Source organism: Pseudomonas sp. GM78 (assembly GCF_000282475.1).
GTDB lineage: Bacteria > Pseudomonadota > Gammaproteobacteria > Pseudomonadales > Pseudomonadaceae > Aquipseudomonas.
In genome coordinates, this window is the sequence record NZ_AKJF01000129.1 from 1 (window position 1) to 42,352 (window position 42,352).

The 42,352-nt window shown below is 60.7% G+C and carries 34 protein-coding genes and 1 pseudogene; 10 read left to right on the forward strand and 25 right to left on the reverse strand.

The window, feature by feature from the left end; translation table 11 throughout:
- From pqqB to PMI35_RS10755, 4 genes are all read right to left on the reverse strand, one after another.
- Positions 1–608, reverse strand: a 608-nt coding sequence (gene pqqB / locus PMI35_RS10765; RefSeq protein ID WP_008062155.1) for a pyrroloquinoline quinone biosynthesis protein PqqB, incomplete at its 3' end; no start/stop codon positions are given.
- A gap of 125 nt (positions 609–733) precedes the next feature.
- On the reverse strand, positions 734–805 hold the full coding sequence (gene pqqA / locus PMI35_RS33455) for a pyrroloquinoline quinone precursor peptide PqqA (protein WP_003243383.1): 72 nt from the start codon (positions 803–805) through the stop codon (positions 734–736).
- A 108-nt stretch (positions 806–913) separates the two neighbouring features.
- Positions 914–3,010 (reverse strand): PQQ-dependent dehydrogenase, methanol/ethanol family, encoded by a 2,097-nt coding sequence (locus PMI35_RS10760; RefSeq protein WP_008062157.1) that lies wholly within the window; start codon positions 3,008–3,010, stop codon positions 914–916.
- 55 nt (positions 3,011–3,065) lie between these two features.
- Positions 3,066–3,998, reverse strand: coding sequence for a transporter (locus PMI35_RS10755; RefSeq protein ID WP_008062158.1), 933 nt, complete (start codon positions 3,996–3,998; stop codon positions 3,066–3,068).
- A 258-nt stretch (positions 3,999–4,256) separates the two neighbouring features.
- Between PMI35_RS10755 and PMI35_RS10750 the strand changes: the two genes are divergently transcribed.
- On the forward strand, positions 4,257–6,161 hold the full coding sequence (locus PMI35_RS10750) for a sigma-54-dependent Fis family transcriptional regulator (RefSeq protein WP_008062159.1): 1,905 nt from the start codon (positions 4,257–4,259) through the stop codon (positions 6,159–6,161).
- A gap of 53 nt (positions 6,162–6,214) precedes the next feature.
- Here the strand turns inward: PMI35_RS10750 and PMI35_RS10745 are convergent, their stop codons facing one another.
- Entirely contained in the window at positions 6,215–6,487 is a 273-nt protein-coding gene (locus PMI35_RS10745; protein ID WP_008062160.1) for a DUF4242 domain-containing protein, read from the reverse strand.
- 94 nt (positions 6,488–6,581) lie between these two features.
- Positions 6,582–8,072 (reverse strand): aldehyde dehydrogenase family protein, encoded by a 1,491-nt coding sequence (locus tag PMI35_RS10740; RefSeq protein ID WP_008062161.1) that lies wholly within the window; start codon positions 8,070–8,072, stop codon positions 6,582–6,584.
- Between the two features lie 273 nt (positions 8,073–8,345).
- Between PMI35_RS10740 and PMI35_RS10735 the strand changes: the two genes are divergently transcribed.
- Positions 8,346–9,374, forward strand: coding sequence for an AraC family transcriptional regulator (locus PMI35_RS10735; RefSeq protein ID WP_008062163.1), 1,029 nt, complete (start codon positions 8,346–8,348; stop codon positions 9,372–9,374).
- Positions 9,375–9,455: 81 nt separating this feature from the next.
- On the opposite strand, the gene PMI35_RS10730 is transcribed toward PMI35_RS10735, so the two are convergent.
- Together PMI35_RS10730 and PMI35_RS10725 are read right to left on the reverse strand one after the other, a co-directional pair.
- The gene (locus tag PMI35_RS10730; RefSeq protein WP_008062165.1) at positions 9,456–10,379 is read right to left on the reverse strand and encodes a transporter; all 924 of its coding nucleotides are present in this window, start codon (positions 10,377–10,379) and stop codon (positions 9,456–9,458) included.
- 53 nt (positions 10,380–10,432) lie between these two features.
- Positions 10,433–11,617 (reverse strand): serine hydrolase domain-containing protein, encoded by a 1,185-nt coding sequence (locus PMI35_RS10725; RefSeq protein ID WP_008062166.1) that lies wholly within the window; start codon positions 11,615–11,617, stop codon positions 10,433–10,435.
- A gap of 322 nt (positions 11,618–11,939) precedes the next feature.
- Between PMI35_RS10725 and PMI35_RS10720 the strand changes: the two genes are divergently transcribed.
- The 5 genes from PMI35_RS10720 (at position 11,940) to PMI35_RS10700 (ending at position 17,840) form a co-directional block, all read left to right on the forward strand.
- Positions 11,940–13,181, forward strand: coding sequence for an OprD family outer membrane porin (locus tag PMI35_RS10720; protein ID WP_008062169.1), 1,242 nt, complete (start codon positions 11,940–11,942; stop codon positions 13,179–13,181).
- Between the two features lie 41 nt (positions 13,182–13,222).
- On the forward strand, positions 13,223–14,578 hold the full coding sequence (locus PMI35_RS10715; RefSeq protein ID WP_008062171.1) for a spinster family MFS transporter: 1,356 nt from the start codon (positions 13,223–13,225) through the stop codon (positions 14,576–14,578).
- An 86-nt stretch (positions 14,579–14,664) separates the two neighbouring features.
- Positions 14,665–15,639, forward strand: a complete 975-nt coding sequence (locus PMI35_RS10710) for an AraC family transcriptional regulator (protein WP_008062172.1) — start codon at positions 14,665–14,667, stop codon at positions 15,637–15,639.
- A gap of 96 nt (positions 15,640–15,735) precedes the next feature.
- Entirely contained in the window at positions 15,736–16,842 is a 1,107-nt protein-coding gene (locus PMI35_RS10705) for an NAD/NADP-dependent octopine/nopaline dehydrogenase family protein (RefSeq protein WP_008062173.1), read from the forward strand.
- Entirely contained in the window at positions 16,842–17,840 is a 999-nt protein-coding gene (locus tag PMI35_RS10700; protein WP_008062174.1) for a 3-hydroxybutyryl-CoA dehydrogenase, read from the forward strand. Before PMI35_RS10705 ends, PMI35_RS10700 begins: the two co-directional genes overlap by 1 nt.
- A 32-nt stretch (positions 17,841–17,872) precedes the next feature.
- On the opposite strand, the gene PMI35_RS10695 is transcribed toward PMI35_RS10700, so the two are convergent.
- Together PMI35_RS10695 and PMI35_RS10690 are read right to left on the reverse strand one after the other, a co-directional pair.
- The gene (locus PMI35_RS10695) at positions 17,873–19,246 is read right to left on the reverse strand and encodes an MFS transporter (protein ID WP_008062175.1); all 1,374 of its coding nucleotides are present in this window, start codon (positions 19,244–19,246) and stop codon (positions 17,873–17,875) included.
- A gap of 59 nt (positions 19,247–19,305) precedes the next feature.
- The gene (locus PMI35_RS10690; protein WP_008062176.1) at positions 19,306–20,244 is read right to left on the reverse strand and encodes a 2-hydroxyacid dehydrogenase; all 939 of its coding nucleotides are present in this window, start codon (positions 20,242–20,244) and stop codon (positions 19,306–19,308) included.
- 128 nt (positions 20,245–20,372) lie between these two features.
- Here PMI35_RS10690 and PMI35_RS10685 point away from each other — a divergent pair, with 128 nt between their 5' ends.
- Entirely contained in the window at positions 20,373–21,263 is an 891-nt protein-coding gene (locus tag PMI35_RS10685; protein ID WP_202949504.1) for a LysR family transcriptional regulator, read from the forward strand.
- A gap of 14 nt (positions 21,264–21,277) precedes the next feature.
- On the opposite strand, the gene PMI35_RS10680 is transcribed toward PMI35_RS10685, so the two are convergent.
- The 5 genes from PMI35_RS10680 to kdgD all read right to left on the reverse strand — a co-directional run bounded on the left by PMI35_RS10680 (position 21,278) and on the right by kdgD (position 27,562).
- On the reverse strand, positions 21,278–22,012 hold the full coding sequence (locus PMI35_RS10680; protein WP_008062180.1) for a FadR/GntR family transcriptional regulator: 735 nt from the start codon (positions 22,010–22,012) through the stop codon (positions 21,278–21,280).
- Between the two features lie 113 nt (positions 22,013–22,125).
- Positions 22,126–23,709, reverse strand: coding sequence for an aldehyde dehydrogenase (NADP(+)) (locus tag PMI35_RS10675; protein ID WP_008062185.1), 1,584 nt, complete (start codon positions 23,707–23,709; stop codon positions 22,126–22,128).
- Between the two features lie 100 nt (positions 23,710–23,809).
- The gene (gudD, locus tag PMI35_RS10670; RefSeq protein WP_008062187.1) at positions 23,810–25,162 is read right to left on the reverse strand and encodes a glucarate dehydratase; all 1,353 of its coding nucleotides are present in this window, start codon (positions 25,160–25,162) and stop codon (positions 23,810–23,812) included.
- A gap of 42 nt (positions 25,163–25,204) precedes the next feature.
- Positions 25,205–26,569, reverse strand: a complete 1,365-nt coding sequence (locus PMI35_RS10665; protein WP_008062189.1) for an MFS transporter — start codon at positions 26,567–26,569, stop codon at positions 25,205–25,207.
- A gap of 81 nt (positions 26,570–26,650) precedes the next feature.
- A complete protein-coding gene (gene kdgD, locus PMI35_RS10660) occupies positions 26,651–27,562 on the reverse strand; it encodes a 5-dehydro-4-deoxyglucarate dehydratase (RefSeq protein ID WP_008062190.1) in 912 nt (303 codons plus the stop codon).
- 371 nt (positions 27,563–27,933) lie between these two features.
- Between kdgD and PMI35_RS10655 the strand changes: the two genes are divergently transcribed.
- Entirely contained in the window at positions 27,934–28,644 is a 711-nt protein-coding gene (locus PMI35_RS10655; RefSeq protein WP_008062191.1) for a FadR/GntR family transcriptional regulator, read from the forward strand.
- Here PMI35_RS10655 and PMI35_RS34125 read toward each other — a convergent pair.
- The 7 genes and pseudogenes from PMI35_RS34125 to PMI35_RS10635 all read right to left on the reverse strand — a co-directional run bounded on the left by PMI35_RS34125 (position 28,562) and on the right by PMI35_RS10635 (position 33,366).
- Positions 28,562–29,221, reverse strand: a complete 660-nt coding sequence (locus PMI35_RS34125) for a dihydrofolate reductase family protein (protein ID WP_008062193.1) — start codon at positions 29,219–29,221, stop codon at positions 28,562–28,564. The genes PMI35_RS10655 and PMI35_RS34125 overlap by 83 nt on opposite strands.
- A gap of 893 nt (positions 29,222–30,114) precedes the next feature.
- Positions 30,115–30,441: a hypothetical protein gene (locus tag PMI35_RS0132890; RefSeq protein ID WP_157295731.1), complete on the reverse strand. Its 327-nt coding sequence runs from the start codon at positions 30,439–30,441 to the stop codon at positions 30,115–30,117.
- A gap of 165 nt (positions 30,442–30,606) precedes the next feature.
- Positions 30,607–30,786, reverse strand: a pseudogene (locus tag PMI35_RS35425) (hypothetical protein); the annotation flags it as partial.
- A gap of 107 nt (positions 30,787–30,893) precedes the next feature.
- Positions 30,894–31,208, reverse strand: coding sequence for a cupin domain-containing protein (locus PMI35_RS10650; protein WP_008062195.1), 315 nt, complete (start codon positions 31,206–31,208; stop codon positions 30,894–30,896).
- A 380-nt stretch (positions 31,209–31,588) separates the two neighbouring features.
- A complete protein-coding gene (locus tag PMI35_RS10645) occupies positions 31,589–32,269 on the reverse strand; it encodes a GNAT family N-acetyltransferase (RefSeq protein ID WP_008062205.1) in 681 nt (226 codons plus the stop codon).
- Between the two features lie 17 nt (positions 32,270–32,286).
- Positions 32,287–32,733, reverse strand: a complete 447-nt coding sequence (locus PMI35_RS10640) for a GNAT family N-acetyltransferase (RefSeq protein WP_008062206.1) — start codon at positions 32,731–32,733, stop codon at positions 32,287–32,289.
- A gap of 9 nt (positions 32,734–32,742) precedes the next feature.
- Positions 32,743–33,366, reverse strand: coding sequence for an FMN-binding negative transcriptional regulator (locus PMI35_RS10635; RefSeq protein ID WP_008062207.1), 624 nt, complete (start codon positions 33,364–33,366; stop codon positions 32,743–32,745).
- Between the two features lie 90 nt (positions 33,367–33,456).
- On the opposite strand from PMI35_RS10635, the gene pdxR reads away from it, so the two are divergent.
- Positions 33,457–34,989 (forward strand): MocR-like pyridoxine biosynthesis transcription factor PdxR, encoded by a 1,533-nt coding sequence (gene pdxR, locus PMI35_RS10630; RefSeq protein WP_008062208.1) that lies wholly within the window; start codon positions 33,457–33,459, stop codon positions 34,987–34,989.
- A gap of 32 nt (positions 34,990–35,021) precedes the next feature.
- On the opposite strand, the gene PMI35_RS10625 is transcribed toward pdxR, so the two are convergent.
- The 3 genes from PMI35_RS10625 to PMI35_RS10615 all read right to left on the reverse strand — a co-directional run bounded on the left by PMI35_RS10625 (position 35,022) and on the right by PMI35_RS10615 (position 41,990).
- Positions 35,022–39,599 carry a hypothetical protein gene (locus PMI35_RS10625; RefSeq protein ID WP_008062209.1) on the reverse strand — a complete coding sequence of 1,526 codons (4,578 nt, stop codon included), beginning with the start codon at positions 39,597–39,599 and terminating at the stop codon, positions 35,022–35,024.
- A gap of 244 nt (positions 39,600–39,843) precedes the next feature.
- On the reverse strand, positions 39,844–40,944 hold the full coding sequence (locus PMI35_RS10620) for a polyamine ABC transporter substrate-binding protein (protein ID WP_008062220.1): 1,101 nt from the start codon (positions 40,942–40,944) through the stop codon (positions 39,844–39,846).
- A gap of 17 nt (positions 40,945–40,961) precedes the next feature.
- A complete protein-coding gene (locus PMI35_RS10615) occupies positions 40,962–41,990 on the reverse strand; it encodes a histone deacetylase family protein (RefSeq protein ID WP_008062222.1) in 1,029 nt (342 codons plus the stop codon).
- Between the last annotated feature and the right edge of the window lie 362 nt (positions 41,991–42,352).

A 42,352-nucleotide genomic window follows, 5' to 3' on the forward strand; every position in this document is an offset into this window, starting at 1 on the left:
ACCTTGCCCAGCCCCGGCGCATAGAACAGCTTGCCGCCGGTATTGAGGTCTTCGACGATCAGGCCGATGTTGTCGCCCGGGTGCGGGTCGAAGCGGTGCGGCGAGTAGGGGGGCGCAGCGCTGCGCAGTGGCAGCGGGGTGAACCGCAGGTTCGGGCAGGCCGGGATGCTGAAGCTCTGGTCGAGTTCTATGCGGTTCCAGTTCAGGCCACCGTTCCAGTGGGTCAGCATGTTGAACAGGGGGAACCCGGTGCTCAGATCCTCATGGACCATGTCGGTGCACCACACCTGATGCGGGCAACCCTCGCGCAGCATGAGCAGGCCGGTGGTGTGGTCGATCTGGCTGTCCATCAGGATGATCGCGCTGATCCCGGTGTCGCGCAGTGCGCGCCCCGGCTGTAGCGGCGCGAAGGATTCCAGCTGCGCGCGTATGTCCGGCGAAGCGTTGCACAATATCCAGTGCACGCCATCGTCGGACAAAGCGATGGAGGACTGGGTACGCGGCAGCGCGCGCAAGCTGCCGTCGCGCACGCCTCGGCAATTGGGGCAGTTGCAGTTCCACTGGGGAAAACCGCCGCCTGCGGCGCAGCCAAGAATCTGGATAAGCATGACCGGTTCCCACAGGCAGTCACGCGAGAGCGCGACCGCGGAAAAAGGTCCCCAGCAAGCTGGGGCAAGGTTGGCGTGGCGCCTCGTTCGTGGAGCGGACGTAGACGCGGCACCACGCTAAAGGGTTAGCGGTTGGCGAAGTACATGGTGACTTCGAAACCAATGCGCAGGTCGGTGTAGGCAGGTTTGGTCCACATGATCGAGTTCCTCGTTTTTTGGATGGTTAGCTGCAAAAAGTGATTGGGCATTTTTGCCTGGTTCGGTGGCAAGTCAGGTCATCCCGGCTCGCCACCTTTGCACTGCCTCTATGGCGTGGCCTTGGTCGCAACCGGTTGCTGTGCCTTGAGGTAGGCGGCGTACTCCTGGCTCATGACGTAGTGCTTGATCTTCTCGACATCGGCCGGCTCCAGGCTGTCCTTGAAGGCGGGCATGCCCAGAGGCCGCAGTACGCCATCCAGGACAATCTGCTGGAACAGGTGGCGGCGGGCATCGTCGGATTTGCGCAGATCGGGGATCAAGCCACCACTCTGCGCGCCCACACCGTGGCAGACGGAGCAGTAGGCGCCGTACAGCTGCTGGCCGGCGGCGATATCCGCGGCGGGCGCATCGACCGGTTTTGGCGTGCGGTTCACGGCCACCACGGCTTTTTCCGGCAGCGGCGGCAGGGAAGCCTTGCCATCGAGTTTGAACACCAGCAGGCGGCTGATGTTGCCGGCCCCCGGCGCCAAGGCGGCATCGCCTCCGATCAGCGGGGCGACCCCGCCCCAGCCGGCCATCACGGCGATGTACTGCTCACCTTCCAGGCTGTAGGTGATGGGGGCGGCGACGATGCCGGTCTGTGCGCCGAACGACCAGAGCTTTTCTCCCTTGTCTGCGGAGTAAGCGATGAAGTTGCCGTTGGCCGTGCCCTGGAACACCAGGTTGCCGGCGGTGCTCAGGGTGCCGCCGTTCCAGTAGTGGTCGTAGGGTACGCGCCAGGATTCCTTTTGCTTGACCGGGTCCCAGGCCAGCAGTGCGCCGGAAACAGCCTCGCGGGGAATCTCGGTGGCGTCGGAGAAGCCCGCGCCAGTGTTGAAGCCCTTGCGCTTGACGAAGTCCTTGCCTTCGTTGCGATAGACACCGGGGATCTCCTGATAGGGAATATAAACCAGGCCGGTTTGCGGGTTGAACGACATCGAATGCCAGCCGTGCGCGCCGAAGGGGCTCGGCCACATGACGATGGGCGCTTTCTCGTAGCGCACACCGGGCGCCTCCACCGGCTTGCCGGTCGCCAGGTCGATCTTCTCGGCCCAGGTCACCTTGCCGAATTTTTCGGCAGAGAGCAGCTCGCCGGTCTGGCGGTCGATGACGTAGAAGAAGCCGTTTTTCGGCGCTTGCATCAGCACCTTGCGTGGCTTGCCGCCGATCTCCAGGGTCGCCAGGGTAATCTGCTGGGTGGCGGTGAAGTCCCAGGAGTCGCCCGGCGTCACCTGATAGTGCCAGGCCAGCCGACCGGTGTCCGGGTTGAGCGCGAGGATCGAGGACAGGTAGAGGTTGTCGCCGCCACCGGGGCTGCGCAGCTCGCGGTTCCACGGCGAACCGTTGCCGGTGCCGACGTACAGCAGGTCCAGTTCAGGGTCATAGGCCATGCCGTCCCACACGGTGCCGCCACCGCCAAGCTTCCAGTATTCGTCACCTTTCCAGGTCTTGGCCGCTTCGGCCAGCTCAGGGTGTTCGTAGGGCTGATTCGGGTCACCGGGCACCGTGTAGAAGCGCCAGGCCATCTTGCCGGTCTCGGCGTCATAGGCGGAGAAGTAGCCACGCACGCCGTATTCGGCGCCACCGTTGCCGATGATGACCTTGCCCTTCACCACACGCGGTGCGCCGGTGATGGTGTAAGGCTTGCTGTTGTCGGTGGTCTGCTGGCTCCACACCTCTTTGCCGGTTTTTGCGTCGAGGGCAATCAGTCGGCCGTCCAGGGTGCCAATGAAGACCTTGCCGTTCCACAGCGCGACACCGCGGTTGACCGCGTCACAGCAGGCGTCGCGGGCTTTTTCGCGGGCGATTTGCGGATCGAAGGTCCAGAGCGTCTTGCCGGTGCGCGCATCCACCGCCATCGCGCGGCTCCAGGACAGCGATGTGTAGAGCACGCCGTCGGCGAATAGCGGCGTGGCTTCCAGGCCGCGGTGGTTATCCAGGTCGAGGGACCAGGCCAGGCCCAGCTTGCCGGCGTTCTTCGCGGTGATCTGGTCCAGTGGGCTGAAGCGCTGTTCGTCATAGGTGCGGCCATGGCTGAGCCATTGGCTACCGTCTTGCTTGCTGGCAATGATGGCGGCCTGGTCGACCTGTGTGGCGACGGCCAGCGGCGCGAGCAAGGCGAAGGCCAGGCCAGCGAGAATTCGGGATGCAGACTGCGTGTTCATAGACGCAGGACTCCTGTTGTTTGAATTGGAATGAGACCCTGGCGAGCGGCGGTGGCTAGAAGATCTGCAGGATGCGCAAGTTGATGCGCCTGTCCTCCTCGAAGCCGTTGTCCACCGCGATATCTTGACCGTAATTGACCATCAACTGGGTGCCCGGGGTGACGAAGTACGAGGTGCCGACCGTGAATTTGCTGGTGCCCGGCCTGTCATCCATATCCACGTCACTGATGTTGCTTTCGCCGCCCCAGAGCTTCGAAATGCCCGCGCGCACATCGAAACGCTCGGTGAAGTTGTAGCGTAGAAAAGCCTGGCCCTGATAGAGCGGGTCCTGCTTCTGGGTGACGCCGGCGCTGCCGAAGTCATTGTTGTGGCCGAAGAACGTCACGTCGCCGACCAGATCGAGGGTCACCTTTTCCGTCAGGCCGGTGATATAGCCGGCTTGCAGGGCCAACTTCCAGCGGTTCTCGCCGAGGTTGATCTGGCGGTCCTTGTCGTAGCTGCCGGTGGGCACGTAGAGGAACGGGGTGATACCGAAGTAACGGCGATTTTGCGGTTCATTCAGCAGCCAGACGGTGGCGGCGAGGATCAGGTCGCCAGTGCCGCTGTCGCTGCCCAGGTCTTGCAGATCATCCTTGGCTCGCAAGTTACCGAATGGCAGGAGAAACTGCGGGTCGACGATGTAATCGCCGATCTTGGTGAAGTGCACGCCGCGCAGGATACCGATGTCGGAATCCAGGCCGGCGTCGATCGGTACCTTGTGGCCGTCGGCGTATAGGGCATTGCGCTCGGCATGCTGGTAATAGACCAGGCCCAGATTGGTGCCTTCGGGAAGGGCGGTGTAATCGCCGGCATCGACGTCCACAGCCGTGGCGCTGCAGGAGAAACCGGCCAGCAGGCCGAATAGCGAAGCGTGCAACAGATGGACCAGACGACGCTCGTGTGGCGGCCAGCCCGGGCTACGACGAGCCGGCTCTGTGCTCATTTTCATGTCATTACCTTTATTGTTTTTGTTTATGATCAACTTAGTGCCGGAGCGGTTATCCGGACTAACGTGAAGTCATTGAGCAGAGCTTGTGCCAGCTTTTCCTTTGTTGTAAAAAATACTTTTAAATCAATGACTTGAGTAATAATAAGAAGTGTCGAGGCAAGCGCGGGAATTGTCCCGCTGTATCGCTGGCTCAAATTGAGACAGTGGCTTGGGGGCGAGCTGGCCCACTTCGAGACATTCGGCCGCGAGACGCATGCCATGCCCAAATTCAACAGCCCCGCGACAACCCCTTCGCGCAAGCGTTTTGTCGATTCACAAGTGATCGAGAGATCCTGGCAGCGCTCGCAGAATTACGGCCTGTGCCAGCGTGACAACCTGCTGTTTGACGCGCCGGTGGTCGCCAGTGGCGCGCAGATCGCCGAAAGCAATCGCCTGTTGCTGAGCTGCGCCACCCCGGAGATGGAGCAACTGCACGCCGCTTTATCGCCGAAGGACTGGGTGCTGGCCTGCCTCGATCTGGAAGGCGTGGTGCTCAGCAGCCTGGGCCGGGTCAGCCCGGACAACCGCGAGTTGAATCAGGTGTTCCGCGTCGGCGCGCAGATTTCCGAACAGAACGTGGGCACCACCGCCCCGAGTTGCGTCCTGACCGAGGGCGACTCGGTGTTTTTCGTCGGCGAGGAGCACTACCTGGAGGAGGCTCGCCAGTTCTCCTGCCTGGCCACGCCGATCTTCGGCCTGGACGGCGGCATCGTCGGGGTACTGGACGCCAGCAGCAAACACGGCGTGCCCTCGGTCTACACCCTCGATTCCCTGGTGTTTGCCGCCCGTGCCATCGAAAACCGCATGTTCGCCCAGCTCGGTGACGTGCTGCTGGTGCACCTGCACCATCGCCTGGACATCCTCGGCACGCCACTGGAAGGCTTGCTGGCCTTCGACCCGGCCGGCAAATTGCGCTGCGCCAACCGCATCGCCGCCCAGTTGTTGAAGCTCGACGGGATCCAGGCCGGCCTGGATTTCGCCGAACTGTTCGACATGCCCTTCGTCCATGCCACCTGTTACTGCCGCCACGACCTCAGCGCGCCGTTGCGCCTGCGCAGTCACCACCGCGGCGAGCTGCATGCCTGCATCACCCTCGGCCCAGGGCAGAAGCCGGTGCGGGGGCCGCGTCCGGTACCCTTGCGTGGGAAAACCGCCGAGCCGCTGCCACCGCCGCAATCGGGCCCCTGCCTGCAGGATCCCGCCCTGCAGGAGGCTCTGGCCCGCGCGCACAAGGCCTTTGCCCGCGACATCCCGGTGTTGATCAACGGTGAAACCGGCACGGGCAAGGAGGTCTTCGCCCGTCTGTTGCACGACGCCAGCAGCCGCGCCGGCGAAGCCTTCGTTGCGATCAACTGCTCGTCCATCCCGGCCAGCCTGATCGAGTCGGAATTGTTCGGCCACGCCGAAGGTGCCTTTACCGGCAGTCGCAAGGGCGGCGCCAGCGGCAAGATCGAACAGGCGCACAAGGGCACCCTGTTCCTCGACGAGATCGGCGACATGCCCCAAGAACTGCAAGGTCGCCTGCTGCGCGTGCTGCAGGAGCGTAGCCTGACGCGCCTTGGCAGCAGCGAGGTGATCAAGGTGGACTGCGCGCTGATCTGCGCCACCCACCGCGACCTCAAACAGCTCAGCGCCAACAAGGGCTTTCGCGAGGATCTCTACTACCGCATCAACGGCCTGCGCGTGGTCCTGCCGGCATTGCGCGAACGCCACGACCTCGCCGCGCTGATCCAGCACCTGTTGCGCGCCGAAGCCACCGCGCAGCATGCGCCCAGGCTGAGCAAGGTGGCGCTGCAGGCGCTATTGGCGTACCACTGGCCGGGCAATGTCCGCCAGCTTTACCAGACCATCCGCCTGGCCGCCGCCCTGGCCGAGAATGAGGGAGAAATCGGCCTGCAGCACCTGCCGGACGACGTATTGGAAGTGTGTGACACCCAGGTCGAGTCAGCGGCAGCCAGGCCGCAGCTGCAGCCGCAGGCGGGGGATACCTTGCAGGCCTCGAAACAGCGCGCGATCAAGGCGGCGGTGGAGGCGAGCGGCGGCAACCTCTCGGCTGCCGCGCGCAGCCTGGGGATCGGGCGAGCGACCCTGTACCGCAAGCTCAAGGGAATGCAGGAGAATTAACGCCGCAGGCAAGGCCGCGCTCCGCGAGGAGCGGCGGCTTTGCGCATGAGGTACTAGCCGGCGGTGTTCGCGCCGATGATATTGACTACTTCGGCCACGCTGTTGGCCGGGAAGCCGCCTTGCGCGGCGTGTTCGCGGATCAGCTGTTCGTTCGCCGCGATGTACAGGCAGTAGACCTTGTCGCCCGTCACATAGCTGTGCAGCCATTGGATGTGTGGCCCCATGGTGTTGAGCACGGCACAAGACTTCTGCGAGATGGCCCGGAGTTCTTCGGCCGAGAGTTTTCCAGCACCCGGGATTTCCCGTTCGATGACAAATTGAGGCATGACAGTTTCCTTCAAATGAGAGGGTGAGCGATGACGCATCACCCGGGATAAAAATGGCAAAGACCGCGCGGGTCGGCCCCAGCCTGAAAGGGGTTTACAGTTTGATCATCACCGTCTTCAGTTCGGTGTAGTGGTCGATAGCCGCAGCGCCCAGTTCGCGGCCGACGCCGGAGAGCTTGTAGCCGCCGAAGGGCAGTACCGGGTCGAGCGCGCTGTGGCAGTTGACCCAGACCGAGCCGGACTTGATGCGCGGAATCATGCGGTGCACCGCGCTCATGTCGTTGGACCAGATGCTGGCGCCCAGGCCGTAGCTGTTGTCGTTGGCCAGGTGCACGGCCTGGTCGAGGTCGTCGAAGGGCATGGCCACCAGCACCGGGCCGAAGATCTCCTCCTGCACCAGGCGATGCTTCTGGTCGACGTCGACGATCACCGTGGGCTGGACGAAGTAGCCGGGACCGAACTTCTCGCCGCCGCAGGCGATGGTGGCGCCCAGTTCGCGGCCCATCTCGATGTAGTGGTGCACCCGATCCTGTTGCTTGGCGGAGATCAGCGGCCCCATGGCCACGCTGGGATCCAGGCCGTTACCGAGCTTCATGCCATTGGCGATATCGACGATATCGCCCACCACCCGGTCGAAGTGCTTGCGGTGCACGTACAGGCGTGAGCCGGCGCAGCACACCTGGCCCTGGTTGAAGAAGATGGCGCTGGCGGCACCGGCGGCGGCCACCTGCAGGTCGGCGTCGGCCAGTACGATGGTGGGCGACTTGCCGCCCAACTCCAGAGTGACGCGGGTCATGTTGTCCATGGCCGCCTTGCCGATCTGCTTGCCCACTTCGGTGGAGCCGGTGAAGGTCAGCTTGTCCACACCCGGGTGACTGGTCAGCGCCGCGCCGGCGTTGAGGCCGGTGCCGGTGACCACGTTGAACACGCCGGTTGGGTAGCCGGCTTCCAGCACGAGTTCGGCCAGCTTGAGGGCACTCAGCGGTGTCTCGTCGGCCGGCTTGAGTACCAGGCTGCAACCGGTGGCCAAGGCCGGGCCGAGTTTCCAGCAAGCCAGCATGAAGGGAAAGTTCCAGGCCACGATGGCGCCGACCACACCCACCGCCTCGCGACGGATGAAGGCGTGGAATTGGCTGTCGGGCATCAGTGGCAGGGACGGATCCACGGTGCTGCCCGAAAGCTTGGTGGCCCAGCCGGCCATGTAGCGCAGGGAGTCGATGGACAGTTGGACGTCCACCAGGCGGGCCATCTGCACGCTCTTGCCGTTGTTCAGGCATTCCAGTTCGGCGATGACCTGGGCGTCGCGTTCGATCAGGTCGGCCAGCCGCCACAGCAGGTTCTGGCGCTCGCGCGGGCGCATGCGGCTCCACGCGGAGTCATCGAAGGCGAGTCGCGCGGCCTGCACGGCGCGGTCCACATCGACATGGTTGGCCGACGGTACTTCCAGCAGAACGTTGCCGGTGGCCGGATTGCGCACGGGCAGGGTCGCGCCGCTGGCGGCGTCCATCCATTGCGCGCCGATCAGCATGCGCGGTTGCCTGGAGAGGAATTCGACGGTCTTGGGATGCAGCGGTAAGTGTTCCATGGGCGAGGTCTCGTTGTTGTGATTTTTGTCCCGGACCCCGGAGCAACGCCTGTGCCAGCCCTGCCCAAAAGCACCGCGGGCGCTGGCCCCCGGCTTTACCGGTGGGCAACCCGCACCGCAACGACGAAAGCGGGGCTGTATCGAACCCGTACAACTGTCTCAGAACGGGACAGTTGCCGTAAAAAAGCCCTTTACGAAGGTTCACTGGCACCGGATGATCTCGGCCAGCAAAAGCATTAACCCGACCCTAAAAAAATAAAAACAGGTGTCTGCATGCATCTCGAACATGCGTTGCTGACCGATGTCAGCGGCAAGCCGATACACCAGCCCCATAAAGTTTTTTCAACCGAGTGGGATGAAATCAGCAACTGGTCCGATCGCGTCTACATGCCCTATCGTGTCTCCCCCAAAGGGCAAGCCATCAAGCCTCATGCGAGCATGCATTCATCCAGGATTGGCGAGTTGACGCTGACTCGTTTTGGCTATGGCGTGGCGGTGAGCGTCGATGACTTTTCGCCCGAAGCGGGAAATGCGCTGCTGCTCACGACCATTCGCGGCAATGCCCGACACTGGACGCAGCGGTCAGCCACTGAAGATACGGCAGTGGGTGAGTCCTTCATTGCCGATTGCAGTCGTGTCGATTACCGCATCGACCTTGACCCGGATCACCTGCAGCTGAACCTGACGATCCCCCATGCACTTCTGGAACGGATGGCGCAGCAGTGGTTTGGCTTCGTGCCCGATGACCGGTTCTGGAGACACAAGTGCGTCATCGGCGGGGTCGGTTCGAGCTGGCTAAGCCTGCTGGAGTACACGGCCCGGTGTGTTGCCGAGGCGAGCGAACACATGGCTGAGGGACGCATGGGGGCTCATCTGGAGCAAATCCTGTGCGTTCATCTGTTGCGAGAGTGGGCTGACCGCGCCGCACAGGCTGGGCTTGATTTGAATAGTCCCATGAACCGGATTGCGCCCCGTTATGTCAGGGCTGCCGAAGCGTTCATGAGTGCCAACGCCGCGAGCCTGCCGACGATGGCAGAGGTTGCCAGTGCGGTCGGGACCAGTGTGCGCGCATTGAGTGGGGCCTTCTCGCGCTTTCGCGGCATGACGCCCGGTGCATTCTTGCGCGAGCAGCGGCTGCAGGGGGTGCACCGCGATTTGTTGGCGACGGATCCGGAGTCGGGCACGACAGTTTCTGCCATCGCCTTTCGGTGGGGCTATCTGAACCTGGGTGAGTTCGCGGGAACCTATCGCAAGCGTTTCAGTGAACTGCCCTCGCAAACCTTGCAGCGCCGGCTTCGCTAGCGGGTCGACGAAAAAAAGGGCACCGGGAGTGACGTCCAAGTCACCCTCGGTGCCCCCAGAAACCCAGCCATGAGTTGCGGGTCAGAACACCCACAACAGCCGCAGGTTGACCCGCTGTTCTTCCTTGAAGCCGTTGTCGACCGATACGTCCTGGCCATAGTTGAGCAGCGCCTGGAACGTAGGGGTCATCCAGTAGGATCCTCCGACACGGTACTTGCTGGTACCGGGTTCATCGCCCTGGTCCTGACCGTCAATGCGCGACTCGCCGCCCCAGAGTTGAGACGCACCGACGTGCACCGACAGCTTGGGTGTCACGGCGTACCTCAGGTAGGTCTGGGCTTGCCATAGCGGTTTCTGGCGCAATGTCAGGCCTTGACTGGTGAAGTCGTCATTCTTGCCAAACACGGTGACGTCGGCGGTGAGGTCCAGGGACAACTTTTCAGTGAGGCCGGTCACATAGCCGGTCTGCAACGTCATCTTCCAACGGTTTTCACCGAGGTTGAGTATATCGTTGTGGTCGTAGCTACCGGTCGGCACGAACAGGTAGGGCGCAATGCCCCAGTAACGGTTTTTCGCCGGATCATTCACGAGCCACAGGGTGGACGCCAGAATCAAATCACCCGTGCCACTGGTCTGTCCCAACGCGTCGTTGTCGCGTGTTCCTTCCAGGCGGCCGAATGGCAACAGGAACTGCGTATTGATCGTGTAGTCACCCAACTGCTGGTAATTGGCGACGCGCAATATGCCGATGTCCGAGTCGAGTCCCGCCTTGATCGCAACCTTGTCACCGTCACTGTACAGCGAGCGCCGTTCGGCATGTTGCAGGTAGAGCAAGCCGATATTGCTGCCGGCTGGAAGCGCAGCGGAATATTCGCCAGCGTCTACATCGATGGCTTGGGCGTTGCCCGCCAGGGTGGCCAGGAGGAAACCGGCACCGATCGTTGAAGCATCCAATGCGCATACTGTGAAGCGAGCGCGCGCAGGGGTACGCGTGGAGATCTCCATGAGTCACCTGTTTTGTTATTGTTGGTTTTAGAGAGGGGAAATCAGGAGCTGGATCAGCTGGTCAAATTGCGGTAAGCCGCCGTTTCGAAATCCAGATAAGCGTTGGTTGATACAGGGTCTACGAATGGCAAGATCTGAGTGGCCCAAAAACCACCGATGCCATTCTTGCTATCGATCCAGTAGAAGAGATTGGCCAACCCCGCCCACGCCAAAGAGCCCGCGGGGCGACCGGTGGGGGCGTCCTGTTCGTTGATCATGAAACTCAACGCCCACGACTTTGGCATCCCGGGGAAGAATTCCGCCGTGTGGGAAATAGTCGGATTCACGCAGGGAAGGGCTTTTATTTTCAGGTTGTCGAGCCCGTTTTTTTCGGCGAAACGAATCGTCTCAGGCTTCAGGATCCGTCCGTGGTCACCCTGTCCATCGTTAAGCCAGGCCCGGATGAACAGGCAGTAATCCTTGACTGTCGAGAACAGGCCATGGCCTCCCATGTGCACTTCGGGTTCCGGCGGGAGGAGGGAGCCTTCGATTGCGCTCAGCGATCCATCCTCCTCACGCTGATGCAGGCCAGCCCGTCGCTGGAACATCGAAGGGGTCATGGTAAACGCCGTGTCCGTCATGCCCAGAGGCTCGAAAATACGCTGCTGCATGACCTCACCCAGACGCTTGCCGGTAATGGCCTCGACCACAAGGCCAGCCCAATCCAGGTTGGAACCGTATTCCCATTGCTCACCAGGCTCAAACAGCAAGGGCGTCTTGAGTGCAGCCAACGACGCGCTGATGATGCTGGGTTGGCGTTGTTCCTGGACCAGCCTGTAGTAGTGTTCGTTGAAAAACTCGTAACCCAGGCCTGCCGTATGAAGCAGAAGCATGCGGGTGGTGATGTGTTTTTTGGCAGGGCGAAGCCGTGGGTTGCCGTCGCTATCAAACCCGTCGAGCACCTTGAGTTCACCGATCATCGGCAGGTAGTCCCTGGCGGGCGCATCGAGATCCAGTCGGCCTTCCTCGACCAACTGCAGCACGGCCGTGGCGGTTATCGCTTTCGTCGTGGAAAACATCGCGAAAACACTGTCGGTGGTCATTGCCTCTGGCTGGCCGAGCGTTCGTTGCCCCGAAGCACCCTCGTAGAGCAAGCCGTCGCGGCCGGTGACTGCAGCGACTACGCCTGGGACGCGTTGCGGTCCGGCGGTGGCGCTATCGAGTATCTGGTTGAAGGCGGATGTAGTACCTGGATTCATTATTCTTGTTCTCCTTAATCCTAACCCCGGTGCGCTTGGCTAGCGCCTGGGGCGAGATGTGCAGTGACAGGACTGATTGGGCCGACGTGAAGCAATGAACGTCGGGCCAGGGGAGAGTAAGAAAATAAAACTGGAGCGTTTGTCGGCTGCCGGCAGAGGCCGTCGGAATCCGGCATTTATCCAGGTTCCCGTTCCTGTCTAAGGGAAACCTTTAGCCGCACTGGAGATTTCCCCCCTTCGGACTGCTGTTCATCTTGATACCGGCGCGGCGTCTACTGGCTTACCTTGCGCCTACCCATAAAAATAAGAATGGAGATGTCAGGTGAAGCAATCTTGCCGTGGGCTCGGTATTGCCAGTGTGATCGGGGTTATCTGTTCGCCATTGGCAGCCTATGCCGATGTGATTGATGACAGTCACTTCAAAGTCGATACGCGTAACTTCTACCTGCACCGTAACTACACCAACACCAATGCACCGGTGTCTGAAGTGCACAGTTGGTCCCAGGGTTTCGATGCGCAGTTCACCTCCGGCTACACCGACACGGCCCTGGCCATCGGCCTCGATGTGGATGCGCAATACGCCGTGCGCCTGGACTCCTCGGGCAACGACGGTTCGCTGCCGTACAGCGTGAGCAATCAACAGACGGCCGACGACTACAGTCGCGCCGGTGCAACCTTCAAGATGCGCTACAGCAAGACCGAGTTGAAGGTCGGTGACCTGCGCCCGCAATTGCCGGTGGCGTTCGATGACCCCAGTCGGCAACTGGACACCATCTACCAGGGTGCCGTGGTCGAGTCCAAGGAGGTTGACGGATTGACGGTGACTGGCGGGCGTTTCTGGTCTGCCGTGACACGGGAATCTTCCAATCACGAGAAATTCTACAAATTTGGCTCCACCGATAATCTCGACAGTGATGCCCTGGATTTTGGCGGTGTCACTTACGACATCAGCAAGACGCTGCAAGCCAGTTATTTCTACGGCGTCTTGCACGATATTTATCAGCAGCACTATTTCGGCCTGATGCACATGGCCGACCTGGGCAATGGCTACAAACTCAAAACCGACTTGCGCTACTTCAATAACAATGAAGACGGCAATGCCTTGAACGGTCCAATCGACAACCGCTCCTACGGTGCCTTGTTCAGCTTGCTCAAGGGCGCGCACATGTTTGGCCTCAGTTACCAGCGCATGCTCGGTGACAGCGTGTTCCCGACCATGAACGGTTTTATCCCGCAACCTTACCTGGTGCACTGGTCGTCCCTGGGTTTCGTGCGCCCGGATGAAAAGTCCTGGGGCGCGCGCTACAGCTATGACTTCGCCGGAATGGGCGTGCCGGGGCTGAAGTTCTTTACCCGCTACATCAAGGGCACGAACTGGGACCGCGGCGGCAACCTGAGCGACAACCAGGAAAGCGAACGCTACCTGGGACTCAACTACGTGGTGCAGAGCGGGGCGCTGCAAGGCCTTGGGCTGGATGTGCGCAACATCGATGTGAAACAGAAGTACGGCTACGACTACAACGAATTCCGTGTCGCCACGACCTACACCTGGAAGTTCTGGTAAGCGCATTTACTCCATAACAAGACAAAAAGGAGCAAACACTAGTGAATATACAGGTCGATAACGCGGTCCTGCAGCGCAAGAAAACCTACGTGTACGAGTGGTACGTAGTGGCCCTGTGCATGATCGCCTACATCTTTTCATTCGTGGACCGGCAGATCCTGGCGCTGATGATCGAGCCGATCAAGGCCGACCTGCAGATCAGCGATACCCAGTTCAGCCTGCTGCACGGGCTGGCCTTTTCGTTGTTCTACGCCTTCATGGGCATGCCCATCGCCTACCTGGCCGACCGCTTCAGCAGGCCGAAGATCATCGCAGTCGGCGTGGTGTTCTGGAGCCTGGCGACGGCAGCCTGCGGCCTGAGCAAGAACTTCCTGCACATGTTCCTCGCGCGCATTGGCGTCGGCGTCGGCGAAGCGGCCCTGTCGCCCTCGGCCTACTCGATGTTCAGCGACATGTTCCCCAAGGAGAAACTCGGCCGCGCGGTGGGCATCTACTCGATCGGCTCGTTCGTCGGCGGCGGCCTGGCCTTCCTGGTGGGCGGTTATGTGATCGCCATGCTCAAGGACATGCACACCATCGAGGTCGCCTTTCTCGGCGCGATGAAGGCCTGGCAGCTGGCGTTCTTCATTGTTGGCCTGCCCGGTATCGTTGTCGGCCTGCTGATCTGGCTTACCGTGCGCGACCCGGCGCGCAAAGGCCTGCAGGTCGATGCCCAGGGTCGGGCCAAGAAGGTCGCGATGAGCGATGGCTTGCGCTTTCTGGGTCGCCACCGTGCCACCTTCACCTGCCATTACCTGGGCTTTTCGTTCTACGCCATGGTGCTGTTCTGCATGATGAGCTGGAGCCCGGCGCTGTATATCCGCAAGTTCGGCCTGTCGCCCATGGAGGCGGGCTACATGCTCGGTACCGTGCTGTTGCTGGCCAACACTGCCGGGGTGCTATTCGGTGGATGGCTCACCGACTACCTGGCCAAGAAAGGCCATCAGGATGCCGCGATGCGTACCGGCGTGATTGGCGCCCTGGGCATGCTGGTGCCGGCCGTGCTGTTCCCGCAAGTCGATCAACTGTGGCTGTCGGTGACCCTGTTGGTGCCGGCGATGTTCTTCGCCTCGTTCCCGATGCCGGCTTCCACCGCGGCGATGCAGATCCTCGCGCCGAACCAGGTGCGTGCACAGGTCTCGGCGGTGTTCCTGCTGATCAGCAATCTGCTGGGGTTGGGCCTGGGCACCACGCTGGTGGCGCTGTTGACCGACCGGTACTTCGGATCGCCGGCGGCGGTGGGCTCGTCGATGTCGTTGGTGATCGCGGGGGCGTCGGTGTTGACCGTAGTTCTGCTCTGGCGTGGTTGCCGGCGTTTCCGCGAAAGCTATGCCCGGGAGTATCCGACCCACGCTTGATTGGTCATAGTCCATGATCGGTGCCTCGGCCCCGCTGCGTTTGTACGCAGCGGGGCTGAAACACTTCCAGGCCAGGAGAATCCCTGATGCTCAATGACGTACACCTGCTGGAACGGCATAGCCTGCTCAGCTCGGCCGATTACCGCGAGATCAAGGACAAGGTCAGCCATTACCTGTGTCCGCACAGCTTCAACGTGCTGCGTGACGAGCCGATTCATACCCGGCTCAACGGCGTTTTCTTCGGCACGTCGGCGCTGCTCGACCTGCGCTATGGCGCGCCGGTGGAGATCAGCATCGGCGACATTGCCGACCAGTACCTGTTTCGCATTACCTTGCAGGGGCATTGCCAAGTGGCCCACGGGCGGCGCAGCGCGGCGATGCAGTCGGGCTGCCTGAGCGTTTCCTCGCCGTTCGCGCAAAGCCGCATCGTCACCGACGGGCAGTGCCGCAACCTGATCCTGCGCGTCGACCGCGATGCCCTGCAGCTGCAACTGCAACGCCTGCTTGGGCGCAGCCTGCGCCAGTCGGTGATCTTCGATGTCAGCGTCGACCCCCTGGGCGCCGGGGTCGTCAGCCTCTATCACACCCTGGACTACATCTGCCGGCTGTATTGCAGCGGGGTGGACGGTTCGCGACTCGCCGGCGGCCTGTCCGACTACCTGATGCAACTGCTGCTCACCCAGCTGCCGCATAACCACTCGGCGGATCTGTTGGTGGATTCGCACGCGCCGCTGCCGCACCACGTGAAGAAGGCCCGTGATTACATCGAGGAGCACCTGGGCGAGCCGATCAGCCTGGCGACCCTCAGCGAGCTCTGTGGCGTCTCGGCCCGCACCTTGCAGAACGGCTTCAAGCAGTTTCTCCAGCAAGCGCCGGTCGAGTACATCCGTGACCGTCGTCTGGCGGTGATCCACGCGTCGCTGCAGCAGGGCAATACCGACGATAGCGTCACCGATATCCTGTTGCGGCACGGCATCAACAGCTTCGGGCATTTTTCCAGTGCCTATCGGCAACGCTATGGCTGCCTGCCGTCGGACACCCTGCGCCGATACAAGCATTGAGACTTGTGCGCAATCGGTCAGTCGGCTGCGCAATCGGAGGAGTCCGGGGCGGTGCCGCCCGATAGCATCGAGTCTCTTACAAGAAGGAGCAACTCGATGAAAATTACCGTGCTGGGTGGGGGACATGGCTGCTACGCCGCTGCTGTCGAGATGGCTGAAAAGGGGCATCAGGTCCGCCTGTGGCGTCGCGATTCGGCAGCGCTCAAGGAGCTGCTGGCCATCGGCAGCCTGACCATCAGGGACTATCGGGGCAGTCGCCAATTGTCTGTCGGTAAAGCGGGCGACAAGCTGTCGCTGACCGACGACCTGGCCGAAGCCCTGGGCGACGCGCAACTGGTGATCATCCCGCTGCCGTCGACTTCCCACGAAGACCTGGCCAGGCACGTGGCACCGCACCTGCACGACGGCCAGGTGGTGTTCCTGCCACCGGGCACCTTCGGTAGCTACGTGTTCGCCAAGGCCATGGCTGACGCGGGCAACCAGAGCAAGGTCGCCTTCGCCGAAACCGGCACGCTGCCGTACCTGGTGCGCAAGCATGGCACCAGTGACCTGGTGATCAGTTGCTACGCCACCCGCCTGCCAACCGGCGTATTCCCCAGCAATTTGTCCGAGCATGCGTTTGCGGTATTGCGCGAGGCCTACCCGAGTGTCGAGCCAATTGAAGACGCCCTGAGCGGCGCGTTGATGAACGCAGGCCCCATCATCCACCCGCCGCTGATCATGATGAACGCCGGTCCCCTGGAGCATTTTGAAGCCTGGGACATTCACAACGAAGGCACCCAGCCGTCGATCCGTCGCGTGACCAACCAGCTGGATGCCGAGCGCGTGGCCGTGCGCGAAGCACTGACCTACGGCGCACCGCACTTTCCGCTGGCCGATCACTACAACACCAGCGAAGGCGAGGAGTGGATGTACGGTCGCGGTGCCCATGGCAAGCTGACCGACAGCGGCGACTGGCGCGAAGACATTGACCTGCAGAAACATCGCTACATGCTCGAAGACACCCGCCTGGGCCTGTCCTTCCTGGTGTCCGTCGGCCGCTGGGCCGGTGTGCCGACTCCGGTTGCCCAGGGCCTGCTGAGCATCGCCTCGGTCGTCGCCGAACGTGATCTCTACGCCGAAGGCCGTACCCTGGAAAACCTCGGGCTGGCCGATCTCGACCGGGTGCAGATGACCGAGCTCCTGACCAGGGGATTGAACTGATGAACGCCGCGCTGCCCCATGTCAGCGTGGTCGGCGCCGGGCGGATGGGCGAGGGCATTGCCCTGGCGTTCATCCATGCCGGCCTGCCGGTGACCCTCATCGACATCAAGGACCGAGCCGAGGAAGAGCGCCACGGCTACTTCGAGCGCGTGCGCAATAACGTGCGCAGCGAACTGCAGATGCTGGTACGCCTCGGCATGCTCCAGCCGGAACAGGCAGACATCGCGCTGTCGCGCCTGACCCTGCAATCCCGATCCGGGGCAGCAGAGACGTTGCGCCTGAGCGAGCTGGTGTTCGAAGCCGTGCCGGAAGTCATCGAGGTCAAGCAGCAGACCTTCGCCTGGGTCAGCGAGCATGTCCCGGCGTCGGCGATCATCGCGTCGACCACCTCGACCTTCCTGGTCACCGAGTTGAGCGAAATGGTCAGCACGCCTGAGCGCTTCGTCAACGCGCACTGGCTCAATCCCGCGCACCTGATGCCGCTGGTGGAAGTCAGCCGCAGCGCAGCGACCTGCCCACAGGTGGTCGAGCGACTGCTGCAACTGCTCAAGCGCATCGGCAAGGTGCCCGTGGTGTGCAATCCGGTGGCCGGCTACATCGTGCCGCGCATCCAGGCACTGGCGATGAACGAAGCCGCACGGATGGTGGAAGAGGGCGTGGCCAGCGCCGAAGATATCGACACCGCGGTACGCGTGGGTTTCGGCTTGCGCTTCTCGGTGCTGGGCCTACTCGAGTTCATCGACTGGGGTGGCGGCGACATTCTCTACTACGCCTCGCGTTACCTCAGTGGCGCGCTGGCCCCGCGTTTCGAGTCGCCACAGGTGATCGCCGACAACATGCAAAACGGTCGCAACGGCTTGCGCGATGGCCAGGGTTTCTACGATTACCGTGAGCTGGACGTGGACGCCTACAAGCAGCAGCGCATCGGTGCCTTTGTCAGCAAGCTGGCGTCGTCGGGGTTGACGCCAGCGTTTGATGGGGCGTTGCGGCAGGGCTAAGTTGCAGGGCCCGGGTGCCGGGCCCTGATCCGTCAGGCGTTTTCGCGAGAAGGCTCGGCATCCTCGATAACGACACGCTCGAAGCGCCCGGCAAGTACCACATAACCAAAGATCCCCAGCAGGCCGTGAGCCGCCACAAACCATAGCGCCGAGTCGAATGATCCGGTCCTGGCAACAAAATAGCCAATGACCACCGGCGTTATGATCCCTGCGACGTTACCGATGCCGTTGAATACCCCACCACTCAAGCCCACCATGCTTTTGGGCGCTGTGTCGGACAATACTGCCCAGCCCACCGCCGCCAGTCCCTTGCCGAAAAATGCCAGGGCCATCAGGGCAATCACCATCCAGTTGGCGTCGACATAATTTGCCGATACCAGGCTGGAGGCCAGCGCCATGCCAATCACGAAAGGGGTCTTGCGGGCCCGGGAGGGATGAACGCCACGACGGATCAGGTAGTCGGAAACCACCCCGCCCAGCACACCTCCCGAAAAGCCGCATATCGCCGGCATCGCCGCCACCCAGCCCGCCTGCATGATCGTCATGCCGCGTCCCTGGATGAGGTAGATGGGGAACCAGGTGATGAAGAAGTAGGTGAGGGCGGTGATGCAGTATTGGCCCAGGTAGATCGCCCACAGTGTCCGATTGTTGAAGAGCTGGGCGACTTCCTTCATGGTCAGTTTTGGCTTGGTGACCTTGCGCGTGGCTTCCAGATCCACCAGGGCACCGCCGTCGCGCATGTATTGCAGTTCGGTCTCGGTCAGTCGCGGATCACTGTGAGGCTCGTGATAAAGCGCGAACCAGAACACCGTCGCCACCAGGCCGAGCCCGCCCATCCAGATGAAAACATGTTCCCAGCCCCAGGAATGGGTCAGCCAGGCCATGAGCGGGGCAAAGACTACAACGGCCATGTATTGCGCGGAGTTGAACAGCGCGGACGCAGTGCCGCGCTCACTGGTTGGGAACCAGCAGGACACGATGCGGTTGTTGGCCGGGAATGCTGGAGACTCCACCAGGCCGAGCATGAAGCGCATGCCGAACAAGGTGAGCGCCGCCGTGGAGCCCACAAGCCCGATCCAGCCCACGGTGCCTTGCATCATGGTGAACAGGGACCACAAGAACAGGCTGCAACCGTAGACCCTTCTTGCCCCGAATTTGTCGAGCAGCCAGCCGCCTGGAATTTGTCCCAGGGCATAAGCCCAGGCAAACGCTGAAAAAATCATTCCCAGCATGATGGGGTCTATCCCCAATTCCTTGATCACGCCCGTACCGGCGATGGACATGGTTGCCCGGTCGGCATAGTTGAGAACGGTGACAATGAAAATCAGCGCGAGGATGACGAACCGGCGGCGTCCGACATGGGCTTTTTCAAACGCAGTCGCCAGGGGTGCGGTCTTGGAGGTCATGGTGCTCTCCGGCTTCCTTCAGGGGAAGTTTTATTGTTGGAGTGAGTAGCGCGCGTCGCTCAGCAAGCGACGGCGGTCGGCAGCGGCGAACCGGCAAAGCAGGCGTGCAGGTTGGCCAGCACGATTTCGCCCATGGCCAGTCGGGTTTGTTCGGTAGCGCTGGCGCGGTGCGGTTGCAGCACCACGTTGCCCAGCGAACGCAGGGCCTCAGGTACGCGGGGTTCATCGGCGAACACATCAAGGCCTGCACCGGCGATGGTGCCGTCGCTCAAGGCGGCTATCAGTGCTTGCTCATCGACCAACTTGCCGCGGGCGACATTGATCAGATAGCCATTGGCGCCCAGGGCCTGGAGCACCGCCGGGGTGATGATCGCTTCGCCTTTGTCGGCGGAGGCTGCCAGCATCAGCACATCGCTGCGGCGCGCCAGTTCGATCAGGTCGGGAACAAAGTGGTAGCCGCTTTGCGGCTGCTCACGCAGGTCGGTGTAATTAACCGTCATGTCGAATGCCTGGGCGCGTTTGGCGATCGCATGACCCACCCGGCCCAGCCCGACGATCCCGAGTTGAATGCCGGTCACTTTGCGTGCCAGTGGTTGCGCGACGGTGCCCCACTGGCCTTCACGCACGATGCGCTCGCCGGTGGCGAGATCGCGCAGGGTCATGATCAGCAAACCCATGCCCATGTCCGCGACGTCATCGGTCAGCACGCCGGGGGTGGTGGTCACCTGAACTCCGCGATCCGCAGCGTTCGCCAGATCCACGGCATCCGTGCCGATGCCGCTGATGGCGATCACTTGCAGCGCTGGCAGGCGGTTCATGATCGCATTCGGCAGGCCCTTGGCGCCGCCGGTGACCACACCGCGAATGCTGTGGCCCACCTGATTGAGAAATGCGTCCTGGTCGGCGGCCTCGTAGAGCCGGTGAACGGTGTATGACGCCTGGAGCCGGGCATCGATCAGATCCGGTACAGGTTGGGTGAGGAGGATATTGATCTTCACGTCGCGTTCCTTGAGTTGGATTTATTGGGGCGGGCGACAAGCAGCTGCCTGCGTGTGGTTCCAGAGTAGGAAAACGATCGATGCTGGTCTAACATTGATACTGTATCGATCAATACAAGAATTGAATCATGGAGCTCCATCAACTTCGCTGTTTTGTCATGGTTGCCGAAGAGCTGCATTTCGGTCGGGCAGCCAAACGATTGTTCATGACCCAGCCCCCGCTGAGCCGCCAGATCCAGATGCTGGAACGTTCGCTGGGTGTGACCTTGCTTGAGCGCAGTAACCGCAACGTGCAACTGACGGTTGCCGGGCAGCATTTCCTGCGTGATGCCCGGCATGTCCTGGCGTACACCGAGCAGGCGGGAACGGCGGCCCGGCGCCTGGCGCGAGGGGAAGCGGGGCAATTGCTCCTGGGGTTTACAGCGGTCAGTGGCTACCAGCTGATTCCCGGGCTGCTCGGGCATGCCGCGCAACGGCTCCCGGACGTAGGTTTTGAATTGCATGAAATGGTCTCGGGCGCCCAGACGGAAGCCTTGGCGGCGAGCATGATCGACGTCGGTTTCGTTCGGCGAGCGGCGCCACACCTGGGGTTTGACTCGCAGTTGATTTGCAGCGAGCCGTTGCTGGTGGTGATGCCCAACGCGCACCCGCTGGCGCAGCAAACGACGATTGCGGTGGCCGATCTGGATCAGCAACCCTTCGTGATGTATTCGCCGGATGAAGGGCGGTATTTCTACGACTGCATCGTCGGCTTGTTCGCCATGGCGGGCGTATCGCCGCGTTACCTGCACTACCTGGGGCAGACCCATTCCATACTCGGGCTCGTCCGTGCGGGCCTGGGGCTGGCGATCGTGCCAGCCGCCGCTCGCGAGCTGTACCTGGGGCATTTGCAGTTCCGTCCCCTTGAGGATGCTCAGCCGCGAGCAGAGGTGTACATGGTTTCCAGGCGCGACAACGACAACCCGGCACTGCCGCCGTTCCTGCGCATGGCGCAGGAGTATTTCCACGCACTCGGTTGATGCGCCAACCGGGTTTATCGGAAGGTGGCGTGGCGTAGACGCTCACGGATGTTGCCCAGATGGAGATTCATGGCCGCCTTGGCAGCCACAGGGTCGCCATCGGCAATGCCCTGGTAAATCGCCTGGTGTTCGTGTTGCAGGCGCAGCCCATACTCGATTCGATCCCCGCCATTCAAGGCGGCGCTATTGAGGCGCTTGCGGGGGATGAGATCGATGCCGAGGTGGTCGGTGATGTCCACGAAGTAACGGTTATCCGTCGCCAGGGCGATCTGTCGGTGAAATTCATGGTCGGCCGCTGCCGCCACGTCACGACTGATGCCCGGGTCTTTCAGTATGTCGAGGGCCTTGTGCATGCATGCCAGATGCTGCGGATTTCGCCTTTGGGCGGCGAAACCCGCGGCTTCCACTTCGATACTGATACGCAGCTCGATGACGGCGAGTACATCTTCAAGGGAGGCATTGGAGTTGGGGTGCACGTCGCCATCGGGCGTGTCGCTGACGAATGAGCCGATACCGTGCCTGGTAATGACCAGCCCACGGGTTTGTAATTGCGAAATGGCTTCGCGCACGACGGTTCGGCTGACGCCATGCTCGGCCATGACTTGCGCTTCTGCAGGCAGTTTCTGCCCGGGTTGCAGTGCGCCGCTGGTGATGCGCTCGCTCAGCACCTGGGCGAGTATGGACGACAGGTTTCTGGATTGGTTGAAGCCTTTTGGCCGGCGATGCAGGGCGTGGCAAGGCGCGATCATGATGGTGTCCCTATAAGCCCCAATGTGTATTGAGCCCGTCGATGGCCGTCGGCGTGACGTGTTTTCAAAGTTCGGCGGCGCAACCTTCTGCGCCGCGTACCTGGCCAGACGGGTTAGCCAATGGCGGCGTCGCTCCACTCGCTATTGACCAGGCGTTTGAGTTTGAGTGGATTGCTGTTTTGCAACGCTGCAGGTAACAGCGCGTCGGGATAGTTCTGGAAGCAAACCGGGCGCAGGAATCGATCGATCGCCAGCGTACCGACGGAGGTGCCGCGCGAATCCGACGTTGCCGGGTAAGGCCCGCCATGCACCATGGCTTCACACACCTCGACGCCGGTGGGGTAGCCGTTCACCAGAATGCGTCCGACTTTTTGCTCCAGCACGGGAACAAGCCATTGGTACTGTTGCAGGTCTGCCGGCTCGCCAATCAGCGTGGCGGTCAGCTGACCCCGTAGCGAGTGAAGCGCGAGCTTGAGCTCGTGGTCGTCTGCCACTTCGATCACGATCGTGGTCGGGCCAAAGACTTCTTCCTGCAGCAACTCGTCACCCTCAAGCAGCAGGCTCACATCCGCCTTGAACAGTTGTGGTCGGGCTTGATTGCCGGTCTGCTCAGAGCCTGCCAGGTGGGTGATGCCGGGGTGGGCGTGCAAGTGCTCCAGCCCTTTGCTGTAGCTGCGCAGGCCGCCTGCATTGAGCATGGTTTGCGGTGCCTGGACAGTCATTTGGCCTTGCAGATGCTCAAGGAACTGTGCGAACTGCGGGGATTTGATCCCGATCACCAGGCCAGGATTGGTGCAGAACTGGCCGCAGCCCATGACCACGGAGGCCGCCAGATCCCTTGCCACGGTTTCACCGCGTGCAGACAGCGCGTCTGGCAGCAATACCACCGGGTTGATGCTGGACATCTCGGCAAACACCGGGATGGGTTGTGGGCGCGCTGCCGCCATCTTGCACAAGGCGTTGCCGCCGCCCAGCGAGCCGGTAAATCCGACAGCTTGAATGGCCGGATGCTTGACCAGCCATTCGCCTACGCCGCTACCGAAAATCATGTTGAATACGCCCTTGGGCATACCGCTGCGCTCAGCCGCGCGAATGATCGCGCAGCCCACCTGGTCGGCTGTTGCCATGTGGCCGCTGTGCGCCTTGAAGACGACAGGGCAGCCAGCCGCCAGCGCGGCAGCGGTATCGCCACCGGCAGTCGAAAACGCCAAGGGGAAGTTGCTGGCGCCAAACACCGCGACCGGGCCGACACCGATACGGTATTGACGCAGGTCGACTCGCGGCAGTGGCGTGCGATCGGGCAGGGCCAGGTCGATGCGTGCACCAAGAAAGTCGCCACGGCGCAGCACGTTGGCAAACAGGCGCATCTGGCCACTGGTGCGTGCCCGTTCGCCTTGAATACGGCCTGCTGGCAACGCGGTTTCCTGGCAGACGATGGCGTCGAAGTCTTCGCCCAGTTGATCAATTTCGTCTGCAATGGTATCGAGAAATTCGGCGCGGCGTGCCGGGCTCAGTTGTCGGTACTCAACGAACGCGTTTTCGGCGGCCAGGGCTGCGCGGTCTACTTCGGCCTCTGTGGCTTGAAAAAAATCATACGGCAGAGGCTGGCCGGTGCTTGCGTCCAGGCTCTTGAGCCGTTGTTCGCCGTCGGTGCTACGTTCGCCAGCGATAAAATTCTGGCCAAGCAGTGTGAGCATATCGATCTCCGTGGGCCTCAGGCTGAGCAGTGGATGCGTGTCTGAAGCCGGTTGATGAGGTGGCGTAGGTCGGGGGCACTTTGGGTGCCCCGCCTGAGGATCAGCGCACCAGGCAAGGTTGCTTGTTATTGAAGCTCCAGCCCGGAATCAGGAACTGCATCGCGACGCTGTCATCCCGCGCGCCGAGCCCCATGCCTTTGTACACTTCGTGGGCCTTGGCCACCGCGTCCAAGTCGATCTCTACACCCAGGCCATGTTTGGTCGGAACCTTGACGTAGCCGCCTTCTATTTTCAGCGGCTCTTTGGTCAGGCGCTGGCCGTCCTGCCAGATCCAGTGGGTGTCGATCGCGGTGATTTCTCCCGGTGCGGCGGCTGCGACTTGAGTGAACATGGCCAGGGAAATATCGAAGTGGTTGTTGGAATGAGAGCCCCAGGTCAGGCCCCATTCGTGACACATCTGGGCCACGCGGACGGAGCCCTGCATCGTCCAGAAGTGCGGGTCGGCAAGCGGGATGTCGACCGATTGCAATTGGATGGCGTGGCCCATTTCGCGCCAGTCGGTCGCGATCATGTTGGTGGCGGTCTTCAGTCCCGTGGCGCGGCGGAATTCAGCCATGACTTCGCGGCCCGAGTAACCGTTTTCCGCGCCGCACGGGTCTTCGGCGTAGGCCAGGACATGATGCTGATCGCGGCACAAGCGGATGGCTTCTTTGAGCGACCAGGCGCCATTGGGGTCGAGGGTGATTCGTGCATCGGGAAAGCGCTCGGCCAGTGCCGTCACCGCTTCGATTTCTTCATCGCCGCTGAGTACACCGCCCTTGAGCTTGAAGTCGTTGAAGCCGTATTTGGCCTTTGCCGCTTCGGCCAGGCGCACGACCGCCTCGGCGGTCATGGCTTTCTCGTGACGCAATCGGAACCAGTCATCATCCGCGTCGGACTCGTTTCGGTAGGCCAGGTTGGTGGCATTGCGATCGCCGACGTAGAACAGGTAGCCGAGCATTTTCACCGCATCGCGTTGCTGCCCTTCGCCCAACAAGGCCGCCACCGGAACCTCGAGGAATTGACCCAGCAAATCGAGCAGGGCGGCTTCCATGGCGGTCACGGCATGAATGGTGATCCGCAGGTCGAAGGTTTGCAGGCCGCGACCGGCCGCGTCACGGGAGGCGAAGGTGGTGCGCATCTGATTGAGGATGCGTTGGTACTGGCCGATGGGCTGGCCGATCACCAGGTTACGAGCGTCTTCGAGGGTCTCGCGGATGCGTTCACCCCCCGGTACTTCGCCCACGCCGGTATTACCGGCGCTGTCCTTGAGAATGACGATGTTGCGAGTGAAGAACGGGCCGTGGGCGCCGCTCAGGTTCAGCAGCATGCTGTCGTGGCCCGCAACGGGTATCACTTGAAAACTGGTGACGACAGGCGACTTGGTGGTGTTGGCAGTATGTTCAGCGTTCATGGCAAGTTCCTATGAATAGAGGTCGTTCAGCGATCAATGGGGTCAGTGCGCTTTGACTGTCGCACCCGTTGGAGCGCCGTTCGGCGATGTCGGCAGGGAGGATGGCTTGGGTGAAGTCCTGGCAAAAAACACCAGTATCGCGGCGAGTACCGAGGTACCGGCCAGGCCATAGAGGCCGCCTTGAATCGAGCCGGTGGTCTGTTCCAGGAAGCCGAAAGTCGTCGGTGCCACGAAACCACCCAGGTTACCGATCGAGTTGATCAGCGCGATGACCGCGGCGGCGATACGGGCATCCAGGTAGCCCTGGGGAATGGGCCAGAACAACGAGGACGCAGACTTGAAGCCGATGGCAGCGAAGCAGATGGCGACGAAGGCGAAGATCGGCCCGCCGGTGGTGGACAGGAACATGCCGGCAGCTGCAATCAACAGGGCGGTGGCGACCCAGGCTTGCTGGAATTTGAACTTGCCCGACAGCGCCGCAAAGGAGTACATGGCGATGATCGAGATCAGCCAGGGAATCGAGTTGAAAAACCCGACCTGTACGTCACTCAGGTCACCCATCTTCTTGATGATGCTGGGAAGCCAGAAGGTCGCGGCGTAGATCGTCAGCTGAATGCAGAAGTACAGGGCGCAAAACAGCAGGATCTGACGATCCTTGAGGAGCTTGCCGATGGTCGGCTTGATGGTCGTCAGGGCTTCACGCTCACGTTGCTCCTGATCGATAGCGCCGACCAGTGCATCTTGCTCTTCTCGCGTCAGCCACTTGGCGTCGTGGGGTTTGGAGTCCAGCCAGAACCAGACAAAACCGCCGATTACGACAGAGGCCAGGCCTTCGATGGCGAACATCCACTGCCAGCCGTGAAAACCAAAACCTTCGATCTGCAACAGGACACCCGACAGCGGGCCGGAAATCAGCGACGCAACGGCAGAACCACTGAGAAAAATCGCAATGGCCTTACCGCGCTCGACGCCTGGCAACCAGCGGGTGAAGTAGTAGATCACGCCAGGGAAGAAGCCTGCTTCGGCCACGCCGAGCAAGAACCGCAGAATGTAGAAGTGGGTTTCGTTCTGGATGAACGCCATCATCGTGGCGACGATGCCCCAGGTGAACATGATGCGCGTCAGCCAGATACGGGCTCCGACTTTTTGCAGCAGCATGTTGGAAGGTACTTCGAAGAGGGCGTAGCCGATGAAAAACAGGCCGGCACCCAGCCCGTAGGCGGCAGCACCGATACCGAGGTCATGTTCCATGTGCGTGCGCACGAAACCGATGTTGACCCGGTCGATGTAGTTGAGGATGAACATGATCACGAAAAGCGGGAGTACATGTCTCTTCACTTTGCTCACGGCGCGCGCGAGAACCGAATCATCTTCTGCAACGACAGATGCATTGTTTGAATTGTTCACAATTCAAATCTCCCACTGATTATTTTTATGCGGGTTTGAGCGTGTCGCCGGCGGCTTGGCCGCCGGTTGTAGCGGGTCGAGCTACTGGGGGCCAAGCTTCCTGATCAGGGCGTCCAGTTCTTCCATTTCATTTGGCAGCAAGTCGGTCAGTGGTGCTCGCACGGGGCCGGCATCGTGGCCCACCAGTTTGGCGCCGGCCTTGACGATACTCACGCCATAGCCTTCGCAGCGATTGCGGATATCCAGGTAAGGCAGGAAGAAATCATCGATGAGCTTGCCCACGGTTTCGTGGTCTTGGGCAGCGATTGCCCGGTAGAACTCCATGGCCGTTTTCGGAATGAAGTTGAATACCGCTGAAGAGTAGACCGGCACGCCCAGCGCTTTATAAGCCGCGGCATACACTTCGGCGGTTGGCAGGCCACCGAGGTAGGTCAGGCGTTCGCCCAGGCGGCGACGAATCGAAACCATGCTTTCAATGTCGCCCACGCCGTCCTTGAATCCGATCAGGTTAGGGCAGCGATCAGCCAGCTTTTCCAGGCTGTCGGCGTTCAATCGGCAGACATTGCGGTTGTAGACCACGACCCCGAAGTCCACTGATTTGCAGACTTGTTCGACGTGAGCGACCAGGCCTTCCTGGCTGGCTTCGGTCAGGTAGTGAGGTAGCAGCAGCACACCCGCCGCGCCGAGACGTTCTGCTTCCTGGGCGTAAGCGATGGCTTGGCGGGTAGGGCCACCGGTGCCGGCGAGAATCGGCACTTCGCCACGGCAGGTGTCCACCGCAACCTTGATGATTTGCGAGTACTCGCTTGCTTCGAGCGAAAAGAATTCGCCTGTGCCGCCCGCCGCGAACAACGCGCTTGCGCCGTAGGGGGCCAGCCATTCAAGGCGCTTGGCATAGGTGTCTGCACGGAAGTCGCCGGCTGCGTTGAAGTCGGTCAACGGAAAAGACAGGAGGCCTTCAGAAAGGATGGACTTGAGTTCTTGAGGATTCATGTGATTCGCCTGCATCGCTGGTTTTTGTCGAGATGTCTGGTGCGCTTGTGTTGATAGACATCATACAAGTGGTTTTTCTGATCTGCAATGCAATGGAGGATGTTTTGTTTTCGGAAGAGGGCGGAAAATAACTTTATTGGGTGCGATGCCCAGTGTCTATTGGGGTTTAAGTGCTTTTCTGGGTGGGGTTTGGGTGGCCTGGCATGTCAGACAAGTGCTAGCTATATCGCTCAATCTGAGGCTAATAGATATGTTGTCATACAAGTAGATGCCGTTCTATGATTCGAACCAGCGGACTACCTCCGCATTTCGCCAGAGAATCTCTGGTGGGTGTTAAGCTCTGCGGAGCAAAATCCTGTGGACTCGAACCTATGCAAATTGAAAGCGGAGCGCCTGTCCGTAGACGATCCAATAATCTGGCTCAGGGCGTGGTGGAAGCACTGACCCAGCGCATCTTGCTCGGACAATTGAAGCCAGGCGAAAAGCTGCCCTCGGAATCGACCATCGTTCTCGAGCATGGCGTGAGCCGCACCGTTGTCCGGGAGGCTATCTCCAAGCTGCAAGCTTCGGGTTTGGTGGAAACACGCCACGGCATCGGCACATTTGTGCTGGAGCAACCCTCCCAGCCAGGGCTGCGCCTGCATGTGGATACGGTTGCAAAAGTCAGGAGCATGCTGGAACTGAGACTGGGCCTGGAGGTGCAGGCCGTTGCGCTGGCAGCCGTTCGCCGCACGGACGATCAGCTCGCGCGCATGCGCCAGGCCTTGAGTGATTACCAGGCGTCGTTGGCCAACAACGACAGTTGCGTCGAGGAAGACAAGCGCTTTCACCAGATCATTGCCGAGGCTACCGGCAATACGTTTTTCACGGAAATCATGCAGCACTTGGGCAATGCCATGATTCCCCGTACCCAGGTGAAGGTCGACGAGCGCGGAGGCGCCGACTTTTCGAAATTGGGGCACCTGGCGAACCTGGAGCATGAAGCGATTTTCAACGCGATCAAGCGCCAGGATCCCGATGCGGCTCGAGCGGCGATGGTGCTGCACCTGACGAACAGCCGGGATCGGTTTTCGGGAGATTGAAGTGGTTCTGTAGCCGTGGAGAGGGAGCTTTCACTCCATCATCGGCTTTCACGTCCAGGATGCATTCGATAGCACCGCTGTGCAGCGTGCGCTGTTTTCTGAGGATGACCTCAAGCGCGCGGTCAACGGGCAGCACAGGAACGCCGGAGCCGAGAAAGACCGGAATGGTGGTGATGAACAGTTGCTGCAACTCCCCGGCGTCGGCAAAACAGGCAGCCGTTTTGCCGCCGCCAACGAGCCAGACATTCTTGCCCTTCGCCGCTTGCCTGGCCCTGGCCGCGATGGCTTCGGCATCACCGCGTACGAAGGTGATATCCAGGTTGGCGGGGACTGACAGATTACGGTTGCTCATGACAAAGGCGGGCACATCCTGGTAAGGCCAGTCATCGGGAGCGTTCGACATGATCCAGTCATAGGTCTGCGACCCCATGACCACCGCTCCGACCGTCTGGTAAAAATCATCATAGGCCGTTGCGTCATCCCCCAGCGCAAAGTTCTCCAGCCAATCCAGTTTGTGTTGTTGAGTGGCAATAAAACCATCCAGGGTGGCGGCTACGTAATAGACCAGCGTCGACATGTGTTTCCTTTTAATCAAGCAGCGGGAAATGACCCGTAAATGAAGAGCCCCCTCTGGTAAGTGGCGAGGAGCGATCGTGATCATTTATTTCGGAAGGGCGAAGATAATGCAGTTTCTACTTGGCAGGGGCTTTGCCTGTTTGACGCTGTTAAGTGCCGCCGCGCATGACAAAGCGCTGCCGCAAAGAGGCATGCCGCTCGGCCACTCTTTCGATACGCGATACCAACCGTGAAGTGGAAAAATCGGTGCCCACGTGAAAAGCCGACTCAAGTAACAGACCAGGGCAGGCCGGGGTCGATAGCCTGCTTTAATCAAAGAGCTTTTTGGCAGATGCACCGTGTACCATCTCCTTGGTAATGGGATAAGCGTGTTTACTTGGCGAAGTAGCAAAATTTTATGTGTCGTGCAGCTTGTAAAGTGATCATTGATCACAAGGTGCAGTTGAGCTTTTGATTTTAAATTTTAGGCGTCGTGCGGCTGTTATAGTTAGATTTATAATTGACTATTTAGGCTGAAAATCAAATGGTAAGTAAGTAACAATGTATTGCAATGGCCCGAAATGACGGGGCGGGAAGCCAACCTCTAGGAATGATCTGTAGGAGTGATCTGAAAAAGCCGAATATCCAATAAATAGAGAAAAAGTGGACAGAGAAAAAGAGAAAAAAGTGAGAAAAAGATGAGTCCATTTTAGTCCCGTCCCTTTTAGTCATACAAGCAGCAGCGTACCGGCGCCTTTGTAAGCAAGCTGGCGTCGTCGGGCTTGGCGCCAGCGTTCGAAGGGGCGTTGCGGCAGGCTTGAGCAGCAGGGCCCGGATGTCGGGCCCTGATTGCGCGACGTTTCAGTTGGAGTTCGTCAGCTCGCAGGAACAAATCCGAGGGATTTCACGCAACAGTTAAAACCAGTATTCTTTTTTTCCTCCGTCATTACTCCTGCTTATCAAGGTTTTTCTGTTCAGATTTGATGTCGGGGTATTGTTTGTGTCTGAGTTGGAAAGAATCGCATTAATTGATGATTCAGCATACTTTTTTCCGTTGTCTTTAACGACTTGCCTTTCTTTCATCCAGCTTTTTAGATCTTCGACAGTGAAGGGCTGAGCAAGATGGCCGAGTTCAGTCGCTTCATAAATTTTTTGAATGAGTGGCATATAGTTTCCATGGCAAGTGCTTTTGCAGATTTTCAGACCTTGAACGTTTGAACGTTTGAACGTTTGAGCGTTCATGTGCGTATTCCAATAATTACGCAGTGATCGAACATTGCAAGAATTTCGTAGTAGGCATTTCTATGTCTATTAAGTGAAGTGACGCTACCAATTTGCCATTGCCGTGTCTACCGTCCACTTTTGGCCGGACAGCGACGGCCTGGCATTGACCGTCGCTGTGGCTGGTCAGCCGCACGGCTGTTTCGCCATTTCCAGGGCGTCATCGAACTCGATCACCAGGTATCTGACGGTACTTTCAAGCTTCGTTTGGCCTGGCAGGAGTTGCACTGCTCTCAGGTTCTTCGTCTTACAATAGATCAGCGATGCCTTGGTTCTCCGTAGCGTGTGGGTGCTGTACATGGTTGGAGGAAAAAAGGGGGAACGACCCACAGAGAGGACAGCCACTTGGCCCGGTAGTCCGTGGCTGTCCAGGTGAGCAAGACTCATCGGTTGTTTTCGATTGGGAGTCGACCTCACTCCTTGATAATGGCGCCGCCTATATGGGCCAGGAAAAACACAGAGTCTTCGAGCGCTTCTGCGTCATGTTGCTCCCCAGGTCCCATTCTCAGATAGTCGCCTGGTGACATTACCAGATCACCGAAGCGGATCTTTCCCGACACCATAAGGATCTCCTCCGGCCCTTCATGGTCATGCAGTGGAAAGCGTGCGCCAGCTTCAAACGCAATAAAGTCCGAACCCGTTCCGTTCTCCCCCCACACGGTGGAAAAGCGAACGCCCGGGATACCGGTTTCTTCGTACTGGCGAGCCGATTTGGTCAAGTGAAGCATGGCTACCTCCTTCTTGAAACGGGTCTGGTAGCCCGTATTTCAAGGATCTATTCAGGTGGTATCGCACAACGTCATTGCATGCAATGGCGTTACTTCCGGCAATCAAACCTTGTTAGTGAGTAGTGTCCCCGCTGGTGGATGTTTAAGCGCCGGAGCAACATAAAGATTAGACATTTTTTTTGTTACGTGGACTACGTAGGACAGGAGGTACGAGACGTCCTCATGTAGTCGTTCGATGGCGCCTTGCGGCAGGCTTGAAAATGACGGTCGAATGCCAGCCGCCACTGTAGGAGCGAGCTTGCTCGCGATGGTCGTCAGGGCACCGCGTGCAGTCAGGCTGCCCTCGTTATCGTTGACGTCCTTCGCGAGCAAGCTCGCTCCTACAGAACAGCATTGCGACACTCCGCCAACCCTTTCACCTGCCCCGAATCCGTCTGGTTTTCATCACTCAACCAGCGTTCGAACCCCGCGCCAATCGCCGGCCATTCCGAGTCGATGATCGAATACCAGGCGGTATCCCGGTTCTGCCCCTTGACCACCATATGCTGGCGGAAGACGCCTTCGAAACTGAAGCCCAGGCGCTCGGCCGCGTATTTGGAGCGGGCGTTGCCGTTGTTGCATTTCCACTCGAGGCGCCGGTAGCCGAGGGCGAACGATTCCTTGGCCAGCAGGTAGACGGCCTCGGTGCTCTTGGGTGAACGTTGCATCGGCGCGCCGAAGGTGACGTGGCCAATTTCGATGCGGCCCTGGGCCGGGACGATCGACATCAGGCTGAGGATGCCTTGCACCTCGCCGCTGGCGCGGTCGATCACGCTGAAGAAGTAGGGGTCGCTGCTGGCGGCGTGGTTGTCCAGCCAGTCGTTGAATGCGCTGCGTTCCGGGAAAGGGCCGTAAGGCAGGTAATCCCACAGTTTCGGGTCGGCGCCTGGACCTTGCAGGGCGTTGAACAAGTCGTCGCCGTGGCGCGCCGGGTCGAGTTTTTCCAGGCGGATGAAACGCCCTTCGATCAGTTGGACCGTCGGGGCCGGGACGCCTTTCCAGTCGGCGAGTGAAGTCGGCATGCTGTTCTCCTTGAACCTTAGATGGCTTTGCGAAACTGGATGAAACCCGGACGCTCGGCGATGCGCTCGTAGAGCTGGATCGCGGTGGCGTTGGTTTCGTGGGTCAGCCAATGCACCTTGTTGCAGCCGTCGGCTTTGGCCGTGGCGTAGACGAATTCGATCAGCTGGCGACCAACACCGGTGCCTCGGGTTTCGGGCGCTACCAGCAGATCCTGCAGGTAGCAGGCGTTTTCAATGCTCCAGTTGGAACGATGGTAGATGAAATGCACCATGCCCACCGCCTTGCCGTCGGCCCAGGCGAGGGCGGCGTGGGTGGGTTCGTTCGGGTCGAGCAGGCGCTGCCAGGTGCTTTGGCTGACGGTGTCTGACAGTTCGGTGTTGTAGAAGCGCAGGTAGGCCTGCCACAGCGGCAGCCATGCGGCGTGGTCGTCGGCGCTGACCGGGCGGATGTCGATCTGACTCATGTTCATTCCTTAGGGCATAAAGTGGGCGAGGGCCCGGTCGTGGGCATCGGGGCTGGCAGCCAGCCCTGCGCGCACGCCGGCGATGTCGCTGGCGTTGCGGTTCTGGCTGAGCTTGCGTTTGCCTTCCAGGCGCTGGATCGGTAGGGCGAAACCGACGATGGCCTTGAGCATGCCGTCGATGTAATCGGCCGGGGCATCGGCGACTTTCCACGGTTGCGCGCGACCGGCTTCGTGGCGATCGGTCAAGGCGCTGACCAGTGAGCGCAGGCGATCGGCATCGGTGAACACTTCAGCGCTGCCATAGGCATGCACGGCCACGTAGTTCCAGGTCGGCACGACTTTGCCGTCCTCGGCTTTGCTCGGGTAGAACCCGGGACTGACATAGGCATCGGCGCCGGCAAAAATGACCAGTGCTTCGGCGCCGTCCTGCAGTGCTTTCCACTGTGGGTTGGCCTTGGCGAAATGGCCATACAGGGTGCCGTTGGGACCCTCGTCGGTATTGAGCAGCAAGGGCAGATGACTGGCTTGCAGGCCGTGTTCGCCATGGGTAACCAGCACGGCGAGGCGGGTGCCGAGGATCTGTTGCTGCAGCTCATGCAAATCGTTGAGGGCAAAGGCGCGGGGCGTATACATGGAAATATTCCTTGGCGAATGCCTGCATCCTAGGCAGGCTATTGGTCTGTTGTAAGAGCCATTAACGACAAATTTCATAGGTCCATTGCCATGACGGATGCGTCGCTGTCCTTGTCCTTCAACCCGGCGGGTATCGAACTCGACCGCCGCCAGGGCTTGAGTCGCCAGCTCTATCAGGCCTTGCGGGTACGGGTGCTCGACGGGCGCCTGGCCAGCGGTACGCGATTGCCGGCGAGTCGGGATCTGGCGGCGGCCCTGGCGATTTCCCGTAACAGCGTGGTGCGGGCCTACGACCAGCTCTACGCCGAAGGGTTTATCGAAGGGCGGGTGGGTGACGGGACCTATGTCGCACAATTGCCCCAAGCACCGTTGCCGGGCAGGAAATCTGCGCCGAAAGTACTGCCGGACGTCGCTGCCAAGGGCCTGGAGGTGCCAGTGGTGCCAGCCGCTAAAGTTGCCCGCAGCGGCGCATTGGCGCGGTTGGAAAACAACCACCTGCCGACGCCTCCCAGCGGTCCGCCGCGGGCCTTTCGGGTCGGCGTGCCGGCCTTCGATCTGTTTCCGTTCGAGGTGTGGGCCAAGCTCAATGCGGCGTTCTGGCGTAAACCGGATCTGCAGCAGCTGTGTTACGGCGCGCCCCAAGGCGATGCGCGATTGCGCGGGATGATCGCCGCGTATTTGCGCAGTTCTCGCGGCATGCAATGCACGGCGGAGCAAATTGTCGTCACCAGCGGCGCGCAGCAAGGGATCAGCCTGTGTGCGCAGTTGCTGGTCGAGCCGGGGGACGGGGTGGCGGTTGAAAACCCCGGGTATCGGGCGGCCGGGCATGCGTTTGCGGTGGCCGGTGGGCGATTGCACGGCATCGCGGTGGACAGCGAGGGCATTGATTGCCGCGAACTGGCGCGCCTGGACGATTGTCGCCTGGCGTACGTGACGCCCTCGCATCAATACCCCTTGGGCGTGGTGATGAGCCTGGCGCGACGCCTGGAATTGCTGGCCTGGGCCGAGCGCAGCCAGGGCTGGATCGTCGAGGACGATTATGACGGCGAGTACCGATACAGCGGCGCACCGCTGGCTCCCTTGGCCGCGCTCGATCGTCACGGGCGGGTGCTCTATGTCGGTACGTTCGGCAAAGTGGCCTTTCCCGCCCTGCGCCTGGGCTACCTGGTGCTGCCGCCGGCATTGGTCGAGGCGTTTGCCCAGCGGCGGGCGGTGGATGTGCGGCATTCCGAGGTGAGCACCCAGGCGGTGATGGCCGAGTTCATGGCCGCCGGACATTTTCAGCGCCACGTGCGGCGCATGCGTCGTGCCGCGTTGAGCCGGCGCAACACGCTATTGGCCAACTGGCCGGCGGACATTGCCGGTGTCGGCCAACTGCCGAGCGTGGCCGCCGGATTGCACATGACGGTGACGGTAGACACGCTGGCCCGCGAACAAGCACTGATAGAAGCCGCGGCCAGCGTCGACGTCGAGATCAATGGCCTGAGCAACTACTGGCTGGCGGATTCGAACAACACACCCGATCAACGCGCCGGGCTGGTATTGGGGTTTGCCGCGGTGCCGGAGGAGGCGATCAGCGCGGCACTCGGAAGATTGAGCAAGGCCTGGCGCAGGACTCGCTGAAAGCGCGAGTCCTGGCAGGCACGGGTTGTTTTTCAGGAACCCGAAGCGGCTGGGTTGTTGGATGACAAGAACAACTCATCCGCCAGTTTCGGGCTGATTTCACTGCGGTACACAGCGATCAACTCGTTGTTGGAGACAGGCTTTCGCTGATCCAGTGCACCGCCGAGCAGGCGTTGGGATTCGGTTTTCAGGTGGGCGGCGGTGTAGGTTTTAGGGGCGGTGTCCGGGCCCGAATAGTGGAAGTGGGCGTACCAAAGCACTTTTGCAGTGCCCTGTTCGCGTATCTCGTACTCCTCGAGATAGTCGTTTTTATGCGCCTTGAGTCGACGTCGGCCGGGTGTCTTGGCGATGGTGATCAGTTTCTTGCTCATCAGCCATTCAACACGGGCCGCGGTGGGGGGCTGTTCCTTGGTCATGCGGATTCGGGTCGCGCGACCTTTGTCGTGGAGCTCTGTCGCGCGTTCGGTGAGCTGTTTGGCCAGTAGTGCGGCTGACCCCGGCCCGTCGTCGGTCGAATTATTATCGGTGAGGGCGTCTTCGATCGTATCGGCTGCTTTTCGCAGGCGATTGGCGTGCAGTTCAAACATCTCCTCGATTTCCGTGGGATTGCGTCCCGCCACCTTCGAATGACCCTCGGTTCGGCGAATGAACGACTGCAATTGATCCACCAGCAGCTGGCCCTTCTGCAGGCTGGTTGGCAAATCAGGACGTACCTGGGCAGGTGCCTGCTCTGGCGCAGATTCATGCTCGACCCACACGCCAGGTGTTTTCTCATGGAAGGTCGCGGTGACTTTTTTGGTCAGTGGTGATATTACGTCGACCCATTCGGTGTTGTCTGCCTCCGAGCGCGCACGGGGTTTGCCGACCACCGTACCTTTGTAACGGGTCTTGATGATGCGTTTCGAGACCGGGGCAGGGCGAGAAGGGCCGGGGGGCGGTTCGAGCGATTTGCGCTCATGCAACAGCTCGGTGAGCTGTTTCACGCTGTGTTCCTTGAATGCTTCGATCCGCTGGCGCATCAGGTCCAGAGGGGGTTGCAGCAACTGCCGCGGGTATTCGCCAGGCAGGTCGAGTATTCGCAGGTCGAGGATGGCGAACTGCTCCACCAACTCACTGAAACCGTCGATCCGCTCAGGCAGGGGCAGTGCATCGTCCTGTTCGGCGAGGTCCAGCGCAGATTGGACGGTCAGGCCCGTATCCTCGACTAGTTGTGTCATGGCTTGTCGGGCCGGCGCCGTGTCCACCCTGGTGCTGTCACTCAGGCAGAGTTCCTGGGCAAGGCTGATCTGGAACAGTTTCAGGTCCTGTAGTGCGAATCGAGGCAGCGCTTCCTTGCCCTCTTTGGCCACTTCCGCCGCTTCCTTGCCCAGCCGCTTCAGCTCTTCGATGCGAGCCTGGGTAAACTCGATCTTGTCGATAAAGCCCTGGGTCAGGTCACTGGTGAGCTGGTGGGTCTGGCGGGGAGTCTGTGTGGCGTCCCCCGGCTCGTTGTCCAGCAGCGCGAGGGATCGACGCATGTGTTCGCCAAACGCCCTGTCTTGCTGCGTGAACCACGTCTTCGTCAGGTACAACTGATGATCCAGGCAGTCGACCAGGACCGCGCGGTAGTTGGGGATCGATTCAATGCTGTTGTAAGCCTTGAGCTGTTCGATGAAAGTGCCGAACTCGACCAAATGCGCATCCAGTGTTTCGATCAGGCGCTGCCGATGGGGGGCGGCCACCTCGGTGGCGGGCGCCGTTACTGCATCCTGCGCGGCATGGAGTTCCTCCATCAGCTGGTCTTTGCGACTTTCAAACGCTGTCAGTTGCTGCTTCAGCGTGTCTTTGCGCTGCTGGTTTTGCAGGGCGAGCGCTTTGCGGCTGCGGCCTCCGCCGCGCAGTCTCAAGCGTGTATCGATGAACCATTGTCCCTGTGCGGAATGAATCAGCAGGGGACCTGTGCGTGACGGTGTCATGCGCGAGTCGATGATTTGCACATCGCCATCGTCGTTGAGCCAGACCTCGAACCAGCGCTGGCCGACCTGGGCATACCACTTTTGCGCGAGCGGGCTCAGGTAGCGGTGGGGGCCGGGTTGGTTCGACGGGTTTTCGAGCCCGGCGGGTTTGGCGATGGCCAACCGGTCCAGCACGGATGCCAGGCTCGCTGGCGACAAAATGCCGAAGGAGTGCAGGGGTGTCGGGTGGTTGTCGGGCAGGTGGTGAGCGACGATGTCGGGCATCTGCGTCACGGTGGTGGCCGCGACCGGTTTTTCGAGCGCTGGCGTGGCGGTCTCAAGGCGGGGGGCGCGCGGCTTGTTGCGCGTGGCGGCGTGGTGCGCCAGGACCATGCCCAAGGTCAGGAACAGATCGGTCAGCGCGGTCCATGCATGCGCGGAATCATCCGCTTCCCGGGCTTCGCGCGCCTGTTCCAGATCGTCCATGATCTGCCAGATCCAGGCGGCCGTCGCAGCCGTACGCCCGAGAAAGGGCAACGTCACATTGAACAGCATCCAGGCCGCTTGTTTGAGGGTAGCCCAACGGCTTTGCGCATTGGACACCGACTGCCGGTCGGCCAGGGTGATCAAGGCGTTGGCGTTGGCGCTGAACAGGGCCGGCAAGGCAGGTTGCGGCATAGGCGACGAACCCAGGGTCACGGCGCCCATCATCCCCAGCAGCGAGGCTGGATCGACCAGCCATTGGGACAAGGTCCAGACGGAAGGCAGCTCGCCAGGGAACACGTACTGCGAGTAATTGAAGCGAACGTCGTCGGCCAGCCAGGCCAGGACCGACTGGCGCAACGCCTTGCTGTGCTTGATGGCGTAGAGCAGGTCCGCTTCGCCGGGGTATTGCAGCAGTGGATGATCGAGCAGTGGCCGATACAGCAGGCAGGGGCCTTTTTCGGCGTGTCGCGGCCCGATCACGAACATGTTGGCGACTTCGTCAGCCTTGCCGTCGTTGCGTCCGCCTGGAATGAAAGCCAGTGGGCGAATGATGATTTCCAGGCCCTCGACATAACGATCCGCTGCCTTTTCCTGCAAGGCCGCGAAGACATAGCGATAACCCAGGTCATCGATGCCGGCTTCGCCACGGATCTTCGATTGCAGCGTTTGCAGCGGTAGCTGAATGCGCAGGTCGTCGGCGTAGAGCTGCTGGCGCCGGGCCGTTTCTTTCGGGTCGTCGAGCAGTGTGCGCTTGATCAGCCCGGGGTAGGTTTCGCCGATGTTCACGGCGCTCACCAGGCTGTCCAGATAGGCCGGCGTCAACCATGACGCCACCGCTGATCCGTCACGGTATTGCACGATTTTGTCACCCCAGGGCAGGGCCGTCAGGTTCTGCAACGCCAGGTCGACGAGAGACAGCGTGACGGTCTCGGTCTTGCCCGGCACCGCAAATGTCCCGAGGATCACCGGGCGCGTGCTGCTGATTTGAACGTCTTCCAGGCGCGGCAGGGTGGCTTGCGGATGATCCTTGGTCATCTGCTCTCGCAAGGCGTTTAACGTAAATTCGCGCAAAGCAGCAATGCCATCGTTGAACGACTTCCCGGCATGTTGCTCGCGCAACAAGGCCAGGTCCATCAAGTGCCGACTGTAGCGAGTGAGGTCTACCGTCGAGGCATCGAGCAGCCAGTCCTGCAGCTGATGCTGGACCTGGCTGAAACGCGTGGGTTGCTGTTGCACGAGCTTTTCGAAATGACCGGGCGCCGCTGCAATCCGTGGCGTCAGCATCGATATCGCCGTCTCACTGAGTGAGCCGATGGCCTGGATTTCCAGGGCGATCAACGCACAGGCCTGCTGCTCGAAAAAATTGCCCGTGGGTTCGTAAAGGCGCCACTGCAGTTTTCGAGCATTTATCGATGAAGTGAAGCGCTTGCGAAGGGCTTCGCTAAATGCTGCCAGCGAGCCGTACTGACTGAATCCGTCGGTGATCGAATGCGTAACGACCAGCGTGCGTTCCCCCAGCGTGCCGACAATGACGGCGGTGTCCATCAGCTGTCGGTGTTCGCTGCGCTGTTGGTCGAGCTCGTCGATGTCGATCAGGCAGGCGCGTGTCTGGTACTTGTCGTGTGCCTGGCGATCGGCCTGTTGCGGGTGGTTGTAGACGGTCAGGGCCAGGGCCCGCTGGTCTTCGTCCCAGTCATCGGGTTTGCCGTCGTTCCAGAGGCTGTGCAGGCCTTCGCTGATTTGATGCCAGCGCGGTTTGTCGGGGGCGATGGTTTCATTCCAGTAGTCCAGTTGTTGTTCCTGGTAGGCCACGAAAAACAGCCGGGCCAGGCGATTGAGCAGGCAGCCGATAGCATCGATCTTTACCGGCAGCTTGATGCCCGGCTCGACGCCCGGTTGCCGGGTCAGGAAATGTTCCCCGTCGATGTAAGTGGCTGTCGCGCCGGACAGGACCAGCCGTACCAGGGCGTCGGTCAGGGATTCGAAGCGGCTGTTGCCGGGCAGGACCTGGTTGTCGGTAAGGGTCCAGACGGGCGTGGCAACCATGGTCAGGTTTGGATCGATGTGCAGTTGCGGATATTCGGTGTCGAGGGCGGTGCGGATCGAGGTCGAAGCGACTTCCCTGATCGAGGGGCCGGTCACCAGTTGAGTGAGAATGTCGTCGGGGTTGCTGGAGGGGGTGGCGGGCATGGCCGTTTCCTGTGTCCGGTGAAGCGCTGAGGGGACAGCGCGGGGTTCGGGCACGGTAGAGGGCAGGTGGGGGCGGGAGGTGGTAGATACTTATTGCAGGCAAAATAGAATTCTGTAGGAGCGTGCGGCGATCCGGCTTGCCCGCGAAGGCGGTCGAAAGGTCAGTGCAATACTCGAGGCCGCTTTCGCCGGCAAGCCGGGCTCCTACAGGATTCTCCGTTTACTCAGTTCCCTGTGTATCGCTTCAAGTCCCCGACTTGATCTTGGTCCACGCCCGGGTGCGTGCGCGTTCGGCATCGCGCGGCAGCGGTTGCAGGGTGTAGAGGGTGCCCATGGCCGCTTCGGTCGGGTACAGGTTCGGGTTGTTGCGAATCGCCGGGTCGACCAGTTCCGTGGCGTCCTTGTTCGGGTTCGGATAACCCACGAAGTCGCTGACCGGCGCGATCACCTGGGGTTGCAGCAGGTAGTTGATGAAGGTGTAGGCGTCTTCCGGATTCTTCGCGCCTTTCGGGATGGAGAGCATGTCGAACCAGATCGGCGCACCTTCCTTGGGCAGGCGCATGTCGACTACCACACCGTTCTTGGCTTCCTTCGCGCGGTTGGCCGCCTGGGAGAAGCTGCCGGAATATCCGACGGCGACGCAGATGTCTCCGTTGGCGATGTCGGCCATGTACTTGGACGAGTGGAAGTAGGTGACGTGCGGACGGATCTTCATCAGCAGCGCTTCAGCCTTGTCGTAGTCCGCAGGCTTTTTGCTGTTTGGGTCCAGGCCAAGGTGTTGCAGGGCCAGGGGCAGGATCTCCGACGGCGAGTCGAGCAGGGCGACGCCGCACTGCTTGAGCTTGCTGATGTTCTCTTCCTTGAAGATCAGGTCCCAGCTGTCCACCGGCGCGTTTTCACCGAGTGCGGCCTTGACCTTGTCCGGGTTGAAACCGATCAGGATGGTGCCGTACATGTACGGGACGGCGAACTTGTTGCCGGGGTCGTTGGCCTCGATCAGCTTCATCAGCTTGGGATCGAGGTGGTTCCAGTTTGGTAGTTTGCTGCGATCCAGTGGCTGGAACACCCCGGCTTCGATCTGCTTGGCCAGGAACACGTTGGACGGCACCACCACATCGTAGCCGGAGTTGCCCGTCAACAGCTTGGCTTCCAGCGCTTCGTTGGTGTCGAAGATGTCATAGACCAGTTTGGTCTGTGGATTCTGGGTCTTGAAATCTTCCAGGGCCTTGGGGGTGATGTAGTCGAACCAGTTGTAGACGCGCAACGTTCGTTCTTCTGCATGAGCGCCGCCACCGAGCACCGTGGCGCACAGGGCCGGAACGATAAACCGCTTGAGATTTTTCATTATTTTGCGATTCCTTGTTAAGCGTTTTCAAAGCCTTCAAGAACGTTGACGGCGTTGATGCCGATCTCTTCTACCGCGTAACCGCCTTCCATCACGAACAGGGTCGGCACGCCAAGCCTGGCGATGCGTTTGCCCATGGCCAGGTAATCGGGGCTGTCGAGCTTGAACTGGGAGATCGGGTCGTCTTTGAACGTATCCACGCCCAGGGACACGACGACGATGTCGGCGCCATAGGTTTCGATCTCGTTGCAGGCCTGCTCCAGCGCCGCGCTCCAGCTATCCCAGCCGCTGCCGGCGGGCAAAGGATAGTTGAAGTTGAAGCCTTCACCGGCGCCTTCGCCGCGCTCGTCCTCATAGCCGAGGAAGAACGGGAACTCGGCTTCCGGGTGGCCATGGATCGAAGTGAACAGCACGTCGCTGCGCTCGTAGAAAATCGACTGGGTGCCGTTGCCGTGGTGGTAGTCGACATCGAGGATCGCGACTTTCTTGTGGCCCTGGTCGAGAAAGGCTTGCGCTGCGATGGCCGCGTTGTTGAGGTAGCAGTAGCCGCCCATCAAGTCACTGGCGGCGTGGTGTCCTGGTGGGCGGCACAGGGCGAAGGCACTGCGGGCGCCGCGCTGGATTTCTGCTTGCGCGGTGAGGGCGACTTGCGCCGCGCTGTACGCTGCTTGCCAGGTGCCGGCGGTGATCGGCGCGCCGCCGTCGAAGCTGTAGTAGCCCAGTTCGCCGTGCAGGCTGGTAGGCTTGATACGACGCAAGGTACGGGCCGGCCAGGTGTAGGGCAGCAAGTCACCGTCGGTGTTGAATGCGGTCCAGCGCGCCCAGGCACCTTTGAAAAAGTCTAGGTAGTCGCGGCTGTGGATGCGTTCGATTGGCCCCAGGCCAAAATCCTTCGGTGCTTCTACCGGGCCCAGGTTCTGCTTTTGCACACGTGACAACACGTGGTCGGCACGCGAAGGCATTTCAAAGCAGGGCTTGAGTTGCCCGTCGATGAGTTCGCATCGGCCGTGGTGCAGGTGGTGATCGTCCGAGTAGATCGTCAGCATTTTATTGTTCTCCGCAGTCGGGTTCGGTTGCTCACAGTCTTGCGGCGCGGACGATTTCGGAGAACGGCAGGAAAGGCCAAAAGGGGATTAATGTGGCCAAAATATTTGACCGAAATTCGCCCCTGCAGATGAGTATTTGGATTGGGTGTATATCCGTTGCTGCGGTAACGGCCACCTATGGTTTCGCCCGGCGAGTCACTTGGAAACACCTGTAGGAGCGAGCCTGCTCGCGATGGAGGTCAACGATAACGCGCCCTGTCTGGATGATCGCGTGGTTTGGCAGTCCATCGCCAGCAGGCTGGCTCCCACAGGGGATTGGGGGTATCTGTAAAAGTCAGGTCGGCTGTCAGGCCGCCTCGCTT

What these genes read in the sequence shown, in the direction of transcription:
- PMI35_RS10685 (WP_202949504.1), top strand. Translation starts at nt 20,373, where the DNA reads ATGGAGCTCCATCAACTTCGCTGTTTTGTCATGGTTGCCGAAGAGCTG.
- PMI35_RS10740 (WP_008062161.1), bottom strand. Translation starts at nt 8,072, where the DNA reads ATGGAACACTTACCGCTGCATCCCAAGACCGTCGAATTCCTCTCCAGG.
- PMI35_RS34125 (WP_008062193.1), bottom strand. Translation starts at nt 29,221, where the DNA reads ATGTCGACGCTGGTCTATTACGTAGCCGCCACCCTGGATGGTTTTATT.
- PMI35_RS0132890 (WP_157295731.1), bottom strand. Translation starts at nt 30,441, where the DNA reads ATGAACGCTCAAACGTTCAAACGTTCAAACGTTCAAGGTCTGAAAATC.
- PMI35_RS10615 (WP_008062222.1), bottom strand. Translation starts at nt 41,990, where the DNA reads ATGCTGACGATCTACTCGGACGATCACCACCTGCACCACGGCCGATGC.
- PMI35_RS10650 (WP_008062195.1), bottom strand. Translation starts at nt 31,208, where the DNA reads ATGCTTCACTTGACCAAATCGGCTCGCCAGTACGAAGAAACCGGTATC.
- PMI35_RS10750 (WP_008062159.1), top strand. Translation starts at nt 4,257, where the DNA reads ATGCCCAAATTCAACAGCCCCGCGACAACCCCTTCGCGCAAGCGTTTT.
- kdgD (WP_008062190.1), bottom strand. Translation starts at nt 27,562, where the DNA reads ATGAATCCTCAAGAACTCAAGTCCATCCTTTCTGAAGGCCTCCTGTCT.
- PMI35_RS10680 (WP_008062180.1), bottom strand. Translation starts at nt 22,012, where the DNA reads ATGATCGCGCCTTGCCACGCCCTGCATCGCCGGCCAAAAGGCTTCAAC.
- PMI35_RS10735 (WP_008062163.1), top strand. Translation starts at nt 8,346, where the DNA reads ATGCATCTCGAACATGCGTTGCTGACCGATGTCAGCGGCAAGCCGATA.
- PMI35_RS10710 (WP_008062172.1), top strand. Translation starts at nt 14,665, where the DNA reads ATGCTCAATGACGTACACCTGCTGGAACGGCATAGCCTGCTCAGCTCG.
- pdxR (WP_008062208.1), top strand. Translation starts at nt 33,457, where the DNA reads ATGACGGATGCGTCGCTGTCCTTGTCCTTCAACCCGGCGGGTATCGAA.
- gudD (WP_008062187.1), bottom strand. Translation starts at nt 25,162, where the DNA reads ATGAACGCTGAACATACTGCCAACACCACCAAGTCGCCTGTCGTCACC.
- PMI35_RS10730 (WP_008062165.1), bottom strand. Translation starts at nt 10,379, where the DNA reads ATGGAGATCTCCACGCGTACCCCTGCGCGCGCTCGCTTCACAGTATGC.
- PMI35_RS10705 (WP_008062173.1), top strand. Translation starts at nt 15,736, where the DNA reads ATGAAAATTACCGTGCTGGGTGGGGGACATGGCTGCTACGCCGCTGCT.
- PMI35_RS10725 (WP_008062166.1), bottom strand. Translation starts at nt 11,617, where the DNA reads ATGAATCCAGGTACTACATCCGCCTTCAACCAGATACTCGATAGCGCC.
- PMI35_RS10635 (WP_008062207.1), bottom strand. Translation starts at nt 33,366, where the DNA reads ATGTATACGCCCCGCGCCTTTGCCCTCAACGATTTGCATGAGCTGCAG.
- PMI35_RS10625 (WP_008062209.1), bottom strand. Translation starts at nt 39,599, where the DNA reads ATGCCCGCCACCCCCTCCAGCAACCCCGACGACATTCTCACTCAACTG.
- PMI35_RS10655 (WP_008062191.1), top strand. Translation starts at nt 27,934, where the DNA reads ATGCAAATTGAAAGCGGAGCGCCTGTCCGTAGACGATCCAATAATCTG.
- PMI35_RS10760 (WP_008062157.1), bottom strand. Translation starts at nt 3,010, where the DNA reads ATGAACACGCAGTCTGCATCCCGAATTCTCGCTGGCCTGGCCTTCGCC.
- PMI35_RS10640 (WP_008062206.1), bottom strand. Translation starts at nt 32,733, where the DNA reads ATGAGTCAGATCGACATCCGCCCGGTCAGCGCCGACGACCACGCCGCA.
- PMI35_RS10620 (WP_008062220.1), bottom strand. Translation starts at nt 40,944, where the DNA reads ATGAAAAATCTCAAGCGGTTTATCGTTCCGGCCCTGTGCGCCACGGTG.
- PMI35_RS10645 (WP_008062205.1), bottom strand. Translation starts at nt 32,269, where the DNA reads ATGCCGACTTCACTCGCCGACTGGAAAGGCGTCCCGGCCCCGACGGTC.
- PMI35_RS10745 (WP_008062160.1), bottom strand. Translation starts at nt 6,487, where the DNA reads ATGCCTCAATTTGTCATCGAACGGGAAATCCCGGGTGCTGGAAAACTC.
- PMI35_RS10755 (WP_008062158.1), bottom strand. Translation starts at nt 3,998, where the DNA reads ATGAAAATGAGCACAGAGCCGGCTCGTCGTAGCCCGGGCTGGCCGCCA.
- PMI35_RS10675 (WP_008062185.1), bottom strand. Translation starts at nt 23,709, where the DNA reads ATGCTCACACTGCTTGGCCAGAATTTTATCGCTGGCGAACGTAGCACC.
- PMI35_RS10700 (WP_008062174.1), top strand. Translation starts at nt 16,842, where the DNA reads ATGAACGCCGCGCTGCCCCATGTCAGCGTGGTCGGCGCCGGGCGGATG.
- PMI35_RS10695 (WP_008062175.1), bottom strand. Translation starts at nt 19,246, where the DNA reads ATGACCTCCAAGACCGCACCCCTGGCGACTGCGTTTGAAAAAGCCCAT.